Here is a 52,285-nt window from a genome sequence, read left to right on the forward strand (position 1 = left end):
ATAATCATCAATGCCGTTCAGGACATTGTCGGCATCGCTGCCCGCCTTGGCGGTCGCCGCCAGTCCGGACAGGTCGATCCAGCCCAGCACATGGCCGCTGAACGGGTCGATGCGGGCAATGCGGTCCGTCTGCCAGACATTGGCATAGATCTGGCCATCGACCCACTCCAGCTCATTGATCTGCGCCAGCGGCTGGCCGTCCACCGTGACCTTGATGCGGCGCTGCTCGCCAAAGGTTTTCGGATCGAGCACGCGGATTTCCGGCGTGCCGTCGCTCATGTACAGGCGTTCGCCGTCGCTGGTCAACCCCACCGCCCTCGCCCAGGTAATTGAAAGTACCCTTGATGGCCAGGCTGCCCTGGTCCATCACATAGCCGGCCTGGTTCATCCAGGTGATGCCGACAATGCTGTCGCCATGCGGGGCAATGCCCTCGCCGAACACCTTCTCCGGCAGGTCGCGCTTTTGCAGCACTTTGCCGGTGGCCAGTTCCACCTTGCGCACCGAAGACGCGCCGTACTGGCCGGTGCTCTCCCAGAGGAAGCCGTCCTTGAAGAACAGGCCCTGGGTGAAGGCTTGCGGATCGTGCGGGTAAGTCGCCTTGATCGAGAAACCCTTGAACCGGCACCGCTGCCGATGCGATTTGCGCGGCCAACGCCGCCGCGCCCAGCGCTACCAGCTTACGCATCCCACAGGTCTCCGCTGGCGTTGCCGCGCGGCGGCGTGACGCCGAAATGCTGGTAGGCCTGCGCCGTGGCGACTCGGCCACGCGGCGTGCGTTGCAGGAAGCCTTGCTGGATCAGGTATGGTTCCAAAACGTCCTCGATAGTATCCGCGGCCTCGCCGATAGCGGCCGCCAGGTTGCCGATGCCGACCGGGCCACCGCCGAATTTGTACAGCACCGCTTCCAGCAACTTGCGGTCCATCACGTCAAAGCCCACATGGTCGACGTCGAGGCATGCGCAGCGCGGCATCGGCCACCTCGCGCGTGATGTCGCCGTTACCCTTCACTTCCGCATAGTCGCGTACGCGGCGCAGCAAGCGGTTGGCGATACGCGGCGTGCCGCGCGCACGGCGTGCGATTTCCACCGCGCCGTTTTCGTCAATATTCGCCTTCAACAGCGCGGCGCTGCGGGCGACGATCTTCGCCAGTTCATCGGTGGTGTAGAACTCCAGCCGCGCTACGATGCCGAAACGGTCGCGCAGCGGGTTTGGTCAACATGCCAGCGCGGGGTGGTGGCGCCGACCAGGGTGAAAGGCTGCAGGTCCAGTTTGACGCTGCGCGCCGCCGGCCCCTCGCCGATCATGATGTCGATCTGGTAGTCCTCCAGCGCCGGGTACAGGATCTCTTCGACCACCGGCGACAGGCGGTGGATCTCGTCGATGAAAAGGACGTCGTTCGCTTCCAGGTTGGTCAGGATTGCCGCCAGGTCGCCCGGACGTTCCAGCACCGGGCCGGAAGTCTGGCGCAGGTTGACGCCCATTTCGCGCGCAATGATGTTGGCCAGCGTGGTCTTGCCCAGGCCGGGAGGGCCGAACAGCAAGGTATGGTCCAGCGCTTCGCTGCGCTTGCGGGCTGCCGAGATGAAGATTTCGAGCTGGTCGCGGATCTTGGACTGCCCGACATATTCATCGAGGTGCTTGGGACGCAACGCGCGCTCGATAGCCTCCTCGTTCGGGGAGGATGGCGCGGCATCGATGATGCGCTGCTCGGTGAAATTGTCGGTTTGGATACTCATGCCAGCTCGAAAAGAGGTTCAGGGCATGATTTTAACAAGGCCGGACAGCGCGGGCCTTACTTCATGTTGGAAGCGGCCGCGCTGGCCGTTTCGTTGGTCTTCTTCTGCAGGCTGCCGGAGACTTGCATCGCCTTTTCGCGCCGGTCCGGCTGGTGGGCCGGTTCGCCCCCTTTTTTCGGTTCCTGCAGCCCGGTAGCCTTGCGCGCAGCAGTGGAAGCTTCAATTTTCACTGCGGCCTTTGCCGGCTGCTCCGCTGCCGGCTCGCGCTGCCCCGGCGCTGCCGTCTGGCTCCAGGCGGCCGGCGCCAATGCCAACAGACACGCACCCAGCGATGCCGTTGAAAGTTGACGAATAGTCATGGAAAATCCTCCTTGATCGATCGTCAAAGTCTAGCATGCACTGCCTCGCTGGGTCGCTGGGCACGGCCAGTGCTTAACGCTCTTCAGCCTGCACGGCGACTTCTTCGTCTACGACATGCGCGAACAGTTGACCGCCGAAGTGAAGGGCGTCTGGAAAGGCTGGAACTTCAAGTTACTCGACGCAACTTGGACTTGAAGTAGCCGATAGCCCGACCAGAACGGTCCAGGATCTCAATACGGGAACGCAGGAAAGTCACGCCACGCTTGCTGGTCAGCAGCGCGGGACCGTTGACCTGATGCGAAATCTCCACCTTGGTGGGCAAAATTCGCTTGTCGATCACCATGCGCGGCGCATGCACCAGGAAGTTCAGTTTTTCCTGTACCACGCCCAGATTCTGCTGGGTGTCGGGTCTACGATGTCGTTCCCTTGATTTAAGTTGAGTTATTGTTTTGATGGCTGTGGATCACCGCTTTGAATCCAATCCACCCATTTATTGAATTCCTTCTGATTGCCCCAAGCAGCACTGGTCCAGTTTGTACCGATCTGCGCAAGGGCAGTTTTTGCCGCTGGCCGGTCTCCCGCCGTGACGGCCATCACGCACAATACATTCCAGTCCCGGTTGCGCAATCCATAGCGTTTTTCTCGAGCAGCATAGCCAGCCTTGATAGCCGGCCATTGCAGGCCCACCTCCTGCATGGCCCTCTTACCACCCATATACTTCATCATCTCCCAGGTCACATAGGAATAGGCGATCAGACCGTCGTCGCCACCAGGTTTCACCGCAAGCGACCGCACATAGGATTGCAATTCCCCGGGATCGCCGAACCACTTCTCCTGCAGCAGGCTTGCGCGCTGCGAGTAGTAGTGGAAATAATTGGGAAAGCGTTTTCTGCCAGCCTCGAAATTCGCGTCAATAGCCGCCTTATCATCCAGACCCTTGGCTATGTCGATCTGCAAGTAGTAGAAGTGAGGATCATCCCTTGACTTCACCTGATCGAGAAACAAGCGAGCCTGGTTCATACGCCACCTGAACGCCTTCCAGACGGACTCCGGGATATCGCTGGCAGCCTTCTCGCCGCGAGTATTCCACGCATCGATAGTCCAAAACTCGGCAAGTGCCAACCGTACGGCTACCGACTCCGGTTTCTTCTCGAGCCAGCGCATCAGCAATTCATCCTTCCTAGCGCGAGGGATAGTGCTTGCAAAGCCAAAATTGCCACTCTCCTTGAAACCACCGAGTGTGTCATAAAAATGATAGAGCGCCGAATTGCCGGCTACCAGCCTGGTGTCCTGCCTGATATATTCAGACGCGAGACGATCCAGTTCATCAAACCTGCCCTCTTTCAGCAAGCGTTCCGCACCACCACCAATTTCTTCAACGGTGAGCGCCTGGGCCGGCGCCAGCATCAGCAACGCAAACAGGGTCACAAGGAAACGCATGATCATGGCTAGCTGCCTATCAATTCGAGTAATGAAGAACATGTGCCGTCGCGGCGAACTGCTCATTGCCCGCCAACTTGCCGCTAATCGTGTCAATAATCTTGAAGCCCGCGCTTTGATAAAGGGACAGCGCCGCCGTGTTCCCAACCAGCACATCGAGCGACAAGGGCTTGCCAGCTGCGTGCAGCACCGCGTCCAACAGCGCGCGGCCGATTCCCTGTCGATAGCGGGCGGGATCCACGTACACCCACGTAACTTCCTCGTCGGTAAAACCGGCAAAGCCGGCAACTTCACCGTCGACTTCAGCCACCAGCAAAGTGGCATCGAACAAGCCCTCTTCCTCGCCGGTTTCCTCCAGCGTCAGGAAGGCATCGGCCAAACCGCTGGCCTCCAGTTCGAACTTGCGTGCCGCGTCGTGCACCAGGCAGATTCCCTGCCAGTCGGATGTTTGATAAGGGCGGATCAGCATAAATTCAGAGTTTTTGCACCAGGTAGCGCAGCTCCACCATGCCGGAGCCGATCTTGCGCGCCGATTGCAACGACAGCGGCGGGTTGGTCAAGCGGCGCGGGAACAGCGGCTTGCCACGACCCAGCGTGACCGAGCCGACCTGCACGATCAGTTCATCCAGCAGCCCGGCATCATGGAATTGACCGGCCAGGTCGCCACCGCCCACGATCCACAGGTTCTTGCCGCCGGCCGCCTCACGCATGGCGCCGTGTACCGCGCGCACATCGCCGTTCACGAAGCGCAGGTCGGCGCCGGGAATGACCGGCAGGGTGCGCGAAGAAAATACCCAGGTGGGTTGCGTATATGGCCAGGGCGAACCAACTTGCGCCGCCACCGTATCGGCATTGCGCAGCATCCACTCGTAAGTGGAAGAGCCCATCGCAATCGCCCCTACCTGGGCAATGAACTCGGGATAGCTGCTGTCGTTGACATCGCCGAGCGGGAACAACCAGTCGAGCGAGTCGTCTTCGGTGGCGATGAAGCCGTCAAGGCTGGAGGCGGTAAAAAACTGGGTCTTCATTTAACTTGCAGCAGTGCGGCATGCGCAGAGGGACAGGGTCGCAACATTGTACGCGCCAACACCACTCCAAATTCTCACAAAAAATTACTCACCAGCACGATTAGTTTCGAAAACGGGCAATCAGCCAACCCACACCACCACCTGCCAGTCCTCCGGCAAGCGCTTGCGGCAAGGCGATCATGTCATGCAGCCGGCCGTCAGCGAGTGTCATCAAGTCACCGGCCAGATACATCGGCCCCATGCCCACGCCCAGCGGCACAATCAGCCACGCCGGCCACTGCCCGCGCTGCTCCCAGCCAATGACGCCACCAATCCAGCACGACACCGCAACCATTCCAATCAGCGCCCCCACCAGGGCAAACGAGACCTTTCGCATCGACGTTCCTTTCAGCTTTGCGGCTTTGGAAGCTCGCAGGCGCTATAGCCTTTCTCGTCGTGGAAAACGCATGCCTTCGGCATGTACTTCGAATCGCGCAACTCAAAGATTGTCGAGTAAGTCCCGTACGACTTGCCGGCCGATTCGATCAGGACAGGCTTGCCGTTGACCTTGTCGTCGACCACGTACATGACATACGACGCCCAGTCTGCATATGCCAGCTTGAAATCCTTCTTCGAGTTCGACAGCATGACGAAGTAGACGTTGGCCTGGTTCGCGGAAAGGCCATCGCAGTAGTACCGATCCGAGATGATGTAGTCATTGACGCCGTCACCATTCAGGTCGCGGCGATCTGCGGTCAATGCCTGGCCGATGGACTTTCTGCCATAGCCATGCTTCTCGATACATGAATTTTCCGGTTTCGGCGAATACCCGTCATCGCAAGCCGACTTCGCGCCAAGGCGGTTGGAAACCAGAGCTCCAGAGCAGTAGGAAAGCGCACCAGCCAGTTCCTCGCCCTTTGGCCATTTGCCCAATTGAGTCTTCAGCGATTGCGCTATCGGCTCGGGAACGTAATCAGGCTCATTGGGTTTGACCTGGCGTTCCTTGCCAATCAACCTGTTCGAGATGTCTGGAAGCGCTTCAAGGTTAGAAACCCTGATGTCTTCATCCGACACGCCATCGGCCTTCTGGCTGCAGGCGCAGACCAGTGCGACGCCGGTGATCGTTAGAATGGTTGCGAGCTTGCTTCTTCGGGACATGTGCGCGTCAGTTAACTTTTTGGCAAATATTATCATGCGGCCGGTCGCCTTCCGTATCACGCGTGACCCACAGTCCCGTCAATTTCTGAAAACTGTCATGCCAGCTCGCCCGATTGAGCTGCAATCAGATAGACATCAGGTTTATCGCTTGCCATTGTCTCAGCCTCGATTGCGATGACGTAGTCGGTATCGTCGAGCAGTACGTGACTCCCAATCAGATTTCGCTCGGACGTACTGGCGAGACGAAAAACGGGGTGACGAAACTCCATTGGGCATGACAGGTAGGAAACGCCAGAAAATGTGACTAGCGGTGTTGCGTATTCCGGGCATGACCCGCTGAAGAAATGCATCCGCCAACCGTCATACGACGTCAACACGCAATCCCAGCCACATCGAGCATTCACGTCTTTCAGTAGCTCGATCATTTGATTCGACTTTTGAGTATCAGCTCGCCGGCCATACCTAGAAATACATCTATGAACGTAAGAAGGGCCCCACAATGCTGCTTGGACCAATCAATCATTTCACTCTTCTTCAGGAATGGGCTGCGCGACCAGGAACAGGTAAGACATGGCTCCAAGGAAGGCGATACCTGCACCGGTCAGCAGCGCAGGAACAAAGGACCAGTTTTGCGCGATATAGCCGGTTAGGACAGGCGCCAGCGCCCCTCCCAGGAAACCGCCGAAATTCTGGATCGCGCCGAGTGATGCGATACGGCTGCGCGGCGCCGCCACGGTGGCCAGCGACCACGCGCAGGCCGACGAAGCGTTGGCAAGGAAGATCACGATGGAGATGCACGCCACCGCCACGACATTACTCTCCACCAGCGCAGCAGGAATCGTAAACGCCACCATGCCCAGCGTGGCCACCACCACCGCGTTGCGGCGGCCCGATATCGGCGTGCGCGCAAAACGCACAATGCGGTCGGAAGCCCAGCCCGCGATCAGGGCGCCGGCAAAGCCGCATAGAAACGGTATGGCAGATGCAAAGCCCGCATTCGCCAGGTCCATATGGCGCTCAGTACGCAGGTAGCCGGGCAGCCAGGTCAGGTACACCCAGTTCAGGTATACCGAGCCGAAAAAGCCGAACATCATGCCCCAGGTCACCCGATGGCGGAACAGGGCTCGCCAGGCGGCGAAACTGGTCTTCGGCGCGGCTTCGCTGGACTCCCCTGCCTCCAGATAGGCGCGCTCCTCCGCGCTCAGTTCCTCACGCACCGGATCGCGATAGACGCTCACCCAGACAATTGCCGCCAGCAGGCCAAGCGCGCCCGTGACGTAGAACGCCCAGTGCCAGCTCGTCGCAGCAATCAATGGCGGCAGCAGCAGCGGCGCCAAGGCGACGCCCAAAGGAGACGCCGAATTGTAGATGCCCGTGGGAGTTCCTCGCGACCGCAGCGGGAACCAGTTGCTCACCACCCGCGCCGCAGAAGGAAACTGCGGCGCTTCCCCAATCCCGAGCGCGATACGCGCCAGCACAAAGAAGCCAAATGTCGAAGCCAACCCGCCCGCAGCCTGTGCCACCGACCACACCACCAGGCCGATGCCAAGCAGCCACCGGGGGCCGACCTTATCGACCAGCGCGCCGACCGGAAGCTGGCACAAGGCGTAGCTCCACGAGAATGCCGACAGCAGCACCCCCATCTCGCCTAGCGACAGGCCGAGGTCCGCACGGATATATTCGTTCGCCACGGCTAGGGTGGCACGATCCAGGTAATTAATGACCCCGCTCGCCACCAGCAGCACCAGCGCCAGGGATTGCCGTCGAAGGATTCGTGGAGGGACTTGATTAGCAGTGATGTTGGTCATTCAAGAATGGAGCGCGAGGTGGGAATCGTGGCGAGTATAGAGTAAGTCACGATGAATTCAGTCAAAACCGCTTTGCGGCTCCCGAAGCGGGCATGCGCTATAGCCTTTTTCGTCGTTGAGAATGCAGGCCTTGGCGACGTATTTCGAATCGCGTAGCTCATAGATCGTCGAGAACTTCCCATAAGACTTTTCGGCCTGCTCGATGAGGACTGGCTCGCCTTTGACCTTGTCGTCAACCACAACTATGCCTGACGACGCCCAATCCGCATATGCCAGCGTGAAGTCCTTCTTAGAATTCGACAGCATGACGAAGTACACGCTGCCCGCGTTTGCAGACAGGCTAAAGCAGTAGTACCGATCCGAGATGATATAGTCCTTGACGCCATCGCCATTCAAGTCCCGGCGATCCGCCGTCAAGGACTGGCCGATGGAGTTCTTGCCATAGCCATGTTGCTCAATGCATGAACGTTCCGGCTCAATCGAATAAATTTCGCAGGCCGATTTCGCGCCAAGGCGCTTCGCGACCAGAGCGCCGGAGCAGAAGGAAAGCGCGCCGGCGATTTTCTCTCCCTTTGGCCACTTCGCAGCTTGTGCCTTCAGCGACTGCGCTATCGGCTCGGGAACGTAATCCGGCTCGCTCGGCTTGATCTGGCGCTCTTCCCCGATCATGGATTTTGCAATGCTTGGCAGCGGCTCAAGGTTCGAGACCCTGATATCGTCATCGGATACGCTGGCAGCCTTCTGGCTACAAGCAGAGATCAGAGCGAGACTGGAAACGATCAGTAAGGATGCGGACTTGCTTCGGCGGGACATGTGCGGGCAGGTTAATTTTTTGGAAAATTCTAGCACGCACCACCGGGGGGCAGGGCCTCACTTCGCCCCAAGCTCCTGGGCCAGTCCGATGAGGATCCCTTCGGGCCCGCGGATATAGCAAAGCCGGTACAGATTCTCGTACGTCACCACTTCACCAACGACCGTCGCCCCCAACTTGCCGAGCCGTGTCAACGTGCCGTCAATATCATCCACGGCAAACATGACCCGCAGGTAGCCAAGGGAATTCACTGGCGCGACACGGTGATCTGCTGCCACCGCAGGCGCGAGAAAGCGGGACAGTTCGATCCGGCTATGGCCGTCAGGCGTGCGCATCATCGCAATCTCGACACGCATGCCGCGTAAACCGGTCACGCCGTCGGCCCAATCCCCCTCAATTGGCGCGCGGCCCTCGAGTTCGAGACCAAGTTCGGTAAAGAACGCAATGGCGGCATCCAGGTTCGCCACCACAATACCCACGTTATCCATGCGCTTGACTGCCATGATACTTCCCTGATTGCGATACTACGTCGTTACTGGTTCTTCCCAGACATGCGATGGCATTTGATCGCGGAAAAACTCATGATAGGCAGCATACATCTCCCCAATTGCTCGCCGCGTCACAATGGCCGGGAACTGCGGAAGCTCCTTAGTTAGCACTCTTCCCCCAAATCTGTTCGTGCAATTCGCGCACATCTTTTGCAACGAACGGCCACACGAGAATCCTCGCATCAGTATCAAGATCCCACATCAAATTCTCCGCATACGAAACGTCCACTATTCTTCGAATTGCGTCATTTCCATCCCGGTATTCTGCCGCGAAGAACTCAGTATGCTCCTTCACCAGGATCCAGTCTTGTGCACGAGCCGCCTCAGTCGTCCGATCGGCGAATGCCTCAACCCAAATATGAGGACAGTCATCTAACTGGTCCCACCCACGTTCTATCAGCCAATCGTCTGTGCGTCTTGCTTCAGAAGGAAGCCACTTGCGAGCACGAGCGACCAGGGCCTTTTCATCGACATATTTTTCGTTCATTGAGATCTTGTTTGTCGCTCATGAATATTCCGGAGTTCATCAACGGCATACTTGGTCAGCGTTCCAACTATAGGCGAAAGATCAGCCCAGCCCTCCGGAAGGTACGACCACCATCTATATGTGGCTTTATTGAATAAGCCGCCAATACAAAGTGTGTGCGTTGTACCGTCCAGTCCCGCAACTGGCGGAGGTGCCGCAGAAATTCTGGCCTTCTGTAGCGCCGCATGGATGGCGTGGCCCTCTGCACAAGGAATCCGACGTGGTGCGCTGGCGCAAAGTTCCTCGAATCGCGAAAACTCGATCCAGAAACCGTGTTGACTCCATAGGTGACAGTCATCGTCATGACCAGGACCGCTCGCGATGCAGATGACGAATCCTTCGTCGAATGAAGGTTCGACACTATACAGCGTCGCCGATCGAAAGCACTTCATCTTCTACTTCGGAAATTGGATCGTAAGTCATGGATTAGTGGCCCAACGTTGAAGCTCAGCGGCAAGCGAAAGCGGGCGTCGCCCGCTGTAGCGCGTCCGCTGGACCGAATTGTTCTGCTGTTTCAATCGACCACCTTCAGTTGAATCTTTGCGCCATCAGGAAGTTCATGCGTTTGACGAGCGATCTCGCCAGCCATTCCGATGATTTCGTGAATAGGCGCAGTCGACAAGTTTGGCATGCCGTAGGCGCCACCAAGATAGCTAGGGATTCTTAAGCAGTACTTCCGCATGGATGAGAGCTCGCCGAGGTTTTCGCGGGCGACTCCGACAAGCTCACGCATATACCAATCGTGCAAGAATTCTTGATCATAAAGCAGAAGATCAAGCGCAGCTCGATTCTCAGCCACGACACAGCAAGTCCCATCTTCAGGGGTGATCCGCCAAAATCGCCCATCGGTTGCACGGACGATCACATTTCCGAAGTCGTTTTCCGCAACGACTTCGTCGGGATCAATTCCGATCCAGCCCCAAGCACGTGAGATTTCAGCGATCAATGAGGTAACCTGAGTTTTTCGGACACTTCCATTTGATAAACTTGTCAAAGGGAGTGAAATCATGAAATCAACAACATACACGCCAGAGTTTCGGGCCGAGGCGGTGAAGCTGGTACTGGCGCAAGGCTTGACGCTTGAGGAAGCAGCCAAGCGGATTGCGATACCCAAAGGGACGTTGGCCAACTGGGTAAGCGCCGCCAAACGTAGTACCGATGCTGCTGCGCCTCCAGGCAGCCGTAGCGTCGCCGAACTGGAAGCGGAAGTCGCCAAGTTGCGCAAAGAACTGGCTGTCGAACGGATGGAAAAGGAAGTATTAAAAAAGGCCACCGCGTACTTTGCGAGGGAGTCGCTGCCCGGTACGCGTTCATGAAATCGGTGCGACTTGAATACCCGCTTGGCTTGTTGTGTCGGGTCTTTTCGGTGTCGCGCAGCGGCTTCTATGCAGCGGTGGGTCGCCCGCCATCTCAACGACGGCAAGATGACGAGCGATTGAAGGTCGCCATCAAGGCCGCCCATGCGCAGACGCGCGAGACCTACGGGCCGTTGCGTTTGCAGCCAGAGCTGGCCGCACAAGGTTTTGACGCAGGGCGTGATCGCATCGTAAGGCTGCGGCGGGAACTGGGTCTGCGCTGCAAGCAAAAGCGGAAGTTCAAAGCGACGACCAATTCGAAGCACGCCTTCCCGGTGGCGCCGAACTTGTTGGAGCAGACCTTCGCGCCGACACGGCCGAATGAGGCCTGGGTTAGCGACATCACCTATGTCGCCACCGAGGAAGGATGGCTGTAAGCGTCAAGGCAGCGCCGTCTTGAGCGCTGCGCTACTTTGATCGAAGATGTTCCCAACACCGCTGGGAAGCGGAGTTCAAGCGCTGGGGAGTTTGTCGGCGCAGTTCCAGGGCAGGAAGTCGTCCACCCGATTCACAGGATGGTCGGCGATATGGGCCAGCACGTAGCGCAACCAAGCCTCGGGGTCGACACCGTTAAGCTTGGCCGTTCCGATCAGCCCATACATGGCGGCAGCGCGTTCGCCGCCACTGTCCGCACCTGCAAACAGGAAGTTGCGACGACCCAGGGCCACGCCGCGCAAGGCTCGCTCGGCGGCGGAGTTGTCGATCTCGATGCGGCCGTCATCGCAGTAGCGTGTCAGCGCCGGCCAGAGTTTGAGCGAGTAAAGAATGGCGGCCGCCGTATCGGACTTGCGCGACAAAGTAGCGAGCGTGGCGTGGAGCCATCGTTCGAGGTCGTCGAGCAGTGGTCTGGCATATCGCTGGCGAGCAGTGCACCGCTCGTCTGGCGGTTTGCCGCGTATGCTGTCCTCGATGACATATAGCTCGCCGATCCGGCGTAGCGCTTCGGTCGTTACGGCCGATGGCCGCGCTGCGTGCAAGTCGTAGAATTTGCGGCGAGCATGAGCCCAGCATGCGGCTTCGCTCACTTTGCCGGTCTCGTAGATGGCATTGAAGCCGGCATACGCATCTGCCTGCAAGATGCCGCTGAAGTTGGCCAAGTGCGCTTGCGGGTGCTCGCCTTTGCGGTCGGGAGTATAGGCAAACCATACCGCTGGCGGCGTGCTGTCGCCGCTGGCGCGGTCGTCGCGCACATAGGTCCAAAGGCGCGCCGTGCGCGTCTTGCCATTGCCTGGCGCCAGTACCGGCAGCGGCGTGTCGTCGGCGTGCAGCTTGGTCGCCGCCAGCACATGCCGGCGCAACGCATCGACCAGTGGGCGCAGCAGCGCTCCGGCGGCGCCGACCCAGTTGGCAAGCAAGGCGCGCTCCAGTTCCACGCCTTCGCGCGCATACATAGTGCTTTGGCGGTACAAGGGAATGTGGTCGGCGAATTTGGCCACCAGCACATGCGCCAGCAGGCCGGGGCCGGCCAGACCGCGCTCAATTGGGCGGCTGGCGGCCGGGGCCTGTACGATGGCATCGCAGCAGGCGCAGGCCAGCTTCGGGCGCACATGGCGAATCACACGGAAGCTGGCCGGGACATATTCCAGCTGCTCCGACACGCTTTCGCCCAGTACCTTCAATTTTCCGCCGCAGTCCGGGCATGCTTCACTGGCTGGCATCTGCACTCGCTCCTCGCGTGGCAAGTGGGCTGGCAGAGGCTTGCGTTCGGCCTTCTTGCGAGGTGCCACTTCCACAGGTGCCAATGCTTCGGCCACCGCTGCTTCGGCTTCCAGGTCTTCCAGTTGCAGCTCCAGCTGCTCGATCTGCTGGTCCAGCTTTTCCGAGCGGCGGCCGAACTGCATGCGCTTCAGCTTCGCCAACACCAGCTTAAGATGTTCGATTTCGGCGGTGCGCGTAGATAGTTCGGCGCTCAGGTGTGCCACCTTCGCTTCGCTCGCCAACAACGCTGCATCGCGCGCCAGCAGCATGGCTTTAAGCGCTTCGATATCGTTGGGCAGATTGGCGGCGTTGAGCATGCGTCCAAGTTTACGCAAATCGTGCCATGTTTACAAGGCCGATTGCGGTCGCCAGGTGCGTTCTGGTCGGCGCCAGTCGATCCCTTCCAGCAGCATCGACAACTGTGCTTGTGTCAGCGCCACGCTGCCACTACTGGCCTGCGGCCAGATAAAGCGGCCACGCTCCAGGCGCTTGGCCAGCAAGCATAAGCCGTCGCCGGTCCACCACAGCAGCTTGATTAAGTCACCGCGCCGGCCACGGAATACAAACACGTGGCCACTGAACGGATCTTCTTCCAACGCGGTTTGCACTTTCGCTGCCAGGCCATTGAAACCGCTGCGCATGTCGGTGGTGCCTGCGGCCAGCCAGACTTTCGTACCTGCCGGCAGGCCGATCATCGCAGCACGCGATCCAACACTTGTGCCAACGTGGCGGCATTGGCCTGGCCTTCGATACGTAGCCGCACACGCCCAATTTCCAGCGTGATGATTCCGGCAGGGGCAGGTTCAGCCTCAGGCTGCTGTGCCGGCGTCGTCACCACCACTGGCAGCAACTCACTCCCCGGCGCCGCTGCGCCGCCTACAAGCTGCCCTGCCTCGTATAGCTTGCGCCAGCTAAACACCTGGTTTGCATTGACGCCGTGCTCGCGCGCGAGGCGCGCTACAGAAACTCCGGGCTGCATGGCCATTTCCACGAGCGTTCGCTTGAACTCCAGGGAATGCTGGCGGTACTTGCCACGCGGTCTGCGTTCAATGACTGGTTGAAAATTTGTGTCCATAATTGAATTTGTGGGCACAACTGCTGTGCCAAAATTCGATCATGGCTGGGGGCGGTTTCTCCGTCCAGACGGTGCTGGCTTTACGCTTACGGATGGCTCTACCTGGCGGGCATCAAAGACGTCTTCACATGCGAGATGGTCGGTTATGCCATGGGCGCGCGAATGACGCAGGATCTGACGGCGAAAGCGCTGTGGCGGGCGGTGCGGAGTAAGCGGCCGGCGCCAGGGCTGATCCTGCACTCTGACCGGGGGAGCCAATACTGCGCTGACGACTACCGCAAGCTGGTCTCGCAGTTCGGAATGCGGGCCTCTATGTCGCGCAAGGGGAACTGCTTCGATAACGCGCCTATGGAGAGCTTTTGGGGCAGCTTGAAGAACGAAATGATTCATCATCAGAGGTACGCTACACGGGCCAACGCGGAGGCAGCCATCAAGGAGTACATCGAGATTTTTTATAACCGCCAGCGGCGCCATTCGCGCCTTGGTTACGAGTCGCCAGCGAGGTTCGCTGAGAACTTCGGCAAACAGGCGCTGGCTGCTTGAAACGGAAGTGTCCACCATTGACAGTACACCTCACAATGACATAAGGCATAACGTCGGACGTAACCGGCCGGAGCACCGCGCAGCGATGCGGAGGTCCGGTTGACGGAATTGTTGGGCCAAAGTGGATTAAGGAAAATCATGACCGCCAAGTTCCAATGCGAGAGTAAATCAATTCAAACGAAGCCGGATGTACTAAAAAATGTAGTGCTTGCCGCCACCCGACAGCGGCTGAGGCGCTTGAACTGCCGTTAAGTATGAGACAACTAGAACAGTGGTTTCACCGCACAAAGAGACAGAAATCATCTCTTTATCTTCTTCAGGAAAGCGCGTTCGCAAAATGAATTCCAATGACTCAAGTTCGACCTCGGCCACAACGTAAGGCCAGGCCAACGCCTCTTGGTGGAGCGAGTGCCCCGCCAAAGCGGCGAACGCTCTTCGCTTTACATCATCAGAAATTTCAACCGCCTTCATTCTTTTGCAGCCCAAGGTGATTGCTCAGCGGCCCGCTGTAGTGCGTCTGTTGGAGCTTATGGTTGGGCATTTTTCCAGTCTTTAAAGAACAGCCAAAGCGAACCACCAAATACTGAGCCGAAAACAAGCAAGTCGAAGACTCCGCTCACTGGTTTATCGAAAAGCGACTCAATCAAGAAGTAAGGCGCGACCGGAGCCCAAATCAAGAACGCCGGAAATTCGCTGAATGGTACGTGAGCATGGCCCTCATAATGAGGCCATTTGAAATATAGCAAATAGGCTGCGCCCGCTAAGAGATAGCAGACCAAAGTCTTGAGAACAGCGGTAAGAAAATGCTTCATTGATCGGGGTGCGCCCAACGTGCCTGAATTAACCGGCGCGCTTTAGCGCGTCTGGTTGAATGAGTTGTTCGGCCAACTGCGTCATTGGAAGGTAAGTACACAAGTTGGGCTTTCGCTTGCAAGCAGCGCCGCTACTTGAGTTGCCGCAGAAGGTACAAGATCAGGGTAGTCGAACGCCAGATAATCAATCACTGCATCAGATTCCCACGGGCCGAGCGAAGTCTTGTAGTCAGCATACTGGTCCTGTATCTCACGCCACGAACCAAAGCGAGCCTTCGTCAGCAGCATATCGGTATCAGTGTAGATAATGTGTAATTCCATACGCCGAACGTGAGCGATAACCGGCGGCTGGAGCGCGCAGCGCGTAAGACGTCCGGTTGATTAAGGGGTTAGGCATAATTCTACCGAAGGCGACTAGAACCGAATATAGCCAGCCAAAAACGGTCACCTTGGACCAAGGCTAGAATGCCCCAGCCGAGTATAGAAACCAGAGCGATACCCGTTTTCCAAATCAAAGACGATACATCGAACTTGTAGGTGATTGCGACAGCAAACACCACGCCAAGGAGCGCGCCACAAACAAAGCGCGTAACTTGCTCAGATTTCGAGACCTCGTGATCATCAACGATGCGCATGTCAGCCTGACGTCCTTGAATTAATCGGCGCGCTTGAGCGCGTCCGGGTTGAATGAACTGTTGGGCCATCATCATGCACCAATGCGCGCCGAACAGATTGGACAATAGCCACTTTCGTCGAGGGCCATTTCAGGAAACATCTTCTCAAAATTCACTTTCGGTATTGTGTCCGGCGTGTCCGGATATCGGCCAGATTGGCCGCAGGCCGCACACGGGCATATCCATTTCCGGGTTCGAGGATCGCGCAGGAACCATTCTTGAGTTTTAGTTTCAGTTCGCATTCACCGCCCAACGCTCCGGTTCAACGGCACCGCCAGGCGTCCGCTGGAATTTATGATTGGGCTGTTGGCGCCCCATGGAGCTATGCATATTTCGCTTTGAATGCCTCGAGGGCAATAGAAGCCTCTCCCTGCTTACCAAGTGCATGAAGCGACCAAATTTCCACATACTCCTGCATCTGAGCGGGGTTGGAACGGAAATCATAGACTGCCGCCGCTAGCGAATTGCGCTTGGAAACGGCAAAGGCGGCAAAAAATGGCTGACCAGACTCTCTGTCAGGACGCCGGATGTCGTCGCTAAGGAAGAAAAACCAACAGCCTTCCGCCTCAAGTGTTTCACCGCACAAAACTTGAGCCGAAGGCTGAAGTCGATGGGCGGCGAGCTCCGCTCTCGCCATCGTATTGGCAATTTCTCGTGCAGCTTCAAAGGTTTGAATCGATGGCATTAAAGCGCCCAAGGTTTCAGTTCAGCCGCTTTGCTCGGCGCCAGTGAACTTGTGATGCCGTTGCTATAGCGCACGTCAGCGCGTCCGCGTTAATCGAGAGGTTAGAAATTTGGCTCGTCGGTCTCGACCATTGGATCAAAATGAAAAAGCAAGAGATAGTCATCCCAGCCCTCTTCACTTGAGCACATCGCCATTGATGATTCCCGAATTGTCTGACCAATTTCATCGTTGTTGTAGATCTTGACCTGAATCTTCTGCCACAGTGAAGCTGGTTCCGTCGTGTAATACGTGAAATTCAGATATGGCCCGTCATCATCGCCGCTCACGAATTCGAAATGATTGACTATATCGCCGTTGTCCGAAAGCGCTTGAAAGTGCTCTTTGATCGAAGCAATCTCCATCCGCGGCGCTAGGTTCGGCTGAACTTGTATCGTGAGAGTGCGCATTGTTTTTCCTAACATTCAAGGTAACTGGCCGCTGGAAGGCGCAGCGTGTAGGCAGTCCAGTTGACCGCAGGGTTGTGATAGAGAGGCATTTTCACGTTTTTGACTTTTCAGGCTTTTCAACAGCTGTGGCGTCTTCGCCGGAAAGAAGGTCAGACAGTTCCTCGGGCGATAATTTTTTCATCTTCGCCTCAAGCTTTCGATCATAGTTCCGATCATTCGGGTCCCAGCCCTTTTGAGCTTTCCGACCGTATTGCTGAACGAAGCGACCAAGTTTCGCCGCCAAGGTCGCCTTCGTGCGCTTAGGTAGCATCAGACTCCCAACGTACTGTATTCAGCTGCGCCGCAGGCGATCGCTGGAATTGATGGTTAGGGATAGGTAGCGGCTTCTCTGGAGATTTGCGGCACTCTTTCGCATCCTCACCTTTGGCAAATTTTACAAGGACAAATTCAGCACTAAGCAAGTCCCGCGTCTCCTTGTCGTCGATGGGCTTCACGGTGAAAAGGCTGAAGCTGGCGTCGAACTCTGCATTGAAAAGGCCATGCTGAATTCGTGCGACTGTGACCTTTTCCCCGACCGCTGGACCATCAAGAAGCTTCTCAACTTGTATTTCGCGCCGTACCCACATACCGAAACAAACTAAATCTTTCGGGCATGGCATTTCCACGTAATCGATAAGTTTTTGCCCAAGCGAACGGCCACAGAACGAACTCTCGGCTGCCTGGGCGCTCCCCCCAGAGTCCGACAAACGCAATCAGCAGAATTTCTGGAATTCTCATGTGGGCTAACGTTATTGTTCCGTGGCGCCGTCAGGCGTCCTCTGGAACTGAAGGTTATGCTGAATTCCGTCGTTACACCTAACGCAGATGGAAAACGGGCCAGTCTGTTCAATTGATTCAACCCACCAATAGTCTGGCTTCGTACGTCCGACTTCGACATATTGGTGAGAATATTGGCCGTACTCGTAAGGCCTGAACGGTTGCTCGATGAAGTACACGATCAAACCACACCCGCCAACGGCACACCACCGTTCTTCAGCATCGATTATCGCAACGCTTGGATCCCCGTAAAAGTCTCCAATGACCACGTTCGAATGATCTTTTTGGACGAGCCACACTGTCTCGTATTCATGCGAGATTTGGAAGTTTGCCGAGGTGGCGAGATCAACGAGAGGTCTAGGCATACTTTTCACGCTAACCGGTACGACAAAGCGCAGCTTTGGCGTGTCCAGCGAGCGAGGTTGAGCATGGAGTTAGGTTTTGCGAGCATATTCAGTTAAGGCTGCATTGAGTGCTTTGACTACTCTTGTACGCTTGGCTTCCGATTTGATTCCAGAGGGCAGACGGCAAAACCACGGTTGCCAGCAATGCTCCAACCCATTGTGGATGGAGATAGCGCATCGATGTGCTCTAACGTTCAAAGAAACTGGCTGCCGAAACGCGCAGTGCGGAGGCAGCCCAGTTGGTTGCAAAATCAGGCATTAAAGCCCCTCGTGATACAACGATGCCCACACTTCTTTTAACCAGGTAACGAGTTGATCCTGACTCTCGAATTCTTGCCCAGTGAGCGCGTAAACTGCCTCGATAGACGGCGTACCAGTCAAAATTGCGGCACGCAGTTGCAGCTTGAATGAGCCGAATTTTTTTTCACAATCTGCGGCTTTAACATCTGCCGCGAGCTCATGAAGCTCGTACCACTCAACGTGCAGATAGTCGCGCATAACGGTGCGCAGCGGTTCGGGAATTTCGTTCGATCCGGATGTTGAATTCATAACAGCAGTTCGAGGCTTACCGGCGCCTTGGCGCGTCCGGCTGGAAATTCAACTTGACTCTCACCATTCATGGGCTTTTTGAAGCGCCGCCTGCACTCCGGGATTACCCTTGTAGCGTTTGCGCAGCGCCGCCTCGTCACTGTCGAGTTTTTCACAGCGGTACTTTTTGATCGCCGCATCGAGCTCCTTTCGGCGTTCAGCGTCGTACGCCTCTTCACCGCCGAAATGGGTACACAGGGCAATACGTTCGGCGACTGCTGCGACATCCTTAGGTTGCCCCTTTTTCAGGTCAGCAAACGGATCTGCTTCAGCATGTACACCCGACGCGATCAGGATCGATATAACAAAAAAAGAAAGACGCAGCATTTCGCCCTCAGCACAAAGTCCATGTCATGTTGACATTTTAGTAAATGTGATTATGACGCCGGATCCCTCATTGATCAATGGCCGGTTCAGTCCATCGCCTTGCCCGCTTCACACAGGCGCTTGGAGAAGGTGTTGTTTGCGATCGGCTTACCGTCTTCCGGAATGCGGACAGAGGCCGACGACGTAACCGATATCGTCTGGTAGCCCAGGCCATAGACGGTGGCGTACTTCCCTGACGGATCAGGAACAAACGCATAGGCCCCATTGAGCCTGGTTTTTTCCAGCTGCTGGCGAAACTGTTCGGCAGCGCCGGCGTCGCCACGCACCGCGCGTAGAAGCAAATCGCTTTGAAGGCTTGCCGGCGGCTTTTCTATGTAGGCGGTGTCAATGCCTTCGATTTCGACGAAGCTCTCATGCCAGCACTGGTGTTCGTAGCCGCTTGCGCGCAGTGCTTTGAACGACGATTTGCCAATCCCGGACGAGTAATCGAAGAAAGCAACCGACAATGTCTTGGAACCCGCGCTTGCAAGAATTGGGGCACACAGCAACAAGGCAAAGAAGCTTTTGCGGACAATCGATTTCATTTGGCGTTCAGTTGTTTTCGAAAAGGCGAAGCATACAGTTTTTTCTACAACCGCTACCGCTCAGGAAACCAGTACAAATAGAGTGCGGTTTCGTTGGAGACCTGCTCCTGGGTGCGATAAACGAATCGGTCGAAGCCACCTACCTCGAACCCATTTCGTAAATAGAGTTTGCAGGCAGCGACGTTGTTGGTCTGTGTTTCCAGTCGCAGGCCCTTGAGTTGCCTGTCCTCGGCCCACGTTTTAGCAAAATCTAGCAACGCTGTCGCAATGCCGCTTTGACGAAATTCGCGGGAAACAACGATATGTTCAATCGAGCCCAGATCGTTCCAGGCCGTCGCAAGTTCGATCTTGCCTGCTAAGGTGCCGTTCACGAATGCGCCGTAGGATTCAACGTCGTCCGCCGGTGAATCATCGGATTCATAGGTCTTGGTGAAATGCTCGACGCTTCGTGCTGCCAGCTGAATTTCACCGTCGACGATTGAAACGTCGAACACCTCGTTGGAGGAGAAACCATTCTCTTCATGATCCAGCCGGCAAGGCCCCTCGTCATGTAGGCGCACGATTTCCATCGACAGGCCTTAACCTTTGGACAATGCCTTCAACGCCTGCTTGATGCCATCGGAGACCGTGGAGCCAGACGGGACGGTCTTCAGTGCCTGCAAGGCTTCCTTGTCCGAGTAACCCAGCGCCAGCAGCGCGTTCAGGATGTCGGATTGCGAATCGTGCACCGGGTGCGCCCCGGCAGCACCGATGTCGGCGCCCAGCTTGCCTTTGAGTTCCAGCAGCAGGCGTTCAGCGGTTTTCTTGCCGATGCCGGGGATCTTCACCAGGCGGCCAGCTTCCTGCAGCGTGACGGCTTGCGCCAGGTCGGCGATCGAAAGCCCGGACAGGATCGACAGTGCGGTGCGCGCGCCGACGCCGCTGATCTTGATCAGTTGGCGAAATACGGCGCGCTCTTCGGCGTTGCCGAAGCCGAACAGCAGGTGTGCGTCTTCGCGAATCGTCAGGTGGGTGAACAGGCTGACCTTCTCGCCTACTCCAGGCAGGTTGTAGAAGGTGGACATCGGTACGTCGACTTCGTAGCCGACGCCTTGCACGTCTACCAGCAGTTGCGGGGGATTCTTTTCGAGCAGGATGCCGGTGAGACGTCCGATCATGTTCTTCCTTTGGATGCGATTAGCCCACCAGGCGGCCGCGCTTCATGCGCAGTCCGGACAGGGAGGGATGGGCGTTGGTGACGATGGCCAGCGTGGCCTGGCTATTGGCGTGGCAGATGGCGATGCCGAGGGCGTCCGCAGCGTCGGTGCCGGGCAGTCCGGGCAGCGCCAGCAGGCGCGCGACCATGTCCTGCACTTGCGCCTTGGTGGCTCGGCCGGTGCCGACGACGGCTTGCTTGAGCTGCGTCGGGGAGTATTCGGCGACTTTGAGGTCGTGCGTGACTAAGGCGCAGATTGCGGCGCCGCGGGCTTGGCCGAGCAGCAGCGTGGATTGCGGATTGACGTTGACGAAGACTTTTTCGATTGCGGCGCAGTCGGGCTTGTAGGTGGCGGCGACTTCGGCTACCCCGTCGAGGATGACTTTGAGACGCTGCGGCAGGTCGCCCTCGCCGCTCTTGATGGTGCCGGAGGCGATGTAGCGCAGCTTGTTGCCCACTTTTTGGATGACGCCAAAGCCAGTGGTGCGTAAGCCGGGGTCGATGCCGAGAATTATCATTCCCGGATTTTACGGCAGAAACCGGTAAGTCTGGGTCTGACCCTTGGGTCTGACCCAGGTTTACCGGTTTTAGTGACGGAAGTGGCGAGTGCCGGTGTACAGCATCACCACGCCGCGCTCGTCGGCGGCGTCGATCACTTCCTGGTCGCGCATGGAGCCGCCCGGCTGGATCACGCAGGTAGCACCTGCATCAACCACCACATCCAGGCCGTCGCGGAACGGGAAGAATGCGTCGGAAGCGACGACGGAGCCAGCCAGCGACAGGCCTGCATTCTGTGCCTTGATCGAAGCGATGCGCGCGGAATCGATACGGGACATCTGGCCCGCACCCACGCCCAGGGTCATATTGCCGCCGCAGAAGACGATGGCGTTCGACTTCACGTACTTGGCCACGCGCCATGCGAACATCAGGTCAGCCAACTGCTGCTGGGTAGGCTGCAGCTTGGTCACTACGCGCAGTTCCGACTGCAGCACGTTCTTGGAGTCGGCCGACTGCACCAGCAGACCGCCGCCCACACGCTTGAAGTCCATGGCGTTGACGCCTTCGCCCAGAGGAATCTCCAGCAGGCGCACGTTCTGCTTGGCCGACATGATCTGGCGCGCTTCAGCGGTGAACGATGGAGCGATCAGCACTTCCACGAACAGCTTGGCCAGTTCGGTGGCAGCCGCGCCGTCCACTTCCACGTTGAAGGCGATGATGCCGCCGAAAGCGGAGGTCGGGTCGGTCTTCAGCGCGCGCTGGTAGGCTTCCAGGGCATTCGCGCCCAGGGCTACGCCGCATGGGTTGGCGTGCTTGATGATCACGCAGGCGGTGGAGCCCATGGACTTCACGCACTCCCACGCCGCATCGGCGTCGGCGATGTTATTGAACGACAGTTCCTTGCCCTGCAGCTGGCGGTAGTTGGCCAGCGCGCCGGCTACCGGAGCCAGGTCGCGGTAGAAGGCTGCCGACTGGTGCGGGTTTTCGCCGTAGCGCATGTCCTGCACTTTTTCGAAGGCCACGTTCAGGGTTGCCGGGTAGGCGGAACGGGTTTCGTGCTTGCGGTCCGGGCCCAGGCTGGAGAAGTAGTTGGTGATGGCGCCGTCGTACTGCGCGGTGTGCGCGTAGACCTTCTTGGCCAGGTTGAAGCGGGTTTCGTACGATACGTAGCCTGGGGCGTTGTCGGTGCCCTTCATCTCCGCCAGCACCACGCCGTAGTCGCTCGGATCGCAGATCACCACCACGTCCTTGTGGTTCTTGGCAGCGGAGCGCAGCATGGCCGGGCCGCCGATGTCGATGTTCTCGATCGCGTCTTCCAGCGAGCACTCGGCCTTGGCAACGGTCGCCTGGAACGGGTACAGGTTCACCACCACCATGTCGATGGTCGGGATGCTGTGCTCTTCCAGCTTGGCGACGTGCTCAGGGAAGTCGCGGCGGGCCAGGATGCCGCCGTGGACTTTCGGGTGCAGCGTCTTCACGCGGCCATCCAGCATTTCCGGGAAACCGGTGTAGTCGGCCACTTCGGTGACCGGCACGCCGTTATCGGCCAGCAGTTTCGCGGTACCGCCAGTGGACAGGATGTTGACGCCCATGGCCGACAGGGCCTTGGCGAAATCCAGCACGCCGGTCTTGTCGGATACGGAGATGAGAGCTTGTTTGATCATAGCTGTGGGGGGAAGGTTACGGAAATCTGTACAAACCAACCGGCCCCACGGCCCGTCGCGGCCAATAGGGACCGGGACGCGGAATCAGCCTTACAGCAGGCCGTGTTCCTGTAATTTCTTGCGCAAAGTATTGCGGTTAATACCCAGCATCTGGGCTGCGTGCGACTGGTTGCCGTCGGCGCGGCCCATTACCACTTCGAGGATCGGACGCTCAACGGTCATCACTACCATGTCGTACACGTTCGAAGCTTGCTGCTCGCCCAGGTCATTGAAGTAGTCTTCCAGGCTTTTCTGGACTACTTCCTGAATGCTTTCTTTGCTCATTTTTTATCGATCTTGCTAAATTTTTGCCAATGCAGGCGCGGTTCACGCAGCCAGCGGTTCTTCGGCGAGGCGGTATTGTAACCGCTCGCCGTACTTCCATTGGGATTCGAAGAAACTGTCGACTGCGCGCAGTTGTTCTGCGGTCGACTCGAGGCGGTTCATCTGCTGCCGGAATTCCTCCCCGCCCGGGAGGTCGCGCACGTACCAGCCAATGTGCTTGCGCGCGGTGCGCACGCCCAGGAATTCGCCGTAGAAGGCGTAGTGGGCCTGCAGGTGTTCGTCCATCAGCTTGCGCACCTCGGCCACCAGTGGCGCCGGCAGGTGTTCGCCGGTGCGCAGGAAATGGTCGATTTCGCGGAAGATCCATGGACGCCCCTGGGCGGCTCGGCCGATCATCACGGCGTCGGCGCCGGTCTTATCGAGCACATAACGCGCTTTCTCAGGGGTGGTGATGTCGCCGTTGGCGACCACCGGGATGCTCACTGCGGCCTTGACGGCGGCAATGGTGTCGTATTCGGCGTCGCCGGTGTAGCCGTCGGCGCGGGTGCGGCCGTGCAGCGTCAGCATCTGGATGCCGGCTTGCTCTGCGATGCGGGCGATGCGCAGGGCGTTCTTGTTTTCGCGGTTCCAGCCGGTGCGGAATTTCAGGGTGACCGGCACGTTCACGGCCGGCACCACCGCTTCCAGGATGCGCTGGACCAGGTCTTCGTGCTGCAACAGGGCGGAGCCGCACCAGTTATTGCAGACTTTCTTCACCGGGCAGCCCATATTGATGTCGATGATCTGGGCGCCGCGGTCGACGTTGAACTTGGCGCAGTCGGCCAGTTCTTCCGGCACCGCCCCGGCGATCTGCACTGCCTTCGGCTCCATCTCGCCGGTGTGGTCGGTACGGCGCGAGGACTTCTCGCTGGCCCACAGGCGCGGATTGGATGCAGCCATTTCGGACACGGCATAACCAGCACCCAGTTCCTTGCACAATTGGCGGAACGGGCGGTCCGTCACGCCAGCCATAGGCGCGACAAAGACGTTATTGCGGAGCTCGTGAGGTCCGATATTCACTTAGTAAATCCGTAAGACAGTGCGGGAAAGGGGGCTATTTTAACCGATCCACTGCCCAAAAACTAAGCACTTTTTTAAACAATATCGTCCAGGCTGGTGGACAGGTGGGCCACCTCGCCCCATTGCTCAAGCGATAACACCCCTTTATTAAAGACAAAGCGGTTAATACTGGCGTTCTTGACCTGGAAATCGCGCGGGCCGTCGATCGACAGGCCGCGGGCAGCGCGGTAGGCGCATTCCAGCACGCCGCCGTGGGCGACGATCAGGATGGATTGCTGCGGGTAGCGTTCGGACCAGCGTGCAATGCCGTCCTGGCAGCGCTGGTAGAACTGGCGGAAGCTTTCGGCCACACGATCGCCGGCCGGCATCACCGCATCCACGTCCCTCGCTTGCCATTCCGCGAATTCGATCGGGTAGCGTTCGGCGATCTCTGTATATAAGAGGCCTTCGAAGGCGCCGTAACCGCGCTCGCGCAGGCCGGGGTCGGTATGCAGCGGCAGATGGGGATGGTGCGCGGCCGCCGCCTGTGCGGTTTGCAGGGCGCGTCCCAGGTCGCTGGAGATGATGGCGTCGAGCGGCTCGGCCGCCAGCGCGCGCGCCAGGGCTACTGCCTGGCGTTCTCCTTCCTCGTTCAAGGGGATGTCAGTGTGGCCTTGCAGGCGGCGTACGGCGTTCCACGCGGTTTCGCCGTGGCGGATCAGCAGGATTTTTGTCATTCAAATAGCGAGTAGCTGCCAATCACCTGCGCCTCGTCGAGGATGTGCCCATGGATGGCTTGCAGCACGTCCTGGCAGGTGAAGCGGCCTTCCAGCTCCAGGCGCTGGATGTCCAGCGCGTACAGGCGGAAAACGTAATGGTGGGGGCGCTCGTCGTTCCATGGCGGGCATGGGCCGTCGTAGCCGTAGTAGTCGCCGGCCATGTCCTTGTCGCTGGCGAACCAGGCGGTGTAGTCGTTGATGCCGTGGCGCAGGGGCGCTGGCAGGCTCGCTGGTTTACCTTTTGGCGTCACTTCTTTCGAGAATTCGCCGGCGGCGATGCTGGTGCGGCTCGGTGGAATGTCGATCAGGGACCAGTGGTAGAAGTCGGCGCGCGGCATGCTGGCCGGCAGCGTGTGGCCTTCCTGGTTGACGTGGGTGCCGTCGGTGGGGACGTCGCCGTCGATGCAGAGCATGACCAGGGATTCGGTGCCTTGTGGGACTTCGGACCAGGCAAGGTGGGGGTTCTTGTTGGCGGATAGGCGCACTTTGGTGGCCTTGTCGCGCACGGCGAAAGCAAAGTCGCCGGGGATGGCGGCGCCATCCTTGAAGGAATCGCTCCAGATTTTCATCTTTTTCTCCCATCTGCTTTTTTTTTGAAACCGGTAAACCAGGGTCTGACCCAAGGGTCAGACCCCGTCTGCTCGACTGCCTGGGGGTGGGTTAGAGGCTTTTGACTTTCGACGAAGATCAAAGGCCTAGAACCAACACCTCCAGCAGCTGCGCTGACTGGGTCAGACCCTCGGGTCTGACCCTGGTTTACCGGTTTTATGTCTTTGGACTCACCTGCAACCAAAACGTCACCGGCCCATCATTGGTCAGCGACACCTTCATATCTGCCCCAAACACACCCGTGCCGACAACCGCATGCTTGGCGCGTGCCTGCGCCACAAAATACTCAAACAGCCGCTTCCCATCCGCCGGAGCAGCCGCCGGGCTGAACGAAGGCCGCGTGCCCGAATTGGTATCCGCCGCCAGTGTGAACTGCGGCACCAGCAGCAAGCCACCCGCCACATCGGTCACCGACTTGTTCATTTTGCCAGCATCATCGGAAAACACACGATACGACAAAAGCTTGGCCAACAGCTGGTCCGCCTCCTTCTCCGTATCGCCCTTCTCCGCGCAAACCAGCACCATCAGGCCGCCGTCGATAGCACCGGTAGTCTCACCATCGACAACGACCTTGGCGGAAGTAACCCGCTGCAGCAGCCCGATCATGCCGACAGGGTCACTTTCGCGAACTTGCGCTTGCCAACCTGCAGTACGAAGGTACCCGCCTCAATTTTCAGCGCCTTGTCGCTAACCACGGTGCCATCGATACGCACGCCACCCTGGTCGATCATGCGCAGCGCTTCGGAAGTCGAGGCGCACAGGTTGGCCTGCTTCAGCAACTGGCCGATGCCGACCGGCGCGCCCGACAGGGCCACTTCCGGCACATCATCCGGAATCCCGCCCTTTGAACGATTGACGAAATCGGCCAGCGCCTCTTCCGCCGCCTGACGGGAATGGAAGCGTTCCACGATTTCCTGCGCCAGCGCCACCTTGGCATCACGCGGATTCGCACCGCCCTCGATCGCCGTCTTCAGGCCTGCGATGTGTTCGATCGACTGCCACGACAGCAAGTCGTAGTAACGCCACATCATCACGTCCGAAATCGACATCACCTTGGCGAACATGGTGTTGGCCGGCTCGGTGATACCTATATAGTTGTTCTTGGACTTGGACATCTTATCGACGCCGTCCAGACCCTCCAGCAGCGGCATGGTCAGGATGCACTGCTGCTCCTGGCCGTAATCCTTTTGCAACTCCCGGCCAACCAACAGGTTGAATTTCTGGTCGGTGCCGCCCAGCTCCAGGTCGGCCTTCAACGCCACCGAGTCGTAACCCTGCATCAGCGGGTACAGGAACTCATGCACCGAGATCGGGGTGCCATTCTTGAAACGCTTGGAAAAGTCGTCACGCTCCATCATGCGCGCCACGGTGTAGCGCGAGGACAACTGGATCATGCCGCGTGCGCCCAGCGGATCGCACCATTCCGAGTTGTAGCGGATTTCGGTCTTGGCCGCATCCAGCACCAGGGATGCCTGCTTGAAATAAGTCTGGGCATTCAGCTCGATCTGCTCGCGGGTCAGCGGCGGACGGGTCACGTTGCGGCCCGACGGGTCGCCGATCATGGAAGTGAAGTCGCCGATCAGGAAAATCACCTGGTGACCCAGGTTCTGCAACTGGCGCATCTTGTTCAGCACCACAGTGTGTCCCAGGTGCAAGTCCGGCGCGGTCGGGTCCAGCCCTAATTTGATGCGCAACGGCACGCCAGTCTTTTCCGAGCGCGCCAGTTTTTGAGCGAATTCGCTTTCGATGATGAGCTCGTCCACACCACGTTTGGTGATGGCGAGGGCTTCCTGGACGCTATCAGTCAGCGGCAGGATTTTCTTGTCTGTATCCATTTTTTGCGAAATTCTCTCAAATTGTTGGCACGGCTCAGGACTTTGTTATAATGCCCGATCCCATCAATCTTGCCCGATGAAAACGAATTAAATCAACAACTTAGAACAAAATACCAAGAATCCTAAAAGTTCAAGCGGCAAATTTTAACTGATTGCATGAACCCTATAAACAAGTTCACAAGCTCACGCTTGCACAATCTGCTCGGTTCGACGCGTAAATCGCGAATCATTAGCGCATCGGCGATCTTCCTCGCCGTCTGCGCTTTTGGCGCGGCTGGCGTGGCTCCGCTCGCGCCCGACGCGAGCGACCTGCCCGTGAAGACCATTGCCCAGGATATCCAGCTACCTGACTTATCCTCGCAGATCACCGCCCTGCAACAGCAAGAAGCTTCCCAGAAATACGTCCACGAAGAAAAGATCCGCGCCGGCGACACGCTCGCGACGCTGCTCAATCGTTTGGGCGTGGAAGACGACGCTGCAGAAACCTTCATCAAGAAAGACAAGACCGCGCGCGCCATTATGCAGCTGCGCAGCGGCAAACGCGTGCAGGCGCAGACCGACGAGAACGGCAACCTGCTGTGGCTGAAGGCCACCGTTGTGGACGGCAAGGATAACCCCGTCAAGAATATTATGGTCTCCCGTTCGGGCGACGCAGAATTCACGGCCGAAGAGACCGCCGCGAAACTGGAACGCCGCGTTGAAATGCGCGCGCGCGAAATCACCACTTCCCTGTATGCCGCGACCGACTCGAGCTCCGACGGCAGCAGCCTGCCCGACACCGTCGTCGCGCAGATCATTGAAATGTTCTCCACCAACATCGACTTCCGTTCCGACCTGAAGCGCGGTGACCGTTTCAACGTGGTGTACGAAACCTTCTGGCAGGACGGCGAGTTCGTGCGCGCCGGCCGCATCCTGGCTGGCGAGTTCACCAACAAGGGCACCACCTACCAGAGCGTATGGTTTGAAGACCCGCTGACCAAATCGGGCGGCGGCTACTTCAGCTTCGACGGTAAATCGTTGAAGAAAGCCTTCCTGAAATCGCCGCTGGAGTTCTCGCGTATTTCGTCCGGCTTCGGCATGCGTTCGCACCCGATCTCCGGCAACTGGAAACAGCACAAAGGCACCGACTTCGCTGCCGCGACCGGCACCCCGATCCGCGCAGCCGGTGACGGCGTCATCGATTTCTCCGGCGTGCAAGGCGGCTACGGCAACGTGATCGTGATCAAGCACTGGGCCAACTACACCACCGCTTACGCGCACATGAGCCGCTTCGGCGCCGGCATGAAAAAGGGTGCCAAGGTCAGCCAGGGCGACATCATCGGCTACGTCGGCACCACCGGCTGGTCGACCGGCGCTCACCTGCACTACGAATTCCGCGTAGCAGGCGAAGCCAAGGACCCGAACAAGCTGAACATCACGGCGCAAGCCCCGCTGACCACGGGCGAACTGGCCCGCTTCAAATCGGTGGCCGGCGACATGATCCACCGCTTCGCGCTGCTGCGTCCGAACAGCAATACCAGCAACCTCGCTGCCAAGTAATCCGGCGGCAAAGGGACATAAGGCGCACATTTGTGCGCCTTTTTTTTATTTGACTCAACCGGGCCCGCACTACAATAGGACTATGAGCTTATATATCGGAATGATGTCGGGTACCAGCCTGGACGGCGTGGATGGTGTCCTAGTGGACTTCTGGGCCGGTGCCGCGCGCACCATGTCGGCAGCCTATGTGGAGTTTCCACAGTCGCTGCGTGACGAGCTGATGGCGCTGCAGGCTGCTTCGCCGAACGAGATCGAGCGCGAGGCGCTGGCCGCCAACAAGCTGGCCGAGCTCTATGCCGATTGCGTGGCCGAGCTTCTGGCCAAGGCCGAAATGAAGTCGGCCGACGTACGCGCCATCGGAGCCCATGGGCAAACCATCCGCCATCGCCCCGAGCTGGGCTTCACCCGCCAGATCATCAACGCCTCCCTGCTGGCCGAACTGAGCGACATCGACGTGATTGCCGACTTCCGCTCACGCGATGTGGCAGCAGGCGGCCAGGGCGCGCCACTGGTACCGGCTGGCCATAAGGCCCTGTTCGGCAAGGAAGGCAAGATGCGGGTGCTGGCCAATATCGGCGGCATCGCCAACATCTCCCTGCTGCACAATGATGGCGCTGTTGGCGGCTACGACACCGGGCCCGGGAACGTGCTGATGAATGCCTGGATCTCGCGCCACAAAGGTGTGGAATTCGACGATAACGGCACCTGGGCCGCCACTGGCAAGGAAGTGCCCGGCCTGCTGGCAGCACTGCTTTCCGAACCCTACTTCGCCCTGCCCGCACCGAAAAGCACCGGGCGCGACCTGTTCCACGCCGACTGGCTAAACGCCCGCCTGGCGCCCTTTTCCGACGCCAAGCCGGAAGACGTGATGTTCACCCTGCTTCGCCTGACAGCGGTAAGCCTGGCGCGCGAAATCGCCCAGCACGAGGCAGAGACACTCTACGTTTGCGGAGGAGGTGCCTACAACGCCACGCTGATGCGCGAGTTGCAGGCAGAGCTGGGGACGGCGACCAAAGTAGAGTCCACAGATGCACTGGGAGTACCCCCGAACCGGGTAGAAGCGATGGTATTCGCCTGGCTGTCCCATCGTTTCGACGAACGGCAACCGGGCAACCTGCCATCCGTCACCGGCGCCCGCGGCGAGCGCATCCTCGGCGCCCTATATCCCCGTTAACGGCAGAGCCCGTGTCACACCGTGGGGGTCAGGCCCCAATGTGTGACACGGGCTCATCCGTGCCATGGCTCAGTCCGTGTCACACTTGGGGTGTGACCCCAAGGTGTGACACGGGCTCGGCCGTGAATCTTTTAGACGGAGAAGGAGGAGCCGCAGCCGCAGGTCGAAGTTGCGGATGGGTTCTTGATCACGAATTGCGCGCCTTCCAGGTCGTCCTTGTAATCGATCTCGGCGCCTACCAGGTATTGGTAGCTCATCGAGTCGATCAACAGCTGGACGCCGTTTTTCACCATCGTGGTGTCGTCTTCGTTGACGATTTCGTCAAAGGTGAAACCGTATTGGAAGCCGGAGCAACCGCCACCCTGCACGAATACGCGCAGCTTCAGGTCCGGATTGCCTTCTTCTTCAATCAGTTGCGCTACTTTCTCGGCCGCGGCGTCGGTGAAAACGATCGGTGCCGGAATCACGTCTTCGGCTACTGCAGTCATGTGTTACTCCTACTTAAAATCAGTTGTCCCATTATAGTCCATGCCGGACTTGGCCGCTTTAAAGGCTGCGCACTGTCGTTGTCTCATCGGCAATGACTTTGCCTTTTTCCGACAGGCTGACCTTGACCGCCACCACTTTGGCGCCTTCCGGCACTTCCAGCGTGCCGTCTATGCGCTGGTAGCGATCAATTTTCAGGTCGTAGCGCTCGGCGCCCTCCTTCGGGTATTCGAGCACCGCCTTTTTGCCATCCAGGATGACTGCGACTGCCAGCTTGAGCCGGCCGGCGAAGGCGGATGGGCCCTTCTTCTTCGCTCCATATTGGAGCAAAACCGTGTAATGCAAGAGCCTTGGCGCTGCCATGCGGGCTTGCATGCCGCGAATCACCAGGCCGGAACCTGCCTTCGCTGGGGGGAGCGCTTCTTCCAGCAACGCCAGGTCGGCATTCAACTTTGCCAGTTCAGCATCGGAAGCGGTCGCTGCAGGCGCTGTAGCAGGCGCCGCCTTCAGCTTTGCGGCCAGCTCGTCGCGCTCAGCCGATACACGCGCTAACTCCAGCTCGGAGGCTGCAAGTTGTTTGGCAACGGTAGGGCCCGACTCGCCTTGCGACACGCCGACTACGCGCTTGCCCAGGTCGACGCCCCACATCACCAGCACGCCGCCAGCGACCAGGACCGCGGCCAGGGCCAGCCCGCGCACCAGCATTGGCGCGCGTACCTGCTCCATGCCGGCTTCCACTTAGGGCATCAGGGCGATGGTTTGCAGGCCCAGGCCTTCGTCCAGGCCAAACATCAGGTTCATGCACTGTACGGCCTGGCCGGATGCGCCTTTCACCAGGTTGTCCTGCACTACCAGCACGATCAGGGTGTCGCCGTTGTTCGGACGGTGCAATGCCAGGCGCAGCATATTGGCGCCGCGGGTGCTGCGGGTTTCCGGGTGCGAGCCCCATGGCATCACGTCGACGAAAGGCTGATCGGCGTAGGCGTCTTCGAACAACTTTTGCAGCGCTTCGTTGGTCATGTCCTTGGTCAGGCGTGCATACAGGGTCGAGTGCATGCCGCGGATCATCGGGGTCAGGTGCGGGGTGAAGATCAAGTTGACCTTCTCGCTGGTGTAGCGTTGCAGCTGGGCCGCGGTTTCCGGGGTGTGGCGGTGACCGCTGACGCCGTAAGCCTTGAAGTTGTCCGACGATTCGGAGAACAGGGTGCCGATCTCGGCCTTGCGGCCAGCGCCGGACACGCCGGATTTGCAGTCGGCGATCAGGTGGCCGGCATCGATCAGGCCTGCCTTCAGCAGCGGCACGAAGCCCAGCTGCATGGTGGTCGGGTAGCAGCCCGGGTTGGCGATCAGCTTGGCTTGCTTGATGTCGTCGCGGTTCAGCTCTGGCAGGCCATACACGGCTTGCTCCAGCAGCTCGGGCGCGGTGTGGTCGATCTTGTAGGTCGCTTCGAACACGGCGCGGTCCTTGATGCGGAAGTCCGCCGCCAGGTCGATCACTTTCACGCCTTTGGCCAGCAGTTCAGGCGCTTGCGCCATCGCTACGCCGTGCGGGGTGGCGAAGAACACCACGTCGCACTGGGTCAGGTCGACCTTGTCCGGCGAGGAGAAAGCGATGTTCACGCGGCCGCGCAGGGAGGGATACATCTCAGCCACCGGCAAGCCGTCTTCTTTGCGCGAGGTGATCGCGCTCAGTTCGACTTCAGGGTGTGCGGCTAACAGTCGCAGCAGTTCCACACCCGTGTAACCAGTGCCGCCGACGATGCCTACTTTGATCATGATCTCTTCCTTGCGAGGTAAATATTGGTGAGGGGGTCATTCTATCAAAACCGGCAAATCTGGGTCTGACCCAAGGGTCAGGCCCGCTTGGCGACGGCCAGCGACTTTGATAAGCGCGGGTCCGACCCTTGGGTCGTACCCTGGTTTACCGGTTCTAAAAAACAAAAAAGCCGCTGGAGACCAGCGGCTTTTTGTACGAGAGCGTAAAGATTAACGCTTCGAGAATTGCTTTGCGCGACGTGCTTTGCGCAGACCAACTTTTTTACGTTCAACTTCACGAGCATCGCGAGTGACGAAGCCGGCACGTGCCAGGTCGCCCTTCAGGCCTGCATCGTAGTCGATCAGTGCGCGGGTGATGCCGTGACGCACTGCACCTGCCTGGCCGGACTCGCCGCCGCCGTGCACGTTGACTTTGATGTCGAAACGCTCAACGTTGCCGGTCAGTTCCAGCGGCTGACGGATCACCATCAGGCCGGTTTCACGGGAGAAGTACTCAGCTGCTGGCTTGCCGTTCACGATGATCTGGCCGGTGCCAGCTTTGATGAACACGCGAGCAACTGCACTCTTGCGACGGCCGGTGCCGTAGTTGTAGTTACCGATCATGTCAGTTCCTTAGAATTCGAGTGCTTTAGGTTGCTGGGCAGCGTGTGGGTGGGAACCCTCAGCGTACACTTTCAGCTTCTTGATCATGGCGTAGCCCAGTGGACCTTTTGGCAGCATGCCCTTAACGGCTTTTTCCAGAGCACGGCCTGGGAAACGCTGTTGCATTTTCAGGAAGTTGGTCTCGTAGATGCCGCCTGGGTAACCGGAGTGACGGTAGTAGGTCTTCTCGGTTGCTTTGGTACCGGTCACGCGCAGTTTGCCTGCGTTCACGACAACGATGAAGTCGCCGGTGTCAACGTGAGGGGTAAATTCTGGCTTATGCTTGCCGCGCAGTCGGCGTGCCACTTCGCTGGCAACACGGCCGAGGACTTTGTCCGTCGCGTCAATCACGAACCAATCGCGCTGGACTTCATGGCCCTTAGCGGAAAAAGTTTTCATGTTTGAACTTTCTGTGAAAGATAAAAAACGCTCTATCGGTGGTTCCGCCCCAATGCTTCAGCGGACGCAGCCTTCTTGTTTATTTCCCGAGCGAAAAGGAAAGCTGATGATTATAGCCCGCCCTGCCCCGCTGGGTCAACCCCGCCCCGTATCAGGCTGCCGTTGCTAAGCAGATATTGCCGAGCTACTATGGAACCCCAGAATCACAAGAGGAGACGGCCATGCGATCGATCATGCTGGCCTCGCTGTTGGCACTGGCTCCAGCCCTTGCCATGGCCCAGCCCGGTAAAGATTGCCACCTGCCCGGCACCGAGGAATCCCTGCGCTGCCTGCGGCTGACTGTCCCGCTCGACCATAGCGCTCCTGGCGCCACGCTCAGCCTGCACGTTACCGTCGCCCCCGCCCTGCGCGAATCGGCCCGGCGCGACCCGCTGTTCCTGCTGGCCGGCGGCCCGGGCGAAGCAGGCTCCGACCTGGTGCCACTGCTGAACACCACTTTCCGCAAGGTGCGCGCCACCCGCGACATTGTGCTGATCGACCAGCGCGGCACCGGATTATCCGGCAAGCTCGATTGCAAACCCGGCAAGAATGCCGAAACGGCCACCGAAGATGAACTGCTGGCCGAGGCCCGCGTCTGCATCAAAGGGCTGAACAAGCGCTTCAACCTGTATACAACCGAGCAGGCGGCGCGCGATATCGAAGCCGTGCGCGGTGCCCTCGGCTATGGCCGCATCAACCTGTGGGGCGGTTCGTACGGCAGCCGGCTGGCCCAGGCCTATGCCCGCCTGTTCCCTGGCAGCGTGCGCGCCCTGGTTTTGGATGGCGTGGCGGCGCCCGACCAGGTAGTGCCGGCCGGTGCGCGCGATGCGCAAGCTGCTCTCGACGCGCTGTTCAAGCAATGCGCCGACGACCGGGTCTGCGCCACCGCCTTCCCCAGCCTGCGCTCCGAATTCGAGGCGTTGGCGGGACGCCTGGCCAAGACGCCTCAATCATTGACGTTGCCCGATCCGCGCACCGCGGAAACCAGCAAGGTCGAAATGACCAGCATGCGCTTCATCGGCACCGTGCATAACATCCTGTATTCGCAGGCGGACAGCCGGCGCCTGCCGTTCCTGATCCACAGCGCCTACCAGGACCGCTGGCAGCCCTTCATTGCGCGCAGCAATGTGTCGCGCGACTTTTCCTCCGAAGGCGGGCCGGCCATGCCGCTGCACCTGGCCGTGGTCTGCGCCGAGGACTTCCCGCGCCTGACGCCGCAACTGCTGGAAGAAGACACCAAGGGTTCCTTCCTCGGCGCACCGCAGATCATGCGCATCGGGAAAATGTGCGAAACCATGTCGGTGCCGGCCGTGCCTTACAAGGAGCCGGCCATGATCGAGGCGCCAGTGCTGCTGATGTCCGGCGCGCTCGATCCGGTCACGCCGCCGCGTCGCGCGGAAGCCGCGCGCAAATATATGAAGAATGCCCAGCACCTGATCGTCAAGAACGGCGGCCACATCGTGTCGCCGCTGGGGTGCATGCCGCGCCTGCTGCGCGGCTTCCTCGACCAGCCGGGCGCACCGTTGAAGGCGGAATGCCTGAACGAGATCCCGGCTCCGACTTTCCAGCTCAACAGCGCGGGGCCACAGCCATGATCGAAGTCCAAAACCTCTGCAAGCGCTTCGGCAAGGTGCAGGCGCTGGCAGGCGCCAGCTTCACCGCGCGCGACGGCATCATCACCGCCCTGCTGGGACCTAACGGCGCCGGCAAGACCACCTTGCTGCGCACCCTGGTCGGGCTGCTGCAGCGCGACCACGGCACCATCTCCATCGACGGCGTCGATCCCGCCGTCGACCCGATGGCGGTGCGCCGCAACGTCGGCGTGCTGACCGACCAGTTCGGGCTGTACGAGCGCCTGACCACACGCGAGTACCTGCGCTACTTCGGCGAATTGAACGACATGCAAGACAGCGCAATCGACCAGCGCACCAAGGAAGTCACCGAGCTGCTGTCGCTGGAAGACATCATCGACCGCCGCGCCAAAGGCTTCTCACAAGGCCAGCGCATCAAGGTCGCCCTGGCACGCACCCTGCTGCACCGCCCGCGCCACCTGCTGCTCGACGAACCAAGCCGCGGCCTGGACGTAATGAGCACGCGCGCGCTGCGCCGCGCCCTGGCCGCGCTTAAAGCCGACGGCTGCTGCGTGATCATGGCAACCCACGTGATGCAGGAAGTGATCCATTCCTGCGACGACGTGATCGTGATCGCCAACGGCACCACAGTCACCCAAGGAACGCCGCAACAGCTTTGCGAACAGGCCGGCTTGCCAAGCCTGGAAGACGCTTTCGTGCGACTGGTCGGAACCGAAGAAGGGATCGAACTGTGAAGCTCAAATTTCCTATCGTGCTGCGCAAGGAATTGGTGGAAACCTTGCGCGACCGGCGTGCCCTCAGCCTGCTGCTGCTGTTCGTGCTGATGTACCCCATCCTGGTCGGCTTCATGCTGCATCGGCAGATCGACCGCGCCACCAAGCCGGAACGCGAAGGCGTGGAGATCGCGGTGATCGGCAGCGACCAGGCGCCAACGCTGATGAACCAGCTACGCCAGCGCAACGTGAACATCACCGAACTGGAATCGATGGGCGAGGAGCAGATCAATACCCTGATACGGAAACAGACCGTGACGGCCGTGTTGCGCCTGACGCCGGAGTTCGCGGAGAACTATCACGCCATGCGCCCGGCCCGCGTCGAACTGTGGTTCGATTCCGCCTCCGACAGTTCGCGCAAGATCGATGAAGTGGAATACGTGCTGCGCGACTACAGCCGCAATATCGCCAGCGCACGGCTGCTGGCACACGGCGTATCGCCGGTCAACCTGAACCCGGTACTGGTGCAGCGCTACGACGCCGGCACCAGCGCCTCGCGTTCGGCCAATACCATCAGCACCATGCTGGGTATTTTCTTCATACCGGCATTCATGTTCTGCATGAGCACTGCGGTCGACAGTACGGCCGGAGAGCGCGAACGGCGCTCGCTTGAAGTATTGATGGCGCAGCCCCTGCGTCCGGCCGACCTGATCGTCGGCAAATGGCTGGCGGCTTCGCTGCTGTCGATTGTCGGCATCACGCTGGAACTGGCGATCGCGCACGGCATCCTGAAATGGCTGCCGCTGGAGGAAATCGGTCTTTCCTGGCGCCTGGGCTGGCGCGACCTGGCGATGGTATGCCTGGCCTCCGCCACCTTGTCGCTGTTTGCTGCGGCGCTGGAAATCGCTTTGGCCATCAACGCCCGCTCGTTCAAGGAGGCGCAGACCCTGGTCAGCTTCACCATGATCGTGCCTCTGGTGCCGGTGATCCTGGTGCCGATGATGAACCTGACCAATAGCTGGTGGATGTACATGGTCCCGGTGTTGTCCAACCAGACCTTGCTGCGCGAGCTGGCCAAGGGCGGCAGTATCGGCATGCTGCCCTTCCTGCAAACCTTCTTCAGCAGCCTGCTGCTGGCCATGCTGTGCGTCTGGTATACCGAGCGGCGCATGAAGAGCGAGAAATACATGATGACCGTATAATGCCCCGACGCATTTAACGGAGAGTTCAGATGGAAGTTAAAGTTAGCTGGAATGGCCCGTCGGGCATGAGTTTCCGCGCCCAGACCGGTTCTGGCCACATGGTTGCCATGGATGGCGCCCCGGAAGGCGGCGGCCATAACCTGGCACCGCGCCCGATGGAGATGGTGTTGCTCGGTACCGGCGGCTGCACCGCCTATGACGTGGTGCTGATCCTGAAAAAAGGCCGCGCCGATGTGCGCGCTTGCGAAGTGGTCCTGCAAGCCGAGCGCGCCGAAACCGAGCCTAAGGTCTTCACCAGGATTAACTTCCATTTCGTCGTCACCGGCAAGGACCTGAAACCGGAAGTGGTTGACCGCGCCATCACCCTGTCGCACGACAAGTACTGCTCCGCCAGCATCATGCTGGCCAAGACGGCGCAAATCACCCACACCTTCGAAATCATCGAAGCCTGAGCAGCGTCTCGGCAAAACCCTGCCCGAACATGCGGGCGGTCTTGATGTCCCCGGCGGCGAATTCATGCGCCGCCGTCCCATGCCCTGCCTGCGCCATCAGACCGGACCACGAGCCGAGGCGATTGGCCGCTTCATCGTAGGGCACGCCGGAATGCTGCTCCGGCAGGATAGGATTGCCGGACCAGATCATCCCGTGCTGCATGCAGAAGGTGAACATCGACAGCAATGTCGATTGTTTGTCGCCGGCCGGCAGCGACGACACCGTAAAGCCGCCCGCCAGCTTGCCCTTCAGTTGCTGCGTGCGCCACATTTTGCTGGTTGCGTCCATGAAGCTCTTGAACACGCCCGACACGCCACCCAGGTAGGTCGGGGAACCAAGCAGCACGCCATCGTACTGCAGCAGCGCGTCCGGCGTCCCTGCCAGCTCCGAAGCTTTCAGAACATGCACTTCGGTTCCTGCCACGCCGGCAGCGCCCTGGGCGATGTGCGAGGCGATATGTTCCGTGTGGCCGCTGGCGCTGTGGTAAATGACTGCGAGTTTCTTCATTGCGCAATTCCTTTGATGAGTAAGGCGGAAAGATAGAGGCCGAGACCGAAGACCGTGTGGTTCGCCAGGCTGCGCAGGCAGTTTTTCATCGGCGCCGGCGTCTTGCTCGATGCCACGCCGAGCCCCATCGAAGGCTGCATCACGAACAGCGGTGCGCCGACGGTAGCCATGCCGACTGCCAGTGCCGGGCCGATACTGGGCGCATGCAGCCAGTCCTGGCCCGCCACCGCCACCAGCGCGCCGGCAAACGCCACGCCCGTCGCGTAATGCACCAGCCATCCCAGTGCATGTTCGCCGCTGACCGCCGGCGAAGCGGCAATCGAGTCATGCGCGAAGCGGCCTTGCGCCAGGTGCCCGGCCCAGCGGCCGATGAAGGCCATGTTCATGGTCTTCACCCCCATGCGCTTGAGCAGCACCAGCCACAAGTCGAAAACGATGGTGGCGCCGAGGCCGATGATGATGATTTCCATTGCAATCTCCCTGGTTGATGTGCACACTGTAGAAGTTGAAGTCAACTTCAAGTAAAGGGATTTTTGATGGATATCGCCGAAGTCGCGCAGCGCTCGGGCATGGCTGCCTCCACGCTGCGCTATTACGAGAAAAAGGGCCTGATCAAGCCAGCCGGCCGCAATGGCTTGCGGCGCACCTATGCGCCTGGCGTGCTCGATACGCTGGCCATCATTTCGCTCGGCCAGTCAGCCGGTTTGTCGCTCGACGAAATCGGCTCGATGTTCACGCCCGAAGGCGGCACCTCCATCGACCGCGCCTTCCTGTTGTCCAAGGCCGAGGAGATCGACGCGCTGGCCAAGCGCCTCAAGGCAATGAGCGAAGGCCTGCGCCATGCGGCTGCCTGCCCCGCGCCCAGCCATGCCGAATGCCCGAAATTCCAGCGCCTGTTGAAGGCCGCCGCTTCCGGAGCCATCGAACGCAGCCTGCGGATGTGAGAAAGCGCGCATTTCTGAAAGGTGCCTGGATGCTATCCTCTTGGGTTTATCCAAAAAAAACTCAACGGGGAAATAACAATGAAGATTCGTAACTGGGTGATCGCGCTTGCGCTGGTGCCGGTATTTGCCATGGCCGACATGACTGCCGAACAGCGCAAGGCAGAATTCAACAAGCTCGATTGGCACACCGGGCCGCGCGCCGAGTCCATCGCGGCCAAGGCTACGCTGAAAACGCCGAGCGACAAGATCCAGTTCCTGGACGATAAGAACTCGCGCCGCTTCCTGGAACTGACCGGCAACCTGCCGGAAGACGGCAATTACACCATCCTGGACATGGATGGCGGCTGGTGGGCCACCTTCTCCTTCGACCAAAGCGGCTATGTGAAGGAAGGCGACAAGATCGATGCCGACGCTCTGCTGAAAACCCTGAAAGACAGCGATGAACCAGCCAACGAAGAGCGCAAGCGCCTCGGCATGGGCGCCCTGTACACCGAAGGCTGGTACGTTCCGCCGCACTATGACGAAAAGACCAAGCAACTGGAATGGGGCCTGAAAGTACGCTCGGATAACGGCATTTCGCTGAACTACACCATCCGCCTGCTGGGCCGCAGCGGCGTGATGAGCGCGACCCTGGTGTCGTCGCCTGAAACCCTGGACGCCGACGTGGCAAGCTTCCGCAAAGTGCTGGCCGGCTTCGACTACAACGATGGCGAAAAATACTCTGAGTTCAAACCGGGCGACCACGTTGCCGAATTCGGCCTGGCGGCGCTGGTGACCGGCGGCGCCGCGGTCATCGCGACCAAGAAAGGCTTCTGGGCTGCTGCTGCCCTGTTCCTGGCCAAGATGTGGAAGCTTGTAGCGGTTGGCGGCGTTGCGGTCCTCGCGGGCCTGAAGTCGCTGTTCAAGAAGAAAGAAAGCAGCAATTGAACGCACTCCACGCCGAAATCCTGCTGGTAGCGGCCATGATTGGCCTGTACCTGTACGACTCGGCGCGGCTGCTGCATTCGAATGAAGGCGTGCTGGCGGCTACCCTGGGTGGCCGCTGGTCGCTGCATTTCGGCGCGGAGCATTACACCCTGCGCGGCAAGGAGCCGTTCGTGCCGAATCCGCTGCTGCCGCACCGCCCGGTGTTCCCGCTGCGCTGGAAGCAGCAGGTGCTCGCCGCCCTTCCTGCCGCGCAGCGCTGGACGCCGCCGCCATTCGGGCCTTACAAAGTGCTGGCGCCGTTTGTCTGGCTGATGGCACTGGCCCTGTTCGGCCTTATTCCTGCTGGCCTGTTCTCACGCTACGGCAACCTGGCGATCGCGGCCGGCATCTTGCTGTTCTATGCCACCGCGCTGCTCGCGCTGGCCTACGTGTGGTTCAAACGCAGCGCCTTGAAGCTGACAGGCCGCCAGGTCGGCGCCCTCGCATTCGAATCGCTGACCTGTCCACCGTTCGCCCTGAACCTGGTGCGCCATATCAGCTGGCACGCAGCGCCGTCCGAAGAACTGATCTCCGCCGGCCGCCGGCTGCTGCGCAAGGACGACTGGACTGCAACGCTGCCAGCCGTGATCAAACGCGTCGACAACGCCATTGAGTGGGAAAGCGAAGGCACGCCGCGCGCCCTGGCCCTGACCGAATACCAGGCATTACTCAACAGCGAACTGGTATCGGACAGCTGACGCGGAACTTTCTGCACTCCCCCCTGTCCAAGCTCAAAGCCTCCCACCGCAAACTGCGGCAGAGTCTAACCACTGTCGAGAATCGTCAAGCTAGAGGTGACTATGGATACTCTAAAGGACGAACTCACGCTTCTGCGAGGCAAAGTCGACGAACGATTCAACGAAATGCACGCAGAACAACTTCAGCTACGTAGAGACTTCGAAAAACTGATCTATTGGGTTGCTGGCCTGACAGTCACGAACTTGGTAGCAATCATCGGGTTGATTCTGAAGGCTGCCGGCGTGTTTTAAATGTAGTAGGTGGTTGAAGTCATTACCTTCGACATGGCTTTCATCGCTAGCTGGATCGGCAGCGGGGTTTTCTCAGCCCCCATGTCTTCCGCCGCTTTGCCATGCGCGATTTCATCTACGCGCATTTGCTCGACGATGGCGCGCGACTTGGCGTCCTGCGCTGGCAAACGGTCCAGGTGACTGGCCAGGTGCGCTTCCACCTGGCGCTCGGTCTCCACCACAAAACCAAGGCTTTGCTTATCGCCCGCCAGTGCGGCGGCCGTACCCAGCGCGTACGCGCCAGCATAGAACAGCGGATTCAGGAAGCTCGGTTGCGAGCCCAATTCCGCCAAGCGCTGCGCGCACCAGGCCAGGTGATCTTCTTCCTCGCGGCTGGCCTTATCGAAAGCCGCACGCGCCTCGTCGCTCTTGGCGAAGCGCGCCTGCGAGTTGTACAGCGCCTGCGCCATCACCTCGCCCACATGATTCACCCGCATCAAGCCCGCGCTGTGACGGTGCTCCTGCTCCGTCATCTCCGCATCGGCCGCATGCACCGCCGGAGTCGGGCGCGATGCCGAATGCACGCCAGCGAGCACGCGCAAAGCCTTGTCGGCGCCAGTGATGAAACGGTCGAGGGGATTGTGGTAGCGATTCATGATGGTTCGTCCAGCTTGTTCGGAAAACCACATTATAGGCCTTCCCCATCTAGTAGCCGCAGGCTTGCCGTTACACGCCTTCGCGCAGGATGCGTTGTTTTTCCAGCCAGTCGGCCACCGGGCCACGGGCATCGATCTTGGAAATATCCTTTGCCACACCCAGGTTCAGGCCAAGCAGGAAGGGAATCGAATCGACCGGCACCTCCGGCAGGTACTCGGCCATCGCGCGCATGAAGCGCGGCGACTCCAGCACCTCCACCACCTTTGCGCCGCTCATGAACTGCAGGATGCTGGTCATGCTGTGGCCACCGCCAATCGAGCGGTAGACAAAGCGGTTGAAGGCTTTGTCGAGCGCCTTGAAGTCAAGCTGCTCCTTGGTCATCAGGCTGGCCAGGTAATACAAGCCGATCGCGGTGCGGAAAAAGCCGGAGGACTCGCTGGCCGTCAGCCCGCAACGGGTCACAGTCAGGAGCTTTTCCTGAATGGCAGCGTCAAGTTTTGAATGATGTACTTGCATGTCAAGGAACTATATAGCACTTTTGTCCAGATTTGTTCCTTGCGCGGGGGTATCAACCTTGTTACCCTTGAAACTTTAGTGCTAAACCAACGGCGAAAGCGCACTTTTCGTTCCCCGGAAAGTGCATCCTGGGGCGCTGAATGTGCGGGCTATCGCATACGGGCAACCGATATGTCGCGCATTCAATACAATGCCATCATGTGAAAAGGGGTTAGCGGAGTCACCATGCAATTGCGCATCAAGAATTTATCGAAGACCTATGCCAATGGCGTCGTCGCGCTCGACAATGTGTCGCTGACCATCCCGTCCGGCATGTTCGGCTTGCTGGGCCCGAATGGCGCCGGCAAGTCGACCCTGATGCGCACCCTGGCCACGCTGCAGGAATGCGATTCGGGTTCGGTGTTCTTCGGCGACCTGGATGTGCTGGATGAAAAGGACGAAATCCGCCGCCTGTTGGGCTACCTGCCGCAGGATTTTGGCGTCTACCCGAAAGTCACCGCCTATGAAATGCTGGATCACTTCGCGATCCTGAAAGGCCTATCCAACCGTTCCCGCCGCCGCGAGGTGGTCGACGGCCTGCTGCAGCAAACCAACCTGTTCGAAGTACGCAACCAGCGCCTGGGCGGCTTCTCCGGCGGCATGCGCCAGCGCTTCGGCATCGCGCAAGCCCTGCTGGGCGACCCGAAACTGATCATCGTCGACGAGCCGACCGCCGGCCTCGATCCGCAGGAGCGCGTGCGCTTCCACAACCTGCTGTCCGATATCGGCGAAGAGCGCACCGTGATCCTGTCGACCCACATCGTGTCCGACGTGGCCGACCTGTGCGCAAATATGGCAATTATCAACAAGGGCCAGCTGATGGTGGCCGGCGCCACCCAGCAATTGATCGATGACGTGAGCTGCAAGATCTGGGCGCGCTTCATCGACAAGAAGGAGCTGGCCTACTTCCAACAACGCCATGCCGTGATCTCGACCCGCCTGATGTCGGGCCGCACCCTGATCCACGTCTATAACGACGACGATCCGGGCGACGGCTTCGAGGAAGCACTGGGCGACCTGGAAGACCTGTACTTCGCGACCATCCTCGGCCGCCACGACGTCAGCAAAGCCTGCGACTGACCGGGGCCGCCATGTTCGCCATCGCCCTCTTTGAAGCGAAACAGCGCCTGAAGCTGTTCTCGACCTGGGTCTACTTCGGCATGTTCCTGCTGCTGGCCGTCCTGTGGATGGCAGCTGCCGGCGGCGTGTTCAAGGAAGCCATCGTCAGCTTCGGCGGCCGCGTGTTCATCAACGCGCCGCGCTCGATCATGCTGACCTCCTCCTTCCTCGGCTGCATGGGCGTAATCATCGTCGCCGCCATGATGGGGCGTTCGGTGCAGCAGGATTTCGAGTACGAAACCCACCATTTCTTCTTCTCCGCCCCGATCCACAAATTCCAGTACATGCTGGGCCGCTTCCTCGGCGCCTGGCTGGTGCTGTGCGTGGTGTTTGCCTCGATCCCGCTGGGCGTATGGCTCGGTACGCAGGTGCCGGGCATCGATCCGGAGCGGCTCGGTCCCTTCAACCTGCTGCACTACCTGCTGCCTTACGCACTGTCGCTGCTGCCCAACCTGTTCATCTTCGGCGCCATCTTCTTCGTGATGGCGGCGCTGACGCGGCGCATGCTGCCGGTCTACGTGTCGAGCGTGGTCATGCTGGTCGGCTATATCGTGGCGCCAGGCCTGGCGCGCGACCTTGACTACAAGACGCTGGCGGCGCTGATCGATCCATTCGGCACCACCGCTGTGATCCGGCTCACCGAGTACTGGCCGATCGCCGAACGCAATGTGCGCCTGGTGCTGCCGGAAGGCGTCTTCCTGCTGAACCGCGTGATCTGGTCTTCCTTCGCCCTGGTGGCGCTGCTGCTTGGCTACTGGCGCTTCCACTTCGTCAGCACGGTTGATAGCGGCGCCGCGGCGCGCACCGATAGCGACCTGCCGGGCAGCCTGACCCAGGTTGCCGCTTCCACCAACGAGACGCCTGACTTCAAGGCGCGCAACCTTGGTGTGCTGCTGATGCGTTTCAGCTACCTGAACCTGCGCGAGACCACCAAGAACATCTACTTCTTCGTCATCGTGCTGGCCGGCGTGCTGACCATGTATGCCGGATCGCTGGACATGGGTTCGATGTACGGCACCGGCACCTACCCGGTCACCTATCTGGTGCTGGAAATGGTGACCAACACCTTCTCCCTGTTCATGCTGGTGGTGACCACCTTCTATGCCGGCGAAATGGTGTGGCGCGAACGCGAGCACCGCATGTCGCAGATGCTTGACGCACTGCCGGTGCCAAGCTGGCTGCCGATCCTGTCCAAGCTGTTTGGCCTGATCGGGGTGCAGGCGCTGTTGCTGTTGATCGTGATGCTGGTCGGCATGTCGATCCAGCTGTTCCGCGGCTACTTCAACCTGCAGCCCGGCCTGTATTTCGAATGGCTGTTCACCGTGCAGCTTCCGGCCTGCGCCCTGATTGCCGTGCTGGCGATTACCACCCAGGTGCTGGTGAACCACAAATACGTGGCCTACTTCGTGATGATCGTCTACTACGTGGCCACCATCACCTTCGCCACCCTGGGCCTGGACCACCCGCTGTTGATGTACGGCGTAACGCCGAACCTGCCCTACTCCGACATGAACGGCTTCGGCCACTTCATGGCGCGTGAACGCTGGTTCGAACTGTATTGGGCCGGCGCCGCCGTGATGCTGATGGTGCTGACCGTGGTGTTCTGGCCGCGCGGCACCAACGAAGAATGGCGCCAGCGCGTCAGCCTGGCGCGCCACGCCCTGACGCTGCCGGTGCTGGGTGCTTTCGGCTTTGGCCTGGCGCTCTTCCTCGGCGCCGGCGGCGTGCTGACGTACAACCTGTGCGTCAACAACTTCAAGACACCTTATGGCCGCGACTCCCTGCGCGCCGATTATGAGCGCAAGTACAAGCAGGTGCTGGAAGCGGCACAGCCGCGCATTGTCGACGTGCGCCTTGGCCTGGACATGTACCCCGAACAGCGCTCGCTCAAAGTGAAGGGCTGGTACCAGCTCGAGAACAAGACCCAGCAGCCGATCAGCACCATCTATGTACAGCAGGATACCGACGCCGACCTGCAGCCCTTGCAGTTCGGCCGCAAGGCCTTCCGCGTGCTGAACGATACCGAGCTTGGCTTCTATAGTTACCGCCTGGAGCAGCCCTTGCAACCGGGCGAGAAAATCACGCTGGACTTTGCCCTGAGCTACGAGCCAAAGGGCATCTTCAACCTCGGCAAGACCACGCCGGTGATGAACAACGGCACCTTCTTCAACAACACCGTGCTGCCGCACATCGGCTATCAGCGCCACGCCGAACTGACCGATCCGCGCGATCGCAAGAAGCATGGTTTGCCGGCACAGGAGCGCAAGTTGCCGCGCGACGATCCGAAAGGCCTGTCCAGCAACTACCTGGGCGCGGATGCCGACTGGGTCGGCTTCGAGGCAACGCTCGGCACTTCCGGCGACCAGACTGCCGTGGCGCCAGGCTCCCTGGTGAAGGAATGGCGCAAGAATGGCCGCCGCTACTTCCACTACAAGATGGAGCAGCCGATCCTGAACTTCTACGCCTTCCAGTCGGCGCGCTACGCGGTCAAGCACGACTGGTGGCAGGACGTGGGCATCGAGATCTACTACCAGCCTGGCCACGAATACAACCTGGACCGCATGGTCAAGGGCGTCAAGGATTCACTCGACTACTATTCGCGCAACTTCAGTCCTTACCAGCACAAGATCGTGCGCATCGTGGAATTCCCGCGTTATGAGCGCTATGCGCAATCGTTCCCCAACACCATCCCGTATTCGGAGGCAGTCGGTTTCATCGCCCGCGTGGACGACAAGAACCCGAAAGACATCGACTACCCGACCTACGTCACCGCACACGAAGTAGCGCACCAGTGGTGGGCGCACCAGCTGGTAGGCGGCAACACGCGCGGCGCCACAGTGCTGAGCGAAACCCTAGCCGAATACTCCGCGCTGATGGTGATGAAGAAAAGCTTCGGCCCCCCAGCGCATGCGCCGCTTCCTGCGCTATGACCTGAACAAATACCTTTTCGGCCGCGCCACGGAAAACAAGAAGGAGCTGCCGCTGGCCGATAACGAAGACCAGGACTACATCCACTATCACAAGGGCAGCCTGGCCATGTACCTGCTGGCCGACATCGTCGGCGAGGCCAAGGTCAATGAACTGCTGGCGGAACTGCTGCGCAAGTATTCCTACCACGGCGATCCGTATCCAAGCGTGACGGTGCTGGTGGATGGGCTGCGCCGCATCGTGCCGCCGGAGCAGGCATACCTGGTGGATGACCTGTTCAACTCCATCGTATTGTTCGATAACCGCATGGTTGCGGCCAGCGCCGAGAAGCGCGCAGACGGCAAGTATGATGTCACGCTGACCGTGCATGCGGCCAAGCTGCGTTCCGACGAACTGGGCGCGGAAAAGGAAATCCCGCTGCATGACCTGATCGAGATCGGGGTCGACGACAAGGACGGCAATATCCTGTTGCGTGAACGCAAGCTGGTCGACCGCAACGAATCGACCTTCAAGGTGGTCGTCAATGGCCGCCCGGCCAAGGCAGGCATTGATCCGGACAACAAACTGATCGACCGCAAGCCGGACGACAACCTGGGCAATGTGGAAATCATGTCGCGCTAAAGTGCGCTCAGGTGCGCCAAGGTGCGCCAAGGGTTAAGCAGCGCACTATGTGTCCGGCCCATGCTTGTTAAGCTTCCTGCAAATGAAAGCGAGGCAAACATGGGCATCCTAAGCAATATTTTCCACAAGATTTTCCCGTCGTCGCATCAAGAGGCCGCCCCAACACCGGCCTCTGGTGCGCCCTCAACTGCGCCTGGCGGGTCCGCCGCCTCACCGGCCCCCATTCCGACCCAGCCGGCCCCGGCGCCAGCCGCTGCGGAGCCGGTCGACGTTGAAGCAATCCTCAATGCGAAAGCCGCCCACGCAGGCCAGCCGCTGAACTGGCGAACTTCGATTGTCGACCTGCTTAAGCTGCTGGACATCGACTCCAGCCTGCAAGCCCGCAAGGAACTGGCGCAGGAACTGCACTACACCGGCGATACCGGTGATTCCGCCGCCATGAACATCTGGCTGCACAAGCAAGTGATGCACAAGCTGGAGGAAAACGGCGGCAAGGTGCCCGCTGAACTGAAGGGGTAAAATGGTCGGATGAATCCGATCCGACGCGCGCTTGCCGGCGCCTTACTGGCAACCTGCACCCTGCCGCTGCTGCCCCTGCACGCGGCGGACAAGACCTACGGCACTCATGGCATGGCCCTGTTCGGCGGGCAGGAAGGCTTGTATGCCTCCCACCTGCCGATGTTCCATGCCCCGCATGACTACCAGGTCATCCTGCAAGTCCACATCGCCGACCCGGCCACCGATGCCGCCTTGCGCAAGCGCCTGGACGGCCAGGATGCGCTGTGGACCATCGACCCGGAGAAATTCGAGCTGAGCACCCTGGCGCCGGAAGCCAAGACGCAGCGCACGGAGTTCAGGGCCGACGTGGTGCAGGGCCATTTCGAACGCGGCGGAAGCACCCAGTACAAGGATGCGAAGGTTGTGATCGACAAGGTGCTGGTATTCCGCCAGCTGGACGACAAGCCGGGCAAGGCCGGCATGTCGCGCTATATGCAGATCGGCAGCGGCGCGCAGCGTTTCCTCATCAAGGAGATCGACAGCCGCCCGGACTTCGACCATATCGTGTCTTACCGCGCCGCCCCCGATGCACCGGCAACGCCGGTCCAGGTGCGTAAATGGGGCATGCAGGCGGCCGGCAACGATGCCCTGGCCATGGCGCTGAAAGCCAATATGGCTGCCATCGGCGGCACCATCTACTTCGAAACCGAAGACTTGAAATGAGCGTCCCGCAGGCATACGAAGGGCTGTGGCGCCGCAAGGGCATCTGGCGCGCCAACGGCAGCAGCGACCTGGTGACGCCGGTGTGGTGGTTCCAGGCTGCCGACTTCCATATCGACCTGCGCATACCGGCCGACCGCAAGGCCATGACCGGCTTTGCTGGCACCACGGTGGTCGAGGGCGAGCGCTGCGAATGGCGCCCCGAAATCGCCTATCCTTTCGTCAGCCCCGAGCTGGACGCGGGCTTCATGCGCTTCGACAGCGAAGATGCGCTACACGAGGCAGGCGTGGATGGCAGCTACAAGGAAGACTGGTGGCGCGAAGCCGGCGGCCCCGTGACTGCCAGCAGGGTGCTGCTGGAAGATGGCCGCATCCAGTACGAAATCGCCTGCGGCGAATTCCTCGCCCGCGCGACGGGCAAGCCGCACAAAGCTACCGACATCACGGTCTGGCGCCAGACGCCGGGCGGGCCATGGCGGATCATTGCATCCACCACGGCAGCACGCGAAAACGTGATTGTCGAAGCGCCTTAAAGGCTTAGCAGGCTGCCGCTGCGGAACGGCTTGTCGCCCGCGATCTTGGCCACGTTCATGCCACGGATGATGTAGCGGTGCGACAGGCGCGTGAACAGCACCCCGTCGACTTCAGCCTTCAAATGCGTGGTGTCGCCGCTGACCGGGTCGACCAGGTCGGCGACCACTTCGCCGGCGCGTACCGCATCACCAACTTCCTTCAGGTAGACCAGCATGCCGGCATGTGGCGCGTCGAGACGTTGCGTGCCTTCCAGCGGCGTCGGTGCGCAGCCTTGTTCCGGCACTGTGACCTTGCCCGCGTCGACCATGCCGCGCACATGGAGGTAGCCGATGATGGCTTCCGCATCGCGCGCTGCCAGCTCGTAGCTGACCGACACCTCGCCGCGCAGTTCAACCGTCGCCGCCATGCAGGCCGATGGAATCGGATAGTCAGGGCCAAAGTGTTCGGCCAGGTCCCACCACAGCCGGCTGCAGGCTTCATCGAATGGTTCGCCGCCGGCGCCTGGCGTGTGCAGTACGGCGCAGGCGCCCATCAGGTTGGCGAGCGGCTGCGCGGTTTCGCACAGGGAGGTGCCGACATACAGGTGCAGCGCGCCTTCATTCTCGCAATGCAGGTCGAGCACTACGTCGGCATCGATCGCCATTTCCAGCAGGTTCTTCTTGAGCGTGGCGGCATCCGATGCCGGCTCCCATTGCGCGACCAGTTCACGCAGGTGCTGGCGGATGACACGCACATTGGCCTGGGCGTCGCTGCCCAGTTGCCCCTTCAGGCGCGATTTCAGCTGCTCGAAATAATGCGGATAGCCGCGATTGAAATTGATGCCATTGCTCAGGTCATAACGCCCGAACGGTCGCTCATTGATGACTTGCGCCAGCCCGATCGGGTTGGCCGCCGGAACCAGGATCACTTCGCCCTTTACCTTGCCCGCCGCGTCCAGCGCCTGCAGGCGCTGGCGCAGCTCGTGCGCCACCAGCATGGCCGGCACCTCGTCGGCATGCAGCGCCGCCTGGATATAGGCTTTCGGACCGCCTGGCTTGCCGAAATGGTAGCTGGTCAGTTCGTAATAAACCGTACCGTAAGGCGCGGAGAGCGGGTGCTTGATGGTTTCCATGTCTGCCATCCTACCAGTTCATGAGGCAAGGCGGCACCAGCAAGACCAGCGCCAGGACCAGGTAAATCAGCTGCAGCGGTACCATCCAGCGCGCCCAGGTCAGCCACGGAATGCGCGCCAGCGCCAGCACGCCGACCGTGATGCCCGACGTCGGGATCATCGGCGTGGTGAATTCGCCGAACTGGAAAGCCAGGATCGCGGTCTGGCGCGACACTCCAACCAGGTCCGCCAGCGGCGCCATGATCGGCATGGTCAGCGCGGCCTGGCCGCTGCCGGAGTGGATGAAGAAGTTGATCACCGACTGGATCAGGAACATCTTCTGCGCCGCAAACACCGGCGAGGAAGATGCCACCAGCGGCATCAGGCCGTGCAGCATGGTGTCGATGATGTGGGCGTCGCGCGCCAGCACCATGGTGCCGCGCGCCAGGGCTATCACCAGGCCAGTGCCGACCAGGTCTTTCGCGCCCTGCACGAAGGCGGCCACCGCTTCGTCCGAGTCGAGGCGGCCGATCAGGGCCACGACGATGGTCATGGCCAGGAACAGCGCGCCGATCTCTTCGATGAACCAGCCGAACTGCACGACGCCGAACACCATGCCGCCCAGCGAAGCGGCGAAGACCCACAACACCAGGCGATGGCGCGCGGTCATGCCTTCAAAGCCGCCGAAGTCGACCACGCCTTCGGCGCGCTTTTCGATATCGAGCAGGTAGGTCGGGCTCTTTTCGGGATGACGCTTGATGCGCGCGGCATACCACATCAGGAAAACGATCGTGACGGCGGTGGCAATCAGCCACACGATCACGCGATAGCCGATGCCGGAGAACAGCGGCACGCCCGCAATGCCCTGCGCAATGCCGACATTGAAGGGGTTCAGGAACGCGGCGCAGAAACCGACCTGCGATCCGAGGAAGGGAATCGATACGCCGGTGATGGTGTCATAGCCGAGCGCCAGCGCCAGCGGCACGAAAATCAGGATGAAGGGAATGGCCTCCTCGTTCATGCCGAAGGTGGCGCCGCCAATCGAGAACAGCGTGACGAACACCGGGATCAATGCTACGCGCACCAGGTTCGAACGCGAATGCGCCTTGGCGATCGATTTGATCATGGCATCGATGGCCTGGGTCTTGTGCAGCACGTTGAAGGCGCCGCCGGTCAGCATCACGAAACCAATGATCAGTCCTGCTTCCGCGAAGCCCTTGATCGGCGCCATCAGCAGCGCGGCCAAGCCCTGCGGCTTGCTTTCGATGTAGTGGAAAGTGTCCGGGTCGACCAGTTGCTTGCCGTTGACGAGATGGGTCTCGTACTTGCCACCCGGGACCAGCCAGGTCGCCAGCGCGATCAGCGCCAGGATCATGAACAGCAGGACGAAGGTATTGGGGAGCTTCAGTTTTTTCATTGCTTGCAATAGCTCAAACTTGAATGTCAGGACCGCTACTCATAAACATGACTCCAGCGGTGTTGCGTGAAATCGTAGTTCTCCATTTCAAAAGGGACGTATGTGCTGCCATAGAAGAACATGGGCTTACCATCTTCACAAACGTAAGCATTCATGCCAAGTACGTTCCGGACCTCGTCCTTGTCAACACCAACTGTCGCCAACGTAGCCGGGCATGAGCCATGCTGGGCTATGTATGCTTCGATCTTACCGACAACACGCTGCTCCTCTTTTCTCGCCTCGGCATTCATGTAAGCATGTGCCACGAGGATAACCGTTACGCCCAGCAACCAGATTCCCATGCGGACGAGAGTCGGCGGCCTGATCGTTGGCTTGCGTATGACGGACCAAATCGAATAAAACAGCCACGGGACCAAAGGGACGGCGAGAAAGAAAATCATAAACCCCATGTACCTGTTAGCGAGCAGGCATGTCACGAAACCGCAAGCGATCAGGTTCGGAGCAAATGGGCGGACATAGTCAGGGAACTTCATTTTTTAAGGGTTTGCAAACAGGTAATTGCAACTTGGGTCGGCTGGGTCACGGGCCAGGATGCGGTCGTACAGGCCGGTGCGTTCGGCGACCGTGCGCTCGGCGTCTTCCTGCAGCAGCAGGCGTGCGGCGACCTGGCGTGCCGCGGCGGCGCGGGTGGCGGCGATGAAGGCGTCGCGATTGGGATAGCGGGCCTGCAGGCTTGGGCGCGGGTCATTGGCGGCCTTGCGTTCGGCTTCGGTGCGGGCGAACGGAACGAAGCTGCCGTTGTAGCGCGAGGTGGCCCAGCCGAAGCCGGTTTCCGGCGCGCGCAGGTTCCAGCCGGTGTGGGTGCCGAGCGGCGCCTGCAGCTCCACCAGGCGTACCCCGCCGCGGTCATTGCCGTCGGCGTCAGGCGCAGGCACGCGGGTCTCGAACGCCATCTTCTGTGCCGGCGGCACCATGTCCGCAATACCCTGCGACAGGAAGCGCGCGCCATGGTCGAGGCGCGGTTCGTGCAGGTTCTGCTCTGGCGGAGTCAGGCCGGGCACGGCGGGGAAGGCTTTGCGGTAAGCCTCGACCGACACCAGGGTGCCGTCTTCCAGCCTCGGATAGGCGCTGGCTGGCGGCGGCGTGCCTTTGCTGGTCCAGCCGTCCAGCGCCAGCATCAGGGCCCGCAATGGCAGGTAGTAATTGGTGGTGGAGACGCAGGCGGTGAACGGCGCGCGGGTGTGCGAGCGGCCCACGTAATGCTGCGCGCCCATCAGGCCGTACACGCGCACATTGGACGCCGGCGCGGCGTCGCCCACACCGTCCGGCGCAGTGGTCAGCAGCGAGGCGCCGCGGTTCCAGA

General features: G+C 59.8%; 70 protein-coding genes and 3 pseudogenes (1 of these 73 cut by a window edge). 18 read left to right on the plus strand and 55 right to left on the minus strand.

The window, feature by feature from the left end:
- From ACQ4MM_RS07620 to ACQ4MM_RS07705, 18 genes and pseudogenes are all read right to left on the minus strand, one after another.
- A partial coding sequence (locus tag ACQ4MM_RS07620) for a glutaminyl-peptide cyclotransferase (protein ID WP_431476815.1) occupies positions 1 to 312 on the minus strand: 312 nt, incomplete at its 3' end.
- 46 nt (positions 313 to 358) lie between these two features.
- Positions 359 to 604, minus strand: a pseudogene (locus ACQ4MM_RS07625) (glutaminyl-peptide cyclotransferase); the annotation flags it as partial.
- Between the two features lie 74 nt (positions 605 to 678).
- Positions 679 to 972, minus strand: coding sequence for a Holliday junction DNA helicase RuvB C-terminal domain-containing protein (locus tag ACQ4MM_RS07630; protein WP_431476816.1), 294 nt, complete (start codon positions 970 to 972; stop codon positions 679 to 681).
- Positions 929 to 1,117 carry a hypothetical protein gene (locus ACQ4MM_RS07635; protein ID WP_431476817.1) on the minus strand — a complete coding sequence of 63 codons (189 nt, stop codon included), beginning with the start codon at positions 1,115 to 1,117 and terminating at the stop codon, positions 929 to 931. Before ACQ4MM_RS07635 ends, ACQ4MM_RS07630 begins: the two co-directional genes overlap by 44 nt.
- Positions 1,118 to 1,179: 62 nt before the next feature.
- A complete protein-coding gene (locus ACQ4MM_RS07640; protein ID WP_431476818.1) occupies positions 1,180 to 1,737 on the minus strand; it encodes an AAA family ATPase in 558 nt (185 codons plus the stop codon).
- A 56-nt stretch (positions 1,738 to 1,793) separates the two neighbouring features.
- Positions 1,794 to 2,096: a hypothetical protein gene (locus tag ACQ4MM_RS07645; RefSeq protein WP_431476819.1), complete on the minus strand. Its 303-nt coding sequence runs from the start codon at positions 2,094 to 2,096 to the stop codon at positions 1,794 to 1,796.
- Between the two features lie 167 nt (positions 2,097 to 2,263).
- Positions 2,264 to 2,482: a hypothetical protein gene (locus ACQ4MM_RS07650; RefSeq protein ID WP_431476820.1), complete on the minus strand. Its 219-nt coding sequence runs from the start codon at positions 2,480 to 2,482 to the stop codon at positions 2,264 to 2,266.
- 56 nt (positions 2,483 to 2,538) lie between these two features.
- The gene (locus ACQ4MM_RS07655; RefSeq protein ID WP_431476821.1) at positions 2,539 to 3,543 is read right to left on the minus strand and encodes a hypothetical protein; all 1,005 of its coding nucleotides are present in this window, start codon (positions 3,541 to 3,543) and stop codon (positions 2,539 to 2,541) included.
- Between the two features lie 13 nt (positions 3,544 to 3,556).
- Positions 3,557 to 4,006: an N-acetyltransferase family protein gene (locus tag ACQ4MM_RS07660; RefSeq protein ID WP_431476822.1), complete on the minus strand. Its 450-nt coding sequence runs from the start codon at positions 4,004 to 4,006 to the stop codon at positions 3,557 to 3,559.
- Positions 4,007 to 4,010: 4 nt separating this feature from the next.
- Positions 4,011 to 4,565: a dihydrofolate reductase family protein gene (locus ACQ4MM_RS07665; protein ID WP_431476823.1), complete on the minus strand. Its 555-nt coding sequence runs from the start codon at positions 4,563 to 4,565 to the stop codon at positions 4,011 to 4,013.
- A gap of 100 nt (positions 4,566 to 4,665) precedes the next feature.
- Positions 4,666 to 4,941, minus strand: a complete 276-nt coding sequence (locus tag ACQ4MM_RS07670) for a hypothetical protein (RefSeq protein ID WP_431476824.1) — start codon at positions 4,939 to 4,941, stop codon at positions 4,666 to 4,668.
- Positions 4,942 to 4,952: 11 nt separating this feature from the next.
- On the minus strand, positions 4,953 to 5,738 hold the full coding sequence (locus ACQ4MM_RS07675; RefSeq protein ID WP_431476825.1) for a hypothetical protein: 786 nt from the start codon (positions 5,736 to 5,738) through the stop codon (positions 4,953 to 4,955).
- 59 nt (positions 5,739 to 5,797) lie between these two features.
- Entirely contained in the window at positions 5,798 to 6,127 is a 330-nt protein-coding gene (locus ACQ4MM_RS07680; RefSeq protein ID WP_431476826.1) for a hypothetical protein, read from the minus strand.
- Between the two features lie 99 nt (positions 6,128 to 6,226).
- A complete protein-coding gene (locus ACQ4MM_RS07685; protein WP_431476827.1) occupies positions 6,227 to 7,510 on the minus strand; it encodes an MFS transporter in 1,284 nt (427 codons plus the stop codon).
- Positions 7,511 to 7,567: 57 nt separating this feature from the next.
- Positions 7,568 to 8,323 (minus strand): hypothetical protein, encoded by a 756-nt coding sequence (locus tag ACQ4MM_RS07690; RefSeq protein WP_431476828.1) that lies wholly within the window; start codon positions 8,321 to 8,323, stop codon positions 7,568 to 7,570.
- A 57-nt stretch (positions 8,324 to 8,380) separates the two neighbouring features.
- A complete protein-coding gene (locus ACQ4MM_RS07695) occupies positions 8,381 to 8,824 on the minus strand; it encodes a VOC family protein (RefSeq protein ID WP_431476829.1) in 444 nt (147 codons plus the stop codon).
- A 145-nt stretch (positions 8,825 to 8,969) separates the two neighbouring features.
- A complete protein-coding gene (locus ACQ4MM_RS07700) occupies positions 8,970 to 9,356 on the minus strand; it encodes a DUF7674 family protein (RefSeq protein ID WP_431476830.1) in 387 nt (128 codons plus the stop codon).
- Between the two features lie 553 nt (positions 9,357 to 9,909).
- Positions 9,910 to 10,341 (minus strand): T6SS immunity protein Tdi1 domain-containing protein, encoded by a 432-nt coding sequence (locus ACQ4MM_RS07705; RefSeq protein ID WP_431476831.1) that lies wholly within the window; start codon positions 10,339 to 10,341, stop codon positions 9,910 to 9,912.
- A gap of 61 nt (positions 10,342 to 10,402) precedes the next feature.
- Between ACQ4MM_RS07705 and ACQ4MM_RS07710 the strand changes: the two are divergent.
- Positions 10,403 to 11,124 (plus strand): annotated as a pseudogene (locus tag ACQ4MM_RS07710) (IS3 family transposase); the annotation flags it as partial.
- Positions 11,125 to 11,202: 78 nt separating this feature from the next.
- Here ACQ4MM_RS07710 and tnpC read toward each other — a convergent pair.
- Genes tnpC through tnpA form a run of 3 tightly spaced genes read right to left on the minus strand, consistent with a single transcriptional unit; the run spans position 11,203 to position 13,523 of the window.
- On the minus strand, positions 11,203 to 12,765 hold the full coding sequence (gene tnpC, locus ACQ4MM_RS07715; protein WP_431475435.1) for an IS66 family transposase: 1,563 nt from the start codon (positions 12,763 to 12,765) through the stop codon (positions 11,203 to 11,205).
- A gap of 30 nt (positions 12,766 to 12,795) precedes the next feature.
- The gene (gene tnpB, locus ACQ4MM_RS07720) at positions 12,796 to 13,143 is read right to left on the minus strand and encodes an IS66 family insertion sequence element accessory protein TnpB (RefSeq protein ID WP_055936366.1); all 348 of its coding nucleotides are present in this window, start codon (positions 13,141 to 13,143) and stop codon (positions 12,796 to 12,798) included.
- Positions 13,140 to 13,523 carry an IS66-like element accessory protein TnpA gene (gene tnpA / locus ACQ4MM_RS07725; RefSeq protein WP_431475436.1) on the minus strand — a complete coding sequence of 128 codons (384 nt, stop codon included), beginning with the start codon at positions 13,521 to 13,523 and terminating at the stop codon, positions 13,140 to 13,142. Before tnpA ends, tnpB begins: the two co-directional genes overlap by 4 nt.
- 90 nt (positions 13,524 to 13,613) lie before the next feature.
- On the opposite strand from tnpA, the pseudogene ACQ4MM_RS07730 reads away from it, so the two are divergent.
- Positions 13,614 to 14,066 (plus strand): annotated as a pseudogene (locus ACQ4MM_RS07730) (IS3 family transposase); the annotation flags it as partial.
- A gap of 192 nt (positions 14,067 to 14,258) precedes the next feature.
- Here ACQ4MM_RS07730 and ACQ4MM_RS07735 read toward each other — a convergent pair.
- The 21 genes from ACQ4MM_RS07735 to tyrS form a co-directional block, all read right to left on the minus strand.
- Positions 14,259 to 14,537 (minus strand): hypothetical protein, encoded by a 279-nt coding sequence (locus ACQ4MM_RS07735; protein WP_431476832.1) that lies wholly within the window; start codon positions 14,535 to 14,537, stop codon positions 14,259 to 14,261.
- A gap of 56 nt (positions 14,538 to 14,593) precedes the next feature.
- The gene (locus tag ACQ4MM_RS07740; RefSeq protein ID WP_431476833.1) at positions 14,594 to 14,878 is read right to left on the minus strand and encodes a hypothetical protein; all 285 of its coding nucleotides are present in this window, start codon (positions 14,876 to 14,878) and stop codon (positions 14,594 to 14,596) included.
- 81 nt (positions 14,879 to 14,959) lie between these two features.
- Complete coding sequence (locus tag ACQ4MM_RS07745; RefSeq protein WP_431476834.1) at positions 14,960 to 15,199, minus strand: hypothetical protein; 240 nt, start codon at positions 15,197 to 15,199, stop codon at positions 14,960 to 14,962.
- Positions 15,200 to 15,279: 80 nt separating this feature from the next.
- Positions 15,280 to 15,618 carry a hypothetical protein gene (locus ACQ4MM_RS07750; protein ID WP_431476835.1) on the minus strand — a complete coding sequence of 113 codons (339 nt, stop codon included), beginning with the start codon at positions 15,616 to 15,618 and terminating at the stop codon, positions 15,280 to 15,282.
- A 256-nt stretch (positions 15,619 to 15,874) separates the two neighbouring features.
- The gene (locus tag ACQ4MM_RS07755; RefSeq protein ID WP_431476836.1) at positions 15,875 to 16,237 is read right to left on the minus strand and encodes a hypothetical protein; all 363 of its coding nucleotides are present in this window, start codon (positions 16,235 to 16,237) and stop codon (positions 15,875 to 15,877) included.
- 101 nt (positions 16,238 to 16,338) lie between these two features.
- Positions 16,339 to 16,683, minus strand: coding sequence for a hypothetical protein (locus ACQ4MM_RS07760; protein ID WP_431476837.1), 345 nt, complete (start codon positions 16,681 to 16,683; stop codon positions 16,339 to 16,341).
- A 91-nt stretch (positions 16,684 to 16,774) separates the two neighbouring features.
- Positions 16,775 to 16,993 (minus strand): hypothetical protein, encoded by a 219-nt coding sequence (locus ACQ4MM_RS07765; protein ID WP_431476838.1) that lies wholly within the window; start codon positions 16,991 to 16,993, stop codon positions 16,775 to 16,777.
- Positions 16,983 to 17,435, minus strand: coding sequence for a hypothetical protein (locus ACQ4MM_RS07770; protein WP_431476839.1), 453 nt, complete (start codon positions 17,433 to 17,435; stop codon positions 16,983 to 16,985). Before ACQ4MM_RS07770 ends, ACQ4MM_RS07765 begins: the two co-directional genes overlap by 11 nt.
- A 726-nt stretch (positions 17,436 to 18,161) precedes the next feature.
- Complete coding sequence (locus ACQ4MM_RS07775) at positions 18,162 to 18,452, minus strand: hypothetical protein (RefSeq protein ID WP_431476840.1); 291 nt, start codon at positions 18,450 to 18,452, stop codon at positions 18,162 to 18,164.
- Positions 18,453 to 18,512: 60 nt separating this feature from the next.
- Positions 18,513 to 18,818, minus strand: coding sequence for a hypothetical protein (locus tag ACQ4MM_RS07780; RefSeq protein WP_431476841.1), 306 nt, complete (start codon positions 18,816 to 18,818; stop codon positions 18,513 to 18,515).
- Positions 18,819 to 18,904: 86 nt separating this feature from the next.
- Positions 18,905 to 19,402: a hypothetical protein gene (locus tag ACQ4MM_RS07785; RefSeq protein WP_431476842.1), complete on the minus strand. Its 498-nt coding sequence runs from the start codon at positions 19,400 to 19,402 to the stop codon at positions 18,905 to 18,907.
- A gap of 53 nt (positions 19,403 to 19,455) precedes the next feature.
- Positions 19,456 to 19,971: a GNAT family N-acetyltransferase gene (locus ACQ4MM_RS07790; RefSeq protein ID WP_431476843.1), complete on the minus strand. Its 516-nt coding sequence runs from the start codon at positions 19,969 to 19,971 to the stop codon at positions 19,456 to 19,458.
- Positions 19,972 to 19,980: 9 nt separating this feature from the next.
- A complete protein-coding gene (gene ruvA / locus ACQ4MM_RS07795; protein ID WP_431476844.1) occupies positions 19,981 to 20,559 on the minus strand; it encodes a Holliday junction branch migration protein RuvA in 579 nt (192 codons plus the stop codon).
- Between the two features lie 19 nt (positions 20,560 to 20,578).
- On the minus strand, positions 20,579 to 21,115 hold the full coding sequence (gene ruvC, locus ACQ4MM_RS07800; RefSeq protein WP_431476845.1) for a crossover junction endodeoxyribonuclease RuvC: 537 nt from the start codon (positions 21,113 to 21,115) through the stop codon (positions 20,579 to 20,581).
- 69 nt (positions 21,116 to 21,184) lie between these two features.
- Entirely contained in the window at positions 21,185 to 22,759 is a 1,575-nt protein-coding gene (purH, locus tag ACQ4MM_RS07805) for a bifunctional phosphoribosylaminoimidazolecarboxamide formyltransferase/IMP cyclohydrolase (protein ID WP_431476846.1), read from the minus strand.
- 90 nt (positions 22,760 to 22,849) lie between these two features.
- Positions 22,850 to 23,083, minus strand: coding sequence for a helix-turn-helix domain-containing protein (locus ACQ4MM_RS07810; RefSeq protein WP_028102293.1), 234 nt, complete (start codon positions 23,081 to 23,083; stop codon positions 22,850 to 22,852).
- 42 nt (positions 23,084 to 23,125) lie between these two features.
- Complete coding sequence (gene dusB, locus ACQ4MM_RS07815) at positions 23,126 to 24,142, minus strand: tRNA dihydrouridine synthase DusB (protein ID WP_431476847.1); 1,017 nt, start codon at positions 24,140 to 24,142, stop codon at positions 23,126 to 23,128.
- Between the two features lie 74 nt (positions 24,143 to 24,216).
- Positions 24,217 to 24,858 carry a histidine phosphatase family protein gene (locus ACQ4MM_RS07820; protein ID WP_431476848.1) on the minus strand — a complete coding sequence of 214 codons (642 nt, stop codon included), beginning with the start codon at positions 24,856 to 24,858 and terminating at the stop codon, positions 24,217 to 24,219.
- Positions 24,855 to 25,469 carry a YbhB/YbcL family Raf kinase inhibitor-like protein gene (locus ACQ4MM_RS07825; protein ID WP_431476849.1) on the minus strand — a complete coding sequence of 205 codons (615 nt, stop codon included), beginning with the start codon at positions 25,467 to 25,469 and terminating at the stop codon, positions 24,855 to 24,857. The genes ACQ4MM_RS07820 and ACQ4MM_RS07825 overlap by 4 nt, the downstream gene beginning before the upstream one ends.
- A 196-nt stretch (positions 25,470 to 25,665) precedes the next feature.
- Positions 25,666 to 26,115: a D-aminoacyl-tRNA deacylase gene (gene dtd, locus ACQ4MM_RS07830; RefSeq protein WP_431476850.1), complete on the minus strand. Its 450-nt coding sequence runs from the start codon at positions 26,113 to 26,115 to the stop codon at positions 25,666 to 25,668.
- On the minus strand, positions 26,112 to 27,344 hold the full coding sequence (gene tyrS, locus ACQ4MM_RS07835) for a tyrosine--tRNA ligase (protein WP_431476851.1): 1,233 nt from the start codon (positions 27,342 to 27,344) through the stop codon (positions 26,112 to 26,114). The genes dtd and tyrS overlap by 4 nt, the downstream gene beginning before the upstream one ends.
- A 156-nt stretch (positions 27,345 to 27,500) precedes the next feature.
- Between tyrS and ACQ4MM_RS07840 the strand changes: the two genes are divergently transcribed.
- Together ACQ4MM_RS07840 and ACQ4MM_RS07845 are read left to right on the plus strand one after the other, a co-directional pair.
- Positions 27,501 to 28,883 (plus strand): M23 family metallopeptidase, encoded by a 1,383-nt coding sequence (locus ACQ4MM_RS07840; protein ID WP_431476852.1) that lies wholly within the window; start codon positions 27,501 to 27,503, stop codon positions 28,881 to 28,883.
- A gap of 82 nt (positions 28,884 to 28,965) precedes the next feature.
- Positions 28,966 to 30,057: an anhydro-N-acetylmuramic acid kinase gene (locus ACQ4MM_RS07845; RefSeq protein WP_431476853.1), complete on the plus strand. Its 1,092-nt coding sequence runs from the start codon at positions 28,966 to 28,968 to the stop codon at positions 30,055 to 30,057.
- Positions 30,058 to 30,188: 131 nt separating this feature from the next.
- On the opposite strand, the gene erpA is transcribed toward ACQ4MM_RS07845, so the two are convergent.
- The 5 genes from erpA to rplM form a co-directional block, all read right to left on the minus strand.
- Positions 30,189 to 30,545: an iron-sulfur cluster insertion protein ErpA gene (gene erpA, locus ACQ4MM_RS07850; RefSeq protein ID WP_028102302.1), complete on the minus strand. Its 357-nt coding sequence runs from the start codon at positions 30,543 to 30,545 to the stop codon at positions 30,189 to 30,191.
- 58 nt (positions 30,546 to 30,603) lie between these two features.
- Positions 30,604 to 31,269 (minus strand): DUF6776 family protein, encoded by a 666-nt coding sequence (locus tag ACQ4MM_RS07855; RefSeq protein ID WP_431476854.1) that lies wholly within the window; start codon positions 31,267 to 31,269, stop codon positions 30,604 to 30,606.
- 12 nt (positions 31,270 to 31,281) lie between these two features.
- On the minus strand, positions 31,282 to 32,319 hold the full coding sequence (gene argC / locus ACQ4MM_RS07860; protein WP_431476855.1) for an N-acetyl-gamma-glutamyl-phosphate reductase: 1,038 nt from the start codon (positions 32,317 to 32,319) through the stop codon (positions 31,282 to 31,284).
- A 210-nt stretch (positions 32,320 to 32,529) separates the two neighbouring features.
- A complete protein-coding gene (gene rpsI, locus ACQ4MM_RS07865; protein WP_028102305.1) occupies positions 32,530 to 32,922 on the minus strand; it encodes a 30S ribosomal protein S9 in 393 nt (130 codons plus the stop codon).
- Between the two features lie 9 nt (positions 32,923 to 32,931).
- Positions 32,932 to 33,360 (minus strand): 50S ribosomal protein L13, encoded by a 429-nt coding sequence (gene rplM, locus ACQ4MM_RS07870; RefSeq protein ID WP_028102306.1) that lies wholly within the window; start codon positions 33,358 to 33,360, stop codon positions 32,932 to 32,934.
- 221 nt (positions 33,361 to 33,581) lie between these two features.
- On the opposite strand from rplM, the gene ACQ4MM_RS07875 reads away from it, so the two are divergent.
- From ACQ4MM_RS07875 to ACQ4MM_RS07890, 4 genes are read left to right on the plus strand one after another with little or no spacing between them, the layout of a single operon-like run.
- A complete protein-coding gene (locus tag ACQ4MM_RS07875) occupies positions 33,582 to 34,994 on the plus strand; it encodes an alpha/beta fold hydrolase (RefSeq protein WP_431476856.1) in 1,413 nt (470 codons plus the stop codon).
- Complete coding sequence (locus tag ACQ4MM_RS07880; RefSeq protein ID WP_431476857.1) at positions 34,991 to 35,725, plus strand: ABC transporter ATP-binding protein; 735 nt, start codon at positions 34,991 to 34,993, stop codon at positions 35,723 to 35,725. Before ACQ4MM_RS07875 ends, ACQ4MM_RS07880 begins: the two co-directional genes overlap by 4 nt.
- Complete coding sequence (locus ACQ4MM_RS07885) at positions 35,722 to 36,906, plus strand: ABC transporter permease (protein ID WP_431476858.1); 1,185 nt, start codon at positions 35,722 to 35,724, stop codon at positions 36,904 to 36,906. Before ACQ4MM_RS07880 ends, ACQ4MM_RS07885 begins: the two co-directional genes overlap by 4 nt.
- A gap of 29 nt (positions 36,907 to 36,935) precedes the next feature.
- Complete coding sequence (locus ACQ4MM_RS07890) at positions 36,936 to 37,358, plus strand: OsmC family protein (RefSeq protein WP_431476859.1); 423 nt, start codon at positions 36,936 to 36,938, stop codon at positions 37,356 to 37,358.
- Here ACQ4MM_RS07890 and ACQ4MM_RS07895 read toward each other — a convergent pair.
- Entirely contained in the window at positions 37,345 to 37,905 is a 561-nt protein-coding gene (locus tag ACQ4MM_RS07895) for a flavodoxin family protein (protein WP_431476860.1), read from the minus strand. The two genes, ACQ4MM_RS07890 and ACQ4MM_RS07895, sit on opposite strands and share 14 nt — an antisense overlap.
- On the minus strand, positions 37,902 to 38,375 hold the full coding sequence (locus ACQ4MM_RS07900; protein WP_431476861.1) for a DUF2938 domain-containing protein: 474 nt from the start codon (positions 38,373 to 38,375) through the stop codon (positions 37,902 to 37,904). Before ACQ4MM_RS07900 ends, ACQ4MM_RS07895 begins: the two co-directional genes overlap by 4 nt.
- A gap of 66 nt (positions 38,376 to 38,441) precedes the next feature.
- On the opposite strand from ACQ4MM_RS07900, the gene ACQ4MM_RS07905 reads away from it, so the two are divergent.
- From ACQ4MM_RS07905 to ACQ4MM_RS07920, 4 genes are all read left to right on the plus strand, one after another.
- Positions 38,442 to 38,849, plus strand: coding sequence for a helix-turn-helix domain-containing protein (locus ACQ4MM_RS07905; RefSeq protein ID WP_431476862.1), 408 nt, complete (start codon positions 38,442 to 38,444; stop codon positions 38,847 to 38,849).
- 78 nt (positions 38,850 to 38,927) lie between these two features.
- The gene (locus tag ACQ4MM_RS07910; protein WP_431476863.1) at positions 38,928 to 39,776 is read left to right on the plus strand and encodes a DUF2167 domain-containing protein; all 849 of its coding nucleotides are present in this window, start codon (positions 38,928 to 38,930) and stop codon (positions 39,774 to 39,776) included.
- The gene (locus ACQ4MM_RS07915; RefSeq protein WP_431476864.1) at positions 39,773 to 40,513 is read left to right on the plus strand and encodes a hypothetical protein; all 741 of its coding nucleotides are present in this window, start codon (positions 39,773 to 39,775) and stop codon (positions 40,511 to 40,513) included. Before ACQ4MM_RS07910 ends, ACQ4MM_RS07915 begins: the two co-directional genes overlap by 4 nt.
- A gap of 102 nt (positions 40,514 to 40,615) precedes the next feature.
- A complete protein-coding gene (locus tag ACQ4MM_RS07920) occupies positions 40,616 to 40,804 on the plus strand; it encodes a hypothetical protein (RefSeq protein ID WP_431476865.1) in 189 nt (62 codons plus the stop codon).
- On the opposite strand, the gene coq7 is transcribed toward ACQ4MM_RS07920, so the two are convergent.
- A complete protein-coding gene (gene coq7, locus ACQ4MM_RS07925; RefSeq protein ID WP_431476866.1) occupies positions 40,801 to 41,439 on the minus strand; it encodes a 2-polyprenyl-3-methyl-6-methoxy-1,4-benzoquinone monooxygenase in 639 nt (212 codons plus the stop codon). The two genes, ACQ4MM_RS07920 and coq7, sit on opposite strands and share 4 nt — an antisense overlap.
- 70 nt (positions 41,440 to 41,509) lie before the next feature.
- Positions 41,510 to 41,902 (minus strand): hypothetical protein, encoded by a 393-nt coding sequence (locus tag ACQ4MM_RS07930; protein WP_431476867.1) that lies wholly within the window; start codon positions 41,900 to 41,902, stop codon positions 41,510 to 41,512.
- A gap of 279 nt (positions 41,903 to 42,181) precedes the next feature.
- On the opposite strand from ACQ4MM_RS07930, the gene ACQ4MM_RS07935 reads away from it, so the two are divergent.
- The 6 genes from ACQ4MM_RS07935 to ACQ4MM_RS07960 all read left to right on the plus strand — a co-directional run bounded on the left by ACQ4MM_RS07935 (position 42,182) and on the right by ACQ4MM_RS07960 (position 48,414).
- Positions 42,182 to 43,075, plus strand: coding sequence for an ABC transporter ATP-binding protein (locus ACQ4MM_RS07935; RefSeq protein WP_431476868.1), 894 nt, complete (start codon positions 42,182 to 42,184; stop codon positions 43,073 to 43,075).
- Positions 43,076 to 43,086: 11 nt separating this feature from the next.
- The gene (locus tag ACQ4MM_RS07940) at positions 43,087 to 46,044 is read left to right on the plus strand and encodes an ABC transporter permease (protein ID WP_431476869.1); all 2,958 of its coding nucleotides are present in this window, start codon (positions 43,087 to 43,089) and stop codon (positions 46,042 to 46,044) included.
- A complete protein-coding gene (locus ACQ4MM_RS07945) occupies positions 46,022 to 46,663 on the plus strand; it encodes a hypothetical protein (protein WP_431476870.1) in 642 nt (213 codons plus the stop codon). The genes ACQ4MM_RS07940 and ACQ4MM_RS07945 overlap by 23 nt, the downstream gene beginning before the upstream one ends.
- 99 nt (positions 46,664 to 46,762) lie before the next feature.
- Positions 46,763 to 47,182, plus strand: coding sequence for a DUF3597 domain-containing protein (locus ACQ4MM_RS07950; protein ID WP_431476871.1), 420 nt, complete (start codon positions 46,763 to 46,765; stop codon positions 47,180 to 47,182).
- 9 nt (positions 47,183 to 47,191) lie between these two features.
- Entirely contained in the window at positions 47,192 to 47,884 is a 693-nt protein-coding gene (locus ACQ4MM_RS07955; RefSeq protein ID WP_431476872.1) for a hypothetical protein, read from the plus strand.
- Positions 47,881 to 48,414, plus strand: a complete 534-nt coding sequence (locus ACQ4MM_RS07960) for a hypothetical protein (protein WP_431476873.1) — start codon at positions 47,881 to 47,883, stop codon at positions 48,412 to 48,414. The genes ACQ4MM_RS07955 and ACQ4MM_RS07960 overlap by 4 nt, the downstream gene beginning before the upstream one ends.
- On the opposite strand, the gene ACQ4MM_RS07965 is transcribed toward ACQ4MM_RS07960, so the two are convergent.
- The 4 genes in view from ACQ4MM_RS07965 to ACQ4MM_RS07980 are tightly spaced (at most 35 nt apart) and all read right to left on the minus strand, a layout consistent with a single transcriptional unit that may run on beyond the window.
- Positions 48,411 to 49,526, minus strand: coding sequence for a succinylglutamate desuccinylase/aspartoacylase family protein (locus tag ACQ4MM_RS07965; RefSeq protein ID WP_431476874.1), 1,116 nt, complete (start codon positions 49,524 to 49,526; stop codon positions 48,411 to 48,413). The genes ACQ4MM_RS07960 and ACQ4MM_RS07965 overlap by 4 nt on opposite strands.
- A gap of 10 nt (positions 49,527 to 49,536) precedes the next feature.
- Complete coding sequence (locus ACQ4MM_RS07970) at positions 49,537 to 50,922, minus strand: YfcC family protein (RefSeq protein ID WP_431476875.1); 1,386 nt, start codon at positions 50,920 to 50,922, stop codon at positions 49,537 to 49,539.
- Between the two features lie 35 nt (positions 50,923 to 50,957).
- Positions 50,958 to 51,455: a hypothetical protein gene (locus ACQ4MM_RS07975; RefSeq protein WP_431476876.1), complete on the minus strand. Its 498-nt coding sequence runs from the start codon at positions 51,453 to 51,455 to the stop codon at positions 50,958 to 50,960.
- Between the two features lie 3 nt (positions 51,456 to 51,458).
- A protein-coding gene (locus tag ACQ4MM_RS07980; RefSeq protein WP_431476877.1) for an alpha/beta hydrolase domain-containing protein crosses the window boundary here: on the minus strand, positions 51,459 to 52,285 show its end. 1,219 nt of this gene lie beyond the right edge of the window; only the last 827 of its 2,046 coding nucleotides appear in the window; the start codon falls outside the window, past its right edge; its stop codon occupies positions 51,459 to 51,461.

The sequence above is a fragment of the Massilia eburnea genome (genome assembly GCF_050709955.1).
In the GTDB taxonomy this organism is placed as follows: Bacteria; Pseudomonadota; Gammaproteobacteria; order Burkholderiales; family Burkholderiaceae_D; genus Rugamonas; species Rugamonas eburnea_A.

Bases quoted from the DNA above. Each gene is read 5' to 3' on its own strand.
- ACQ4MM_RS07630 (WP_431476816.1), bottom strand. From the start codon at position 972: ATGCCGCGCTGCGCATGCCTCGACGTCGACCATGTGGGCTTTGACGTG.
- ACQ4MM_RS07640 (WP_431476818.1), bottom strand. From the start codon at position 1,737: ATGAGTATCCAAACCGACAATTTCACCGAGCAGCGCATCATCGATGCC.
- ACQ4MM_RS07645 (WP_431476819.1), bottom strand. From the start codon at position 2,096: ATGACTATTCGTCAACTTTCAACGGCATCGCTGGGTGCGTGTCTGTTG.
- ACQ4MM_RS07655 (WP_431476821.1), bottom strand. From the start codon at position 3,543: ATGATCATGCGTTTCCTTGTGACCCTGTTTGCGTTGCTGATGCTGGCG.
- ACQ4MM_RS07660 (WP_431476822.1), bottom strand. From the start codon at position 4,006: ATGCTGATCCGCCCTTATCAAACATCCGACTGGCAGGGAATCTGCCTG.
- ACQ4MM_RS07665 (WP_431476823.1), bottom strand. From the start codon at position 4,565: ATGAAGACCCAGTTTTTTACCGCCTCCAGCCTTGACGGCTTCATCGCC.
- ACQ4MM_RS07670 (WP_431476824.1), bottom strand. From the start codon at position 4,941: ATGCGAAAGGTCTCGTTTGCCCTGGTGGGGGCGCTGATTGGAATGGTT.
- ACQ4MM_RS07675 (WP_431476825.1), bottom strand. From the start codon at position 5,738: ATGATAATATTTGCCAAAAAGTTAACTGACGCGCACATGTCCCGAAGA.
- ACQ4MM_RS07680 (WP_431476826.1), bottom strand. From the start codon at position 6,127: ATGATCGAGCTACTGAAAGACGTGAATGCTCGATGTGGCTGGGATTGC.
- ACQ4MM_RS07685 (WP_431476827.1), bottom strand. From the start codon at position 7,510: ATGACCAACATCACTGCTAATCAAGTCCCTCCACGAATCCTTCGACGG.
- ACQ4MM_RS07690 (WP_431476828.1), bottom strand. From the start codon at position 8,323: ATGTCCCGCCGAAGCAAGTCCGCATCCTTACTGATCGTTTCCAGTCTC.
- ACQ4MM_RS07695 (WP_431476829.1), bottom strand. From the start codon at position 8,824: ATGGCAGTCAAGCGCATGGATAACGTGGGTATTGTGGTGGCGAACCTG.
- ACQ4MM_RS07700 (WP_431476830.1), bottom strand. From the start codon at position 9,356: ATGAACGAAAAATATGTCGATGAAAAGGCCCTGGTCGCTCGTGCTCGC.
- tnpC (WP_431475435.1), bottom strand. From the start codon at position 12,765: ATGCTCAACGCCGCCAATCTGCCCAACGATATCGAAGCGCTTAAAGCC.
- tnpB (WP_055936366.1), bottom strand. From the start codon at position 13,143: ATGATCGGCCTGCCGGCAGGTACGAAAGTCTGGCTGGCCGCAGGCACC.
- tnpA (WP_431475436.1), bottom strand. From the start codon at position 13,523: ATGGACACAAATTTTCAACCAGTCATTGAACGCAGACCGCGTGGCAAG.
- ACQ4MM_RS07735 (WP_431476832.1), bottom strand. From the start codon at position 14,537: ATGAAGGCGGTTGAAATTTCTGATGATGTAAAGCGAAGAGCGTTCGCC.
- ACQ4MM_RS07740 (WP_431476833.1), bottom strand. From the start codon at position 14,878: ATGAAGCATTTTCTTACCGCTGTTCTCAAGACTTTGGTCTGCTATCTC.
- ACQ4MM_RS07745 (WP_431476834.1), bottom strand. From the start codon at position 15,199: ATGGAATTACACATTATCTACACTGATACCGATATGCTGCTGACGAAG.
- ACQ4MM_RS07755 (WP_431476836.1), bottom strand. From the start codon at position 16,237: ATGCCATCGATTCAAACCTTTGAAGCTGCACGAGAAATTGCCAATACG.
- ACQ4MM_RS07760 (WP_431476837.1), bottom strand. From the start codon at position 16,683: ATGCGCACTCTCACGATACAAGTTCAGCCGAACCTAGCGCCGCGGATG.
- ACQ4MM_RS07765 (WP_431476838.1), bottom strand. From the start codon at position 16,993: ATGCTACCTAAGCGCACGAAGGCGACCTTGGCGGCGAAACTTGGTCGC.
- ACQ4MM_RS07775 (WP_431476840.1), bottom strand. From the start codon at position 18,452: ATGAATTCAACATCCGGATCGAACGAAATTCCCGAACCGCTGCGCACC.
- ACQ4MM_RS07780 (WP_431476841.1), bottom strand. From the start codon at position 18,818: ATGCTGCGTCTTTCTTTTTTTGTTATATCGATCCTGATCGCGTCGGGT.
- ACQ4MM_RS07785 (WP_431476842.1), bottom strand. From the start codon at position 19,402: ATGAAATCGATTGTCCGCAAAAGCTTCTTTGCCTTGTTGCTGTGTGCC.
- ACQ4MM_RS07790 (WP_431476843.1), bottom strand. From the start codon at position 19,971: ATGGAAATCGTGCGCCTACATGACGAGGGGCCTTGCCGGCTGGATCAT.
- ruvA (WP_431476844.1), bottom strand. From the start codon at position 20,559: ATGATCGGACGTCTCACCGGCATCCTGCTCGAAAAGAATCCCCCGCAA.
- ruvC (WP_431476845.1), bottom strand. From the start codon at position 21,115: ATGATAATTCTCGGCATCGACCCCGGCTTACGCACCACTGGCTTTGGC.
- purH (WP_431476846.1), bottom strand. From the start codon at position 22,759: ATGATCAAACAAGCTCTCATCTCCGTATCCGACAAGACCGGCGTGCTG.
- ACQ4MM_RS07810 (WP_028102293.1), bottom strand. From the start codon at position 23,083: ATGAGCAAAGAAAGCATTCAGGAAGTAGTCCAGAAAAGCCTGGAAGAC.
- ACQ4MM_RS07820 (WP_431476848.1), bottom strand. From the start codon at position 24,858: ATGACAAAAATCCTGCTGATCCGCCACGGCGAAACCGCGTGGAACGCC.
- ACQ4MM_RS07825 (WP_431476849.1), bottom strand. From the start codon at position 25,469: ATGAAAATCTGGAGCGATTCCTTCAAGGATGGCGCCGCCATCCCCGGC.
- dtd (WP_431476850.1), bottom strand. From the start codon at position 26,115: ATGATCGGGCTGCTGCAGCGGGTTACTTCCGCCAAGGTCGTTGTCGAT.
- tyrS (WP_431476851.1), bottom strand. From the start codon at position 27,344: ATGGATACAGACAAGAAAATCCTGCCGCTGACTGATAGCGTCCAGGAA.
- ACQ4MM_RS07840 (WP_431476852.1), top strand. From the start codon at position 27,501: ATGAACCCTATAAACAAGTTCACAAGCTCACGCTTGCACAATCTGCTC.
- ACQ4MM_RS07845 (WP_431476853.1), top strand. From the start codon at position 28,966: ATGAGCTTATATATCGGAATGATGTCGGGTACCAGCCTGGACGGCGTG.
- erpA (WP_028102302.1), bottom strand. From the start codon at position 30,545: ATGACTGCAGTAGCCGAAGACGTGATTCCGGCACCGATCGTTTTCACC.
- ACQ4MM_RS07855 (WP_431476854.1), bottom strand. From the start codon at position 31,269: ATGGAGCAGGTACGCGCGCCAATGCTGGTGCGCGGGCTGGCCCTGGCC.
- argC (WP_431476855.1), bottom strand. From the start codon at position 32,319: ATGATCAAAGTAGGCATCGTCGGCGGCACTGGTTACACGGGTGTGGAA.
- rpsI (WP_028102305.1), bottom strand. From the start codon at position 32,922: ATGATCGGTAACTACAACTACGGCACCGGCCGTCGCAAGAGTGCAGTT.
- rplM (WP_028102306.1), bottom strand. From the start codon at position 33,360: ATGAAAACTTTTTCCGCTAAGGGCCATGAAGTCCAGCGCGATTGGTTC.
- ACQ4MM_RS07875 (WP_431476856.1), top strand. From the start codon at position 33,582: ATGCGATCGATCATGCTGGCCTCGCTGTTGGCACTGGCTCCAGCCCTT.
- ACQ4MM_RS07880 (WP_431476857.1), top strand. From the start codon at position 34,991: ATGATCGAAGTCCAAAACCTCTGCAAGCGCTTCGGCAAGGTGCAGGCG.
- ACQ4MM_RS07890 (WP_431476859.1), top strand. From the start codon at position 36,936: ATGGAAGTTAAAGTTAGCTGGAATGGCCCGTCGGGCATGAGTTTCCGC.
- ACQ4MM_RS07895 (WP_431476860.1), bottom strand. From the start codon at position 37,905: ATGAAGAAACTCGCAGTCATTTACCACAGCGCCAGCGGCCACACGGAA.
- ACQ4MM_RS07900 (WP_431476861.1), bottom strand. From the start codon at position 38,375: ATGGAAATCATCATCATCGGCCTCGGCGCCACCATCGTTTTCGACTTG.
- ACQ4MM_RS07905 (WP_431476862.1), top strand. From the start codon at position 38,442: ATGGATATCGCCGAAGTCGCGCAGCGCTCGGGCATGGCTGCCTCCACG.
- ACQ4MM_RS07910 (WP_431476863.1), top strand. From the start codon at position 38,928: ATGAAGATTCGTAACTGGGTGATCGCGCTTGCGCTGGTGCCGGTATTT.
- ACQ4MM_RS07920 (WP_431476865.1), top strand. From the start codon at position 40,616: ATGGATACTCTAAAGGACGAACTCACGCTTCTGCGAGGCAAAGTCGAC.
- coq7 (WP_431476866.1), bottom strand. From the start codon at position 41,439: ATGAATCGCTACCACAATCCCCTCGACCGTTTCATCACTGGCGCCGAC.
- ACQ4MM_RS07935 (WP_431476868.1), top strand. From the start codon at position 42,182: ATGCAATTGCGCATCAAGAATTTATCGAAGACCTATGCCAATGGCGTC.
- ACQ4MM_RS07940 (WP_431476869.1), top strand. From the start codon at position 43,087: ATGTTCGCCATCGCCCTCTTTGAAGCGAAACAGCGCCTGAAGCTGTTC.
- ACQ4MM_RS07945 (WP_431476870.1), top strand. From the start codon at position 46,022: ATGCGCCGCTTCCTGCGCTATGACCTGAACAAATACCTTTTCGGCCGC.
- ACQ4MM_RS07950 (WP_431476871.1), top strand. From the start codon at position 46,763: ATGGGCATCCTAAGCAATATTTTCCACAAGATTTTCCCGTCGTCGCAT.
- ACQ4MM_RS07955 (WP_431476872.1), top strand. From the start codon at position 47,192: ATGAATCCGATCCGACGCGCGCTTGCCGGCGCCTTACTGGCAACCTGC.
- ACQ4MM_RS07960 (WP_431476873.1), top strand. From the start codon at position 47,881: ATGAGCGTCCCGCAGGCATACGAAGGGCTGTGGCGCCGCAAGGGCATC.
- ACQ4MM_RS07965 (WP_431476874.1), bottom strand. From the start codon at position 49,526: ATGGAAACCATCAAGCACCCGCTCTCCGCGCCTTACGGTACGGTTTAT.
- ACQ4MM_RS07970 (WP_431476875.1), bottom strand. From the start codon at position 50,922: ATGAAAAAACTGAAGCTCCCCAATACCTTCGTCCTGCTGTTCATGATC.
- ACQ4MM_RS07975 (WP_431476876.1), bottom strand. From the start codon at position 51,455: ATGAAGTTCCCTGACTATGTCCGCCCATTTGCTCCGAACCTGATCGCT.